Here is a 57,186-nt window from a genome sequence, read left to right as displayed (position 1 = left end):
AAGCCTTGAGGGCTCCGTGCGGCCGGGTCACGCGCTGGGGGACGCGTCGCCCAGCCTGCGATGGTTAGAACACGCCCTGTGCTTGCCAGTCCCGCAGGCGTTGCTCTTCAAATCCGAGCCAGTCGCGGTAGACAACCCAGTTGTGTTCACCGAGCTTAGGTGCCGCGGCGCCGGTTCCCTGCTCCGTGCAATGGAAACGGATGGGCAAGCCAAAGGTGTTGAGTCCGGATGCAACTCCCAGGTCCGGATGTTCGAGCTGGGTGAGTTCGCCACGCTTCACGAGCAGCGGATCCGCCATGGCTTCCGACGGCGAGCGAACCCTCTCGACCGGAATGCCGGCCTTTGCCACAGGAACCTCAACTTCTTCCACGCTGCGGTCGCGGCACCACGCCGCAACGGCTTTGCACAATTCACCGTCGTGTTCGCAACGCGCCGAGAGCGTCGCGTAGCGCGGATCGGTGGCCCACTCAGGATGGCCCATGATTCTGAACAAGTCATGCGCCATCGGATCGCGCGAACCCGCACCGATAGCGACATGGCCATCTCGGCAGCGGAAGACGCCGAAAGGGCTTGCCTTCACGTTGAAATTGCCGGTCCGCGTGGGTTGGCCGAGTTTCTCCAGCGCCTGCCACTCCTCGCTCGCGAGGAATGCCGTGGTCGCGCCGAGCATCGACACATCCACGTATTCGCCCTGCCCGCTGCGTTCCCGCCGGTACAACGCAGCGGTGATGCCCATCGTCGCGTACAGCGAACTGACGGAATCGGCAATTGACATGCCGACACGAATGGGCGGGTCGCCCTCCTGCCCATTTGCGAGCATCATCCCGCTGGCGGCCTGTATGCCAATGTCGAGCGCCTTGCGGCCGGGCATGCAACCTGCGCCGAAACCGCTGATGGAGCAGTAGACAATCCGCGAGTTGACCGCGCGGGTCGCTTCATAGCCGATCCCGAGCTTGTCGGCGGTTCCGCTGGCGTAGTTCTCGATGACGATGTCAGCGCGCCGTACCATCTCGCGATAGAGCTCCAGTGCCTGAGGCGTCTTCAGATTGAGCGTAACGCCGTGCTTTCCACGGGCGCGCGCGAGCGCCGGGATCGACATCGAATCCGCATCCTTGCGCCACATGGTCACCTCGCCGCCGCGCGAGAGGAAAGGGGCGAACCTACGCGTCGCATCGCCTTTCGGTTCTTCGATCTTGATGACCGTCGCGCCCATTGCGGCGAGAGAGTAGGTCGTCATCGGCCCCGCCTTCTGGGTCGAAAAGTCGAGCACGACGATCCCTTCCAGCGGTCCCCGATTGGGCGTCGTGACGGGGATCGGCTGGAATACTTCGCCTGTGTTGCAGGTAGGAATCACCCTGTTCTCCCCGTATCAGTCGCCTTGCCTCCCGGGGCGCAGCAGGCCACCGCAATGTCACGTGCTGGCCGCGCCTTGTTGCGGCCCCACGTCCATCCCCGCTGCCTCTTCCGCCGGCAACACGCCACGCCATTCCCATTGGCCCTGCCAATAGCAACACTCAACTTCGACCCATCCATGCCCATGTCGGCTTCTCCTCGTTGGTCTCCAAGTCGTGGCTGCAGGCGTCGAGAGCGAAGCGATCCTGCATCCGGAGTTCAGCGCTGATGACTGTAGCGGCGCGTGACCTTCGCGAACAGTCGCAACGATCGGGAAACTCCTTTGCGCTGGCCGCGTGACTCCGGCCTTCAGCGGCTCTGCAAGCGCGGCATCGTAGTCCGCCAGCGACACCATATCTTTGATCGAGTCTGGCGAACGACACGCCGTTCACGGAGCCCGCACAGACTCGTACGCCGCTTTCGCCCGCAAGCTTGTCGCCATGCGCAAAGCTCCTTCCCGGTCGGGCTGGATGCGCAGGTCGCCCTTGGTTCGTAGACTCCCCAGAGCCGGGACCGCCGCTTGGTCCATCAAGGCAAAACGAATCAGGAGACCTCGTGACCGTTCCCGCGCGACGTTCGCTATTGAAGGCTGCAGCAGCGCTTCCATTGCTCGGCGCGCGCGCTGCCTTCCCGCAGCAGTATCCATCCCGCCCCATCAAGATCATCGTGCCGGCTTCTGCGGGCACTTCGATCGATGCCGCCGCACGCTACATCGCCGATGCACTGGCCAAGCAGCTGAACACCTCGGTGGTGGTCGACAACCGCCCGGGCGCCGGCGGTCTGCTGGGTTACCAGGCTGCCGCCAAAGCCACACCGGACGGTTACACGATCATCATCACCGGCCTGCCGCTCTACGTTCTGCCACTTTTCTCCGAGTCGGCCGTCCCGCCGTTCGATGCGGTCCGGGACTTCACCGCCGTCGCACGCGTGGTGCGCGTTCCTCTCGCGATCGTGGTGGGATCCGATTCGCCGTTCCGAACGATGGGGGAGCTCGTGCAGGAGATGAGGAGCAAGCCGGGTGAACTGACCTATTCCTCCCAAGGCGTCGGGAGCACGGCTCACCTATGTTCGGTTCTCCTCAATGACATGAGCAAGACCAACGCCCGTCACATCGGCTACAAGGAAACCACCATGGCGGTCACGGACGTGGTCGGCAGCCGAATCTCCTTCACCTGCCAAGGTTCCGCAGGTGTGCTGCCCCTCCACCAGGCCGGCAAGCTGCGCATCCTGGCCGTGACTGGCGCGAAACGATGGGAGGCGCTACCGGACGTGCCCACGGTGACCGAATCCGCCGTTCCAGGCTTCGACGCGTCTTCGCAGCTCGACTTCATGGCGCCTGCGCACACACCAGAACCGATCGTGCAGCTGCTCTCACAGCACATCGTCGAGGCCGCACAGAGTCCGCAGTTCAAGGAGTTCTGCACGAAGCAGGTGCTCTTCCCCGACCCCGTGGGTGCCACGGCGCTCGCTCCCGAGATCCCGCGCGAAGCGGCGAGGTGGAAGAAGATCGTCCAGCTCGCGCGCAACGCATGATGGCAGCGGCGCGAATGCGGTGCCTGCTGCAGACCGATCTGACGCCTCCAAGAGCGCGCTGGCGAGGGCCGGCCAACGGACATCCAAGCCGTGACGACCGCCGCGCCGGCGCAGGGCGCCCCTTTCTCCACGACTCCATCAACCCGACATCTTCATGACCCGTCCTGTAATCATTTCCTGCGCCCTCACGGGCGGTGGCGATACGACCCGCGTCAGCCCGCATGTGCCGGTCACGCCGGAGCAGATTGCCACAGAAGCCTTGGCCGCTCGCGACGCCGGCGCAGCCATCGTGCACATCCACGTGCGTGATCCGCAAACTGGTAAGCCGAGCCGTGACCCTGCCCTGTATCGCGAAGTGGTGCGCCGCATCCGCGACGCCGGAAGCGACGTGCTGATCAATCTCACCACAGGCGCCGGTGGCCGCTACGTGCCGGATGCGGTTGATCCGAACCGCAACTCCATCCCGGGCATGGCGACGCCCGAAGAGCGGATCGCCCACGTTCTGGAACTGCGGCCTGACATCTGCAGCCTTGACGTCGGTACCCTGAATTTCGGCAGCTACGCGTTCCTGAATCTTCCGCAGGAAGTCGAACGCATGGCGATAGCCATCCGCGAGGCCGGCGTGAAGCCGGAACTGGAAGTCTTCGACCTCGGACACGCCGCCTTCGCGCGACACCTCTGCGAGCGCGGCCTGTTCGCCGATCCGCCCTGGCTGCAGTTCTGCCTGGGCATTTCATGGGGCGCGCCGGCCAGCACCGAGTCCATGCAGGCGATGAAGCAGCTCGTCTCTGCCGGCGGCCTCTGGAGCGCTTTCGGGATCTCACGCCATCAATTCGCGATGGTGGCCCAGGCCGTACTGCTCGGCGGACACGTGCGGGTCGGGCTGGAGGACAACCTGTACATCGGCCGTGGACAGCTCTCGCCCGGCAACGCACCGCTCGTGCAGCGTGCCGCGCGAATCGTGCGCGAGCTCGATGGCGAGGTCGCCACGCCTGCCCAGGCGCGCGAGCTGCTTCGCATCGGCTGAGCCGCAGCAAGGAGCCGCGATGCCCCGCCTTCACATGCCGTCCGAAACGGAACTGACAAGAGAGCAAGTCGAGGTCTGCGCGGAGGTGACCTCCGGGCCACGCGGTAAGGTGCCGGCTCCGATGATCGCCTGGCTGCGCAACCCGGAGCTGGCCCGCCGCGGCCAAAAGCTCGGGGAGTTGCTGCGCTTCGACACCACGCTCGCGCCGCGTCTCGTCGAACTCGCGATCCTCATGTGCGGCCGACATTGGACTTCGCACGTGGAATGGAGCGCACACAAGGCGCATGCACTGAAGGCTGGCGTGGATCCAGCGGCGATCGCCGCAATCGCTGCGCGGCGCGAGCCAATCCTGCCGGATGAGCGCTCGCGTGCCGTCTACGACATCGCATCGACCCTGCTCGCGAACGGGCGCGTGCCGGCCCCACTCTACGCACGCGGCGTGACCCAGTTGGGCGAACGCGGCATGGTCGAACTCGTCGCCGTCCTCGGCTACTACTGCTTCGTCTCCTTGACGCTCAACACCTTCGAACTCGGACTGCCGGACGCCGCCGCGCCGGAGCTCGAGGATCCCGAATTTCCCGGCACCAGCCGATGAGGACACACCCATGAATTTCAGCCTGACGCCCGAGCAGGAGCAGATCCGCGATGCGATCGAGAAGGTCTGCACGCCCTTCGACGCGGAGTACTGGCTGCGCAAGGACCGCGAAGGCGGCTTTCCCGTCGACTTCCACCGTGCGCTGGCCGCGTCGGGCTGGCTCGGGATCGCCATGCCCGAGGAATTCGGTGGCGCGGGCCTCGGAATCAGCGAGGCCGCACTCATGATGCACACCATCTCGGCCACGGGCGCTGGCCTGTCCGGCGCCTCCGCCGTGCACATGAATATCTTTGGCCTGCACCCTGTGGTGGTCTTCGGCACCACTGAACAGAAACAGCGCTGGCTGCCGCGACTGATCCAGGGCCAGGACCGCGCCTGCTTCGCTGTGACGGAGCCGAACACCGGCTTGAACACGCTGAAGCTCAAGACGCGTGCAGTGCGTGATGGCCAACACTACGTCGTGAACGGCCAGAAGGTCTGGATCAGCACTGCGCAAGTCGCCAACAAGATCCTGCTGCTTGCGCGCACCACGCCGGTCGAGGAATGCAAGGGAACCGAGGGTCTCAGCCTGTTCTACACGGACCTCGACCCGAACACGATCGAGGTGCGAGAGATCGAGAAGCTCGGCCGCAAGTGCGTAGACTCCAACCAGGTGTTTATCGACGGCCTGCGCATACCAGTGGAGGACCGAATCGGTGAAGAGGGCAAGGGCTTCAGCTACATCCTTCACGGGCTCAATCCCGAGCGCATCCTGATCGCTTCCGAAGCCGTTGGTTTGGGGCGCGCCGCCCTGAAACGAGCGGCCAACTATGCGAACGAGCGCGAGGTTTTCGATCGGCCCATCGGCAAGAACCAGTCGATCCAGCACCCACTCGCGAGATCGTGGATGGAGCTGGAAGCGGCGCACCTGATGGTGCAGAAGGCCTCGTGGCTCTACGACCAGGGCCTGCCCTGCGGCGCGGAGGCCAACAGTGCGAAGTTCCTGGCCGCCGAAGCGTGCTACAGCGCATGCGAGAACGCCATCTTGACCCATGGCGGGATGGGATACGCCAAGGAGTACCACGTGGAGCGCTACCTGCGGGAATCCTGGATTCCGCGCCTTGCGCCTGTGAGTCCGCAGCTGATCCTGTGCTTCATCGCTGAAAAGGTACTCGGGCTGCCGAAGTCCTATTGAGCGCCTCCTTCATCGCAATGTGAGGGTTCACGCCCATCAGGAATTCAGCTCAAAGCAGCCCAGTGGAACCGGCGAGCCCACATTCATGCGGAAGATGAAAGCTGTGTACGTGCTACCACGTGCTCTCGACCGCGTTCAAGAAACTCGCGCAGCCTTACTCTGCGAGCTAAAGGAACATGCTGCAGCGCGACACGGCGGCGAACGTGTACAAGCTCGTGCTGCTCTGCGTGAACTGCGTGTGCGTCGCCTGATCTGGCGACCCCCAGTCCTCGCTCCCTATCATCGCCGCAAGGCCTCCTCAAAATGAAGTCCTACCGACACCCCATTCCCCAGCAACGCATCTACCAGGGCGCCGACTGCTTCGACACGCTCGCGTCCGAGTTGGAGCGTGCGGGCAGCAAGCGTGCGGTGATCATCTGCGGCACTACCCTGGCAAAGCCCGGCTCGCCGCTCGAGCTGGTGAAGCAGGCGATGGGCAGCCATCTTGCAGGCGTGTATTCGGGCGCCCGGCCCGACACCCCGCTGCCGGATGTGGAGCAGGCGGTGCGCGAACTCGAGCGGCTGCAGGCCGACGCGATCGTGGCCGTGGGCGGCGGCTCCGCGATCACCACAGCGCGCGCCGTCAACATCCTGCATGGGGAAAAAGGCCATGCGCGCGAGCTGTGCACGAGGCGCGAATCTTCTGGGCAACTCACGAGCCCGAAGCTGCTTGCGCCCAAGCTGCCGGTCATCGCGATCCCCACCACCCCGACAACCGCCACGGTGAAGGCGGGCAGTGCCATCCTGGACACAGACGAAGGCAAACGCCTGGCTCTGTACGACCCGAAGGCGCGCGCGCGGGCCGTTTACATTCATCCTGCGTTCTTGCTGTGCACGCCGCGGCAACTCGTCGTGAGCGCCGCGCTCAACACCTTCGCACTTGCCCTGGAAGGCCTCATGTCCCACCGCGGCGATCCTCTGGCAGACGCGATGCTGATACATGCGACCCGCCTGCTGACACGGCAGCTGCCGCAGGCCTCGAACGCCGATGACTTGGATGTTCGTGCCGACCTGATGGCCGCCTCGATCCTCTGCGGCCAGGGCTCCGACTACACCGGTGCGGGCATGGCGATCCCGGTTGGCCATGCGATCAGTGCACGATTCCACATCGATATGGGGATTTCCGATTCCATCATGATGCCTCACGTCGTGCGCTTCAACGCCGAAGCCGCGCGGGCGGGCATTGAGAAGATCGCGACAGCTCTCGACGTCCGGGCTGTTGCCGGCGAGTCGCCTTCGACCGCTGTCGTTCTCGCGCTCGAGAACCTGTTCGCGTCCCTCGACGTGCCGCGCCGCCTGCGCGATGTCGGAGTTTCCCGCGATTCACTGGGCGAACTGGCAGCCATCGCGTTCGACGACTGGTTCCTCCAGAGTAATCCCCGGCGCGTCAAGGACGTCGCGGAGTTGCAGCAGGTGCTCGAAGGGGCGTGGTGAGCAGCAGCCCGCGACCGTGGTGGGGCAGTCCTCGCGCGGTAGCTTCCCGCAAGAAGGTGATGGACCTCGTCCACCACCAACATACTTGGCGCGATCCGACGCAGCAGGTCACGCGCCAGGCGCTCCAGGGTCGACAGGTCGGCACTGGTATTGTGCGGCGCACCGAGTTTGAACAACAGCGCACTATAGAAGCGGTGCTGCTCAGGAGTCGCCGGCATCTGCATCGCCACGATCTGCCGACGTTCGACCCCTCGTCATCGTCAAACGACGTGGGGTGCTCGCGCTGAAACTTGCGCACGACGAGCGTCTTGCCGATGTTCGATTCGCCGTGGATGATCAACCAGCGTGTGCACCGCGCGGCGCGACCTGCCGCGGCGACGCGGCCCAGCGCTGCAACAGCGGCAACGAAAATGCAGCCGTCTTGCCCGAACCGGTTTGCGCCAGGCCCAGCACGTCCTGCCCACGCAGCACGGCAGGGATGGCGGCCGACTGGACCGGGGTGGGCATGAAATACCTGGCGTCGGTGGCGGCGCGCACGAGGGCCGGCAAGAGGCCGAGCGTTGTAAATGGCATGAGGGCGATGATGACAGTGAAGAAGCAAGGCACCGAAGGCAGCAGCAGCAGCCTGGTGTATTCGACCGAAACCGGCCGCGTCTGCCCCGATTGTGGCCAACCGGTGGCGGCCTGCGTCTGCAAGCAGCCCCGCAAGGCGGTGCCGGCCGGTGACGGCATTGTCCGCATATCGCTCGACACCAAGGGCCGCAAGGGCAAGGGCGTGACAGTGATCAAGGGCGTAGCGCTCGACGCGGCCGCGCTCGCGCAGCTCGGCAAGCAGCTCAAGACGACCTGCGGCTCGGGTGGCACCACCAAGGACGGCCTGATCGAAATCCAGGGCGACCACCGCGACACGGTAATCGCCGCGCTGCAGAAGCGGGGCATGACGGTCAAGCGCGCGGGCGGTTAGCATCGATGGTGCCCGACGACCTCGACAAGCTGGTCTCGATGCCCATGCCCTTCGGCAAGCACAAGGGCACGGTGATTGCCGACCTGCCCGGCAACTACCTCGCCTGGTTTGCGCGCGAAGGCCTTCCCAGGGGCGAGATCGGCAGGCTGCTGCAGCTCATGCACGAGATCGACCATAACGGGCTGGAGGGGCTGCTGGTGCCGCTGCGACGGCGGTAGCGCGCCGTAGCAGAACCAACCCCCAACGATGAATTGGACATCGGTCGCGGCGCTCGCGCGGTGCACCACCGCGTAATAGCCGAGCGATGGTCGAGAGTTCACGCGCCGCGACTTTCCTGCGTCACCCTGCCGCCGCGGCGAGCCGACGCATAGCTGCAGTGAGCGTTTGCCGTTTCTTCCAGTAATCGGCCCATGGGTCTTCTCTCTGGAAACTGAGATATTCCCGAGCAATAGCAATGGTCCACTGCGCGCCACTTTTTAGTTCGCGCAACTGCTCCCAGCGGATAGGCATCGATACGCCGAGACCGGGTCGAGACCGGGCCGAGAACGCGGTAGCTGTGGTGGCGCCATGGCCATTGCGCAGGTAGTCAACGAACAGCTTTCCAACGCGGTTCCTGGGTCCGCTCTTGGCCACAAAGCGGGAGGGAATGGTCTTCGCGAGGTGCTGAGCGACCGCCTGCGAGAAGTTCTTGACGGCCTCGTAGTCCAGCCGCGGCGTCAACGGGACAACCACATGCAGCCCTTTGCCGCCGGACGTCTTCAGCCAGCAGTCCAGCCCGAGCTCTTCCAGCAGCGCTCTCACAAGAATCGCCGCTTCCTGCACGTGCTGCCAAGGCGTGCCTTCGCCAGGGTCGAGGTCGAACACCATGCGGTCGGGCTTGTCGATGCTCTTTGCTCGGGAGTTCCAGGTGTGAAACTCGATCACGTTCATTTGGGCGCACGCCACCAGCGCCGGCGCAGTCGCCACCTCCAGCAATTCAGCGTGCCCCGGCCAAAGATGTGCGGGCAGGTTGCGCACGTGCGGGATAGACAGCTTGTCGTCATGCTTCTGGAAGAACAGCTCACCCGTGATGCCCGTAGGTCCGCGCACCAGCGACACCGGGCGGCCCCGCAGATGCGGAAGCATCCATTCAGCCACACTCTCGTAGTAGCGCACCAGATCCACCTTTCGCAAACCGGTGGAAGGGTCAATCACCCGCTCGGGATTTGTGACCTTGACGCCGATGCCCTGGGTCACCTTCTTGCCGGGAGCGGCAGCGCCCATCGGTTTGGCGGTCTCGCGCACGATGAGGGCAGCGGGCTTGTCGGTGCGCTCGCCGCGGAACACGGGGTGCCTGATGCGCCCGTCCGGCGTCCATTCGGAGAACGCCACCTCGACCACCATCGTCGGCTTGACCCAGCGCTGCGTCCCAGCTGCGCGTTTGGACCATCGACCGGGTTTGGCATCCTCTGCGGTGACCGTCGGACGGCTCACCCGCAGGGTAGACAGCTTCTCCTTGAGCTCACGTCCGGTCGCCGAGTCCCACCCGGTTCCCACCGAACCGGCGTAGCGCAACTGCGTGCCTTCGTGGTAGCCCAGCAGCAGGCCGCCAACCTCGCTGGCGCCGGAGCGGTCAGTGAAACCGACCACCACGAACTCTTGCCTGTGCGAGCACTTCAGCTTCAACCAGCTTTCCGTACGGCCCGAGGTATAGGGCGCATCGGCACGCTTGGCCATGACTCCTTCCATGCCCATGCGGCACGCCGCATCGAGCAGTTGCCCTGCCGAGACGTCGAAAGACTGGCTGAGCCGGACGATGCCTGCCTCGCGTGAGTCGAATAGCTCCCGGAGCGCCGCGCGCCTGCTGGCCAGCGGCACCTCGCGCAGGTCCATGCCTGCGAGGAACGGCACGTCGAAAACGAACATCTGAATGTCGCCGGTGCGTGCATTGTCGATGGCGTTCTGCAGCCGATTGAAATCGGGCACGCCCGCATCGTTCAGCACCACGATTTCGCCATCGAGCCAGGCGCTGTCCAGGCCGAGGTCCGTGATGGCCTGCGCAAGGGGCAGGAGCTTGCCGGTCCAGTCGTGGCCGTTTCGGGTAAACAGACGAGCCTTGCCGGCATCGATGCGTGCCATCAGGCGGTAGCCGTCGAACTTGCCCTCCACGATCCAGTCACCAGGGGGGACGGACGACACCAGCGTAGCGAGTTGTGGGGGCAGCGTCGCAGGTAACGGAGCCCGTTTGGCTTGGCGCAAGTCGGGCGCGGCGGGGCGCGGTGGAGGGGGCGGCCGTACCGTGTGGATCGCGTTCCTCGACCAGACCTAAGGGCTGCGCCATGACGCTGTCCGGCAGGGCGGCGATGACGTCGTATTCCGTGCTGGGTCGAGCCCATGCGTCTGCGCGCTTCTTCAGGAACATCCACTGCTCCTGCTTCTTGTCGCCCGGCTTTGAGATTCGCACAAACTCCCAGAGCCCGGCAAGCTTTTGCCCGTGCAGCTTGAAGATGAGCTTGCGCTTGGCGAGCCCTTCCCGCGGGTTTCCAACCGGTTCCCAGATGCCCCGGTCCCAGACGATGACCGTGCCGCCGCCATACTCCCCTTTGGGAATGTCACCTTCGAAGGTGCCATGACGCCGTCCAGTTCCAGGCGGACGTCGTAGTGCAGCCGGGAAGCCCAATGCTTTTGAATGACGAAGACCAGTCCCTGGTCGCGTCCCGGTCCGCTTCCTCGCAGCGGGGTGCCAGCCGGTTCGGCGGTCTTGGTGAAATCGCGTTTGGCGTGGTAGCGGACGAGCGCCTGGGCTTCCTGATCTTGTTTGGGTGCGGATCTCCGGGCTTTGGCGGGCTTTGCCGCGCCGGTGCCCGTCGCCGTTCCAGCCATGCTGGCTGCCTGCACGGCGCGCCTTGACTTGGCAGGCCGGAGTTGCGCCCATACGGGAGCATGGTCGCTGGCGTTTTCTCGGCCGCGTTCTTCCCGGTCGACGCCGGCATCAACGACCTCCAGCGAACTGCTGAGGAGAACGTGGTCGATGCGCAAGCCCGCATTGCGCTCCCAGCGCTTCCTACGGTAGTCCCAGAAGGTAAAGAACTTGTCCTTCGGATGAGCGGTCTGGAGCGCATCAGTCCATCCTTGGGACAGGACACCTGCGAAGGCCTCACGCGGTTCAGGCTGCAGCAACGCGTTGTCGCGCCAAGTGTCCGGCTTGTAGATGTCGGCATCCGTCGGCACCACGTTCCAGTCGCCCAGCAGCACGACCGGCTGGCCCGAGGCCCAGAGCTCGGCGGCACGCCGGCGCATGCGCTCGAACCAGCGCAGCTTATAGTCGAACTTGGGCCCCGGCTGCGGATTGCCGTTCGGCAGGTACAGGCAGGCATAGAGCACCCCGTTGATGGCGGCCTCGACGTAGCGAGCCTCCCTGTCCTTCGGGTCGCCAGGCAACGCCCTGACGACCGGCAATGGCGCATGTCCGAGGGCAAGAAGTGCGACGCCGTTCCAGCTGCGTTGGCCCACGACCAAGCTTTCGTAGCCGAGACCCTTGAGCTGCTTGGAGGGAAAGTCGGCGGTGGGAGTCTTCAGCTCCTGCAGGGCCACGACGTCCGGCCGGGTGCGCTCGAGCCAGTCGCAGAGCAGGTCCAGCCGCTTCGCCACGTTGTTGATGTTCCATGTCGCAACGCGCATGGCGTCGTGCTCTCACAAGGCGGACTGCTGCATGGTCTTCACCGCGCTGGCCCGAATCCAAAGTAGGGCCTGCCCGGTGCAGCTTCCTTCGCAGGAGCGCCGCGGCTTGCTTTTCGAGGGCGATGTTCTCCCGCATCGCCCTTGTCGTCTGGACGGGCCGGCGCATCATCTTCTGTGCGAGGTCCGACTTCCAGGTCATCCACCCTGGCCTGCAAAGCAACCAGCCCTTGTGCCATCGCTGCCTTGTAGCTGGTCACGGGCGAGTCGGCCCTGTCGAGCTCACGCCAAGTGCGCCCGCTACGTTCGACCAGCACCCATGCGAACTGCCCGGGCGCTGGCTCTTCGACATAGATGGCGATGTGGCGCAGGCTTTGCATGGCCATAGGGTAGCGGGTGCGCGCTGGGTCGAGCGCGAAAGATGAGTCTTCCCTACGGGCGGCTGTTGCGTTCACCTACGCCCCTGGGGGTCCCAGGGCCACAAACTGCCGACCACCTATCGATTCATCAAGGCAGCGCATGGCAACAGGTAGCCGCACGCTCTGGAAGGGGGCCATCACCTTGCGCTCACTCAATGATCGGCAGCGGCTCCCGATCCTCGAACGCGGACTGCACGGCCTCGATGACTCGCAAGGCCAACGCCTTGTCATCCAGGAGCGGGTACTCCTTCGCGAGCTTGCCCGAAACGCGCCAACCGTTCTCCTTGATCGACCGGATCATGCGAACAGCATCCGGATCGGGCGCCTCCAGCACGCCCTTGATGCGCTGCTGAGCGAGCCGGAACCGCACCAGGACGCGGGCTTCCTCCGCCAACTCGTGTCGGATCGTGTGGGCGACGAGGTGGGCCGTGTAGATCACGTGCTCCGTGAGATCCGGGTAGCGCCAGGCATGCTTGGCGTCCTCGTAGGCGTCGAACACGAGGTTTGACCGCACCCCGTCTTCGTATGTGAGCATCTCTGCGAATCGGTGGGCCGTGTCGTACCGCCGCATGAAGGGGCGCGAGAACTCCTCCAGCACTCGGTCGTATCCGTGACCGAACTCACGCACGCTGGTGATGGTCGCCGACACGGGAAGGATCACGCCGGCCGGAATGGCCTTGTCGCGCTGCAGCGTGTCGCTGATGAGGAAGCGGTGAATGCGCCCGTTGCCGTCGCTCATCGGATGGAGGAAGACGAAGCCGAATGCAACGGCGGCCGCCCGCGCCAGCGCCTCCCGGCCGCGGGTCGCCTGCTCGAACGCCTTCAGACCGTCCAGCATCCCGTCCAGCGCCGAGAAGTGAGGGCCGATGTAGTGGACGATGTCGTCGCGAATCGTTGCCTGTCCGACGAAGACCGGCGATCGGCGCACACCGAGCCGAAGCGCCCTCTCGCCGAGGATGCCCTTCTGCAACAAGGTGAGGCTGTCGCTGCTGAGCGGCTCTTCGAGCCTGCCGCTGTGCTCGGCCATGACATGGGCAAACCTTTTGATGCGATCTGTCTGGTCCGCCTCGTGCTCGATCAGGAAGCTCGCTCGCGATTCCTTGAACGTGAGCCACGCCGCAGCGCGCATCAGGACGTCCTCGCCGAACTGGCGGTCCAACTCCGTGATCGCGCCGAAGGGGTCGAACTGCAGCGCCTGCCCGAGGGCCTGCGTGCGACGGATGAGGGGGCAGAACGCAGGGGTGCCCGGGAGGTTGTTATTGATCCGCCAGCGCCGTTCACGAACGGCCTCGGTGCGCGTCAAATAAGCGTCACCGGCCACTGCGTCGACGTAGGTCCCGCCGGTCAGGTCCGGGACGTCCAGCCGCTGCTCGGTCAGCCACTCGTAGAAGAAAGCCGCGCGACGCGCGTACTGCCCGAACGGCTCCGCTCGGCACCACTGTTCGAGCGGCCCCGGTCCGCAGGCCGCGAACAGCCGCGCGAAGAATTCGAGGTGGATCTCCTCGTACTTCAGGCCGAACTCGAAGTGCCCGGCGAAGGTGTCAGCGGGTCGGTAGACACCTGGGTACTGGTTCCGGATGCGCTCGGGCGACTCTCGGCTCAAACGGGTCGTGCCGATGACGGACTCCACCCGCAGGGGCTGGGCCAAAGCGATGCCGAACTGGGCCTCCAGAGCCTTGAACCCGATTTGCATGTTACAGAAATCCGCTTGTAATCCAAGAAAAACGATGACGATCGACCGCGGGAAGGAAAAACGGCGATCTGAAATCGTTACACAAACTCGATGACAAGGGAAGAAAAATGATGACGGTATGCCAAAACACTGAAAAAACGATGACGCTCGTTCCTCTCGGGGCCGCATCAGGATTTCGACGCCAGAATCGATCTTTCCCAGCTTGACAAGGCCAGTGGCGGGCGAGTCGGGCACCTTGCGCATCGGTTTCAGCGGCTCGGTCACGGTACGCCTGCCGCGGCTGGTGCAGGCCTTCAGCCGCCGGCATCCCGCCGTGCGGCTGGAACTGCGCGAAGGCACGAACATGGAACTGCTCGCACTGGTGGAGGCTCGCACGCTGGACCTGGGTTTCGTGCGCGTGCCGACGAGCCGCCCGCCTGACCTGCATTTCCAACCGATCGAGGAGGACTGCTTCTGCCTCGCGCTGCCGCCAGACCATCCGCTGGCGGACAAGCCTGAAGTGCCGCTGGCCGACCTCGAAGCCCAGCCCTTCATCGGGTATGCGCCATCGCCCGTCGGAGGACTGCACGCGGCCGTGAGCCAGGTGCTGCAACGCGCCGGCGTGGCACCGCGCTTGACGCAGGAAGCTGTGCAGGTGCAAACAGTGCTGGGCCTAGTGGCCAGCGGATTGGGGCTGGCACTGGTGCCTTCGGCGAACACGCCCTACCAGCGCTCCTCAGGTGCGGTGTTTCGCCCGATCGCCGATCTGCCGACGGACACGCATATCGGCATCGCGCTGGCCTATCACGCACGCAGCGAGAACCCGGCGCTGCGCCGCTTCCTCGAGTCCACGGCGGCATTGAGCGAAGCTATGTCCGACCTACTGCAGGCGATCAACGCCGCCGCGGCTGTGCCGCCTGCCGGCCGCACGGGAAGGAAATCCGCCGGCAAGAAAAGGCCCGAGCGGCCGGTCAGCACGTCCGCGAGCGATGAATATCACGGAATCGTTGGGCCTCAGACGCCATTGCGGGCCGCTCGCTCAGGGCGGGCGTTGTCACGAGGCCGGCAGGCAGAACATGCCACTGCCGGAGACCATGCCACGACCGGGCATCAGGGCGTGGCCACCGTCGTGGGTTTCAGGGCGGAGAGCGCACTGGCCGGTCAAGTCGGACGGTTGCTCGACAAGCCCGGCTGGCACGGCGTGCGAAGCGACATCCGAAATCTTCACTCCGCATCGCCCACCACGGCGCACCCATTTCCCGCTCAACCTCGAGGCACACTGGTACAGGGCCTGTTCCACGCAGCTAGCCATCTTCTCGTTCAACTGAACACCGGCCGCCATCGCACGCGAGTGATTGCGTTGAATGCGCTCGCCGATGCCTGTCCACAACTCGGATTCGGTACGACGCCCCGCTCGCCTGACGAGGCTCCTGCTTTCGGGAGCGAGCTGTTCGTAGGACTCGCTGTTCGCCACGACAAACGAGATCGGCGCAGCGTAGCGAAGATCGTGACGGGCATCCAGTACTCGATCCTGATGTCGATCCGGGCGCTGTCCTCCGAGGAGGACGTCACCGTCAATCAACTGGCCGACCATCTTCACCTGAGCGGCTCGTTCGTGACGATCGAGACGGGCAAGCTGCAGGCGCGTGGTTTGGTGTCGAAGAATCGACATCAGTTGGATGGTCGAAAGATCGTCGTGAATGTCACGAAAGAGGGAAAGAAGCTCCTGGCGACGTTGACCGACACGCAGCAGACCATCAACGACCTGTTGTTCGACAAGTTGTCGCCGGCAGATTTCAGGACTCTGAATGCCATCGCCGACCGCCTGGTCTCGAATGCCGACGTGGCCACGCTCGAGTTGTCGCACATGGTGTCGAAGCTCAGTGTTCAGCAGGCAACGCTTGCCCGCGCCACGGACGGGTGACCGTCGGCCACGAGCCCTGTCGGCCAACTGTTCCCGACCGTCCCGCCGTCACCGCGTCGGGATCCGGTCGCGCATCGGTCGGCGCGCGCGTCTCAAGCGCATCGACGCGCTCTCCATCTCGAGGTACACGCAGGACTGACGCGCAGGTGATGTTGTGGTCAAGAACGGCTACAAGGGCAATTGGGGCTGCCGACCCTGAACGCACTGGTGCATCGCATCGCGGTGCTGTCCAATGCGCATCGGATGCCGCAGGCGGGCGCCACCGGTTCGCAGGTATCAGGTGCGGCGGCGGCGCCCACCGCCTTGGGCCAGGGCTTTGCGAACCCTTGCGCCGATCCTCTCGGGCGCAAACTGCTCGCGCGCACGCGCCGCGCCTACGCCCAGCGCGGCGCGCTGCCCCGCAACCAACGGGCACTGACCCCGCAAACTTCGCGGGTCAATGTGTCACCGGGCGGCCGCACTTCGGAGAGAGTTCCGCACGAAAAGATGCTATGTAGGACTGGCCAAATCGGCTCAACGAGCTAAAACCGTATTTCCGATTCTCTATTGCGAAGGAGTATGGAAATGACGACGACCCGAACAGTCCTACCAGGCAAGGATACCGCCGGCGGCGGCGATCTGTACATGAGCTTCGAGCTCGGCGACAAGCATTGGCAGCTGAGCATCGGCGATAGCCGTCACCGCGTGAGCCGCTATACCGTAGGCGCCGGCGATACAGCTGCCGTGGCCGATTGCATCGTCAAGGCCGGGGCGCGGCTGCGCACCGGCGCCCAGGCGCAGGTGCACAGCTGCTACGAGGCTGGGCGTGACGGCTGGTGGCTGCATCGCTGGCTGAGCGAGTTAGGTGTCGACAACATCGTGGTCGATGCGGCAAGCATCGAGGTCAACCGACGCGCACGGCGAGCCAAGACCGATCGGCTCGATGCGGACAAGCTGTTGGCCATGCTCATTCGCCACCACGCGGGCGAGCACGTATGGTCGGTGCTGCGCGAACCAAGCAGTGAGGACGAGGACGCACGCCGTGTGCACCGTGAATTGCAACGGCTGACTCACGAGCGTATCGCGCATACGAACCGCATCGGTTCGCTGTTGGTGCTGCATTTTGTTCCCGGGAACAAAATGCAGTTTTTGTGGCCCAGTCCGTTATGTGCCCAATCGGCTCGGGAGCCGCTCTGGTGACCCGTAGCTCGTGGGTGAAGGCGGGCACATAACTCGAGAGGCCTGGGCCGAAGATCGACCTCCCTTCCCACCTTGGAATGGAGGTTGTCATGTTGGAGCGCTACTTCGTCAAGCCGGTCACGGTCGATCGAATTCGAGCTAACGTTGCCGGGGCCTACATCGAGCACTACGTCGAGTGGATGCAGGCGCAGGGATACGCGGCCCGCAGCTTCTTCAGGCGCGTTCCGATCCTTTGCCAATTCGGCGACTTCGCCAGTCGTCACGGAGCAACCGACGGCTGGACCGCACTGGAGCATGTGGAGTCCTTCGTGCGGCACTGGCAGTCAGTCCATGGCAGGTCGTGCAAGTTCGACAGGGCGAGCACGAAGCTGGCACGCGAGGCGCGCAACGCGGTGCGGCAGATGCTGGAGTTGGCGCTGCACGGCAGCGCCGTGCAGCACCGCCCGCACAGGCCCTTCCCGTTTGAGGCCGAGGTGCCTGGATTTGCCGGCTATCTGCGCGACGAACGCGGACTCAAGCCCACCGCTATCCAGCTTTACGCCCATTACCTCAACGGCTTGCAAGCTTACCTGGAGCACGCCGACGCGACGTCGGTCGCGTCGTTATCGACTCCGCTTCTGGCGAGCTTCATCGTGGCCAGCTGCGCTGGCCTGAGTCGCAGGAGCCGGCGCAATCTGTGTGGCACGCTGCGCGTTTTCCTTCGCTACTGCCACCGCGAGCGCATCATCGACCGCGACCTCAGCGTTGCGGTGCAGCCGCCCCAGGTACATCGCTTGGCTGATCTACCGCGCGCAATCACCTGGGAGGAGGTCCGGCGGATGCTGAACTGCGTGGACCGGCGCGCCGCAGCCGGGCGCCGCGACTACGCGATGCTATTGCTGCTGGTGACGTATGGCCTGCGCGCCCACGAGGTGGCCGGACTCATGCTGGACAACATCGACTGGCAGCACGAGCGGCTGAATATCCCGCAGCGCAAGGCCGGCCACTGGTCGGCGTATCCGCTGGCCGGCGTCGTCGCTGAGGCGATCATCGATTACCTGAAGAACGGCCGGCCGCAGGCCGCCGATCGGCATGTGTTCTTCCGAGCGGTGGCCCCGCGCCGGCCGATCACCAGCGCGGGGGTCTCCTCGGCGGTGGTGAGGTACCTTCAACGCGCCGACGTGCAGGTTCACCGCGCCGGCGCCCACACGCTGCGCCACACCTGTGTGCAGAGATTGGTCGATGCCGAGTTCTCACTGAAGACGATTGGCGACTACGTCGGCCACCGGTCGACCGCGTCGACCAAGATCTACACGAAGGTCAACATCGCCGCGCTGCGCGAAGTTGCGATGGGCAACGGGGAGGCCCTATGAGCCGCCGCCACGCCGAACTCCGAAGCTTCCTTGCCGGGCTGATCAAGGTGTTCCTGCAGTTCAAGCGGGCACTGGGCCGCAAGTACCGGACCGAGGCCGCCACGCTGCGTTTGCTCGACGCCTATATTGCCGAGCATCGTATCGTGGCTCTGGAACAGATCGACTCCCGGGTCATCGATGCGTTCCTCGCTTCGCGTCCGCGCGAGCACGCACGTAGCTACAACCACCTGGTCGGGGCGGTACGAAGATTCTTCGACTGGACCGTGATGCAAGGCTTGATGGACCACAACCCGGTCACCGCCAGCTCTCGTCGCGTGAGTGGCCAACGCATTCCGTACCTGTTCAGTCTCGACGATGCGAAGCGGCTGCTTAAGATCGCGCGTGGACTGCGCGGTTGCTCACAGGCACCACACCGCGCGCTGGTCTACGAGACGGCGTTCGCGCTCCTGTATGGGTTGGGGCTGCGGGTGGGCGAGGTCAGCAGGCTGCTGGTGAGCGATGTCCGGTTCGACGACGCCACGCTGCTGATCCGCGATACCAAGTTCTATAAGACTCGGCTTGTGCCCTTTGGTCCGCGCATGGGCGAGCGCCTCTCTCGCTACGTCGAGCAGCAACACGGCGCGCGTCCCGACCCCGAGGCGCCGCTGTTTGCCTTGAGCAAGCGTGGCGCGGTCAGCGAACTCACGCTCAGCCAGACCTTTCACTCGCTGTTGCCTCGGCTGGGGCTCGACATTCCGGCCGGCGTGTCCGCTCCACGGCTTCATGATCTTCGCCGCGCCTTTGCCGTGGACACCTTGCTGCGTTGGTATCACTCGGGCATCGACCCCAATGCGCGCCTGCTCCACCTCTCAACGTTCCTCGGCCATGCCGAGCCGGCGTCCACCGCGGTGTACCTGACGGTCAACGAGGAACTGCTGCGCGAGGCCGCTCGAAGGTTTCAATCATTCGCGCCGGGACGAGGTCAACCATGAGCACCGTCGGACAAGTGCTGTTCAGCTTCTTCGAGGACCACCTGAAGGTGCAGAAGGGTCTGCGTCCGGGCTCCATCAAGAGCTACCGAGACACGATCAAGCTGTTCCTCCTCTTCGTGGCCCGTGCCTGCCGCAAGCCGGTCACCCGGCTCGCGCTGGCCGACTTGTCGTCGCAGAGAGTGCTGGAGTTCCTGCAGATGATCGAGCTTCAGCGCCACAACAAGCCGCAAACTCGCAACCAGCGTCTGGCTGCGCTGCATAGCTTCTACCGCTACTTGGCAACGCATCACTTTGAGATGCTCGTCGAGGCCGAGCGTGTCGAGGCCATCCCCAACAAGCGCACGACGCCCGCGGCGACTCGCTATCTGGAGCCTGACGAAGTCGAGCAGCTGTTCCAGGCGCTCGCTGCGGCGCAGGGCAGTCGGGCGCTGCGGGATCGAGCGCTGTTCATGCTGCTGTACAACACGGGCGCTCGTGTGCAGGAGATCGCCGACTTGCGCGTTGGCGATGTCGACCTCGACGGACCGATGCGCGTGCGGTTGCACGGCAAGGGCGACAAGTGGCGCGGCTGCCCCATCTGGCCGGAGACCGCTGCATTGCTTGGGCAATTGGACACGGTTCGAGCTGGCGACGCGCAGGCGCCGCTGTTCGTCTCAAGCCGGCGGCAGCCGCTCACGCGCTTTGGCATCTATAAGCTCGTGCGGCGCCATACCCAGGATCTCGCCCGATGTGGCGCACGCGACCAGCGCAAGACGATCTCTCCGCACACGTTCAGACATACGACTGGGGTCCAGTTGCTCGAGTCCGGCGTCGAGGCCAACGTGATCCGTGCCTGGCTCGGCCACGTCAGCCTTGACACGACGAACCGGTACGCCGAGATCACGATGCGCACCAAGCAGGCTGCCCTCGCGGCATGCATGCCTCCGACAACTTCGGCGGCATCCCCCGCACGTATGGGATGGCGCCAGGACCAAAACTTGATGGAATGGCTGCAGTCGCTGTGACAATTCTGTGCCCATCAGCCGGCGACTTGCCATCGCCGGCGCGGCTTCCTAGCCGATTGGCCACATAACGGGCTGGGCCACAAAAGCTGCACAACCTGCGGCCAGGGATCGTCATCGGCGGACGCGACTGGACAGTGTGGTGGGAGCGCCATCGTAATCAGGTGCCGCCGATGTTGCGCGCGGAAATCGAGCGAGAGGGGGCTCGCCTGAAGCTGGTCAAGGAGCAAGTCAGAGCGGTCGAAGCTGCGCGCTGCAAGGAACTGGCCGAGGGCAAGCAGCCGCTGGTCGCGCACCTCGCTCGCCTGCGTGCGATCGGGCCCAAGGGTGCCTGGGTGTTGGTGAAGGAAGTGTTCGGCTGGCGGCACTTCGCCAACCGGCGCGAACTCGCAGGCAGCCTGGGCTTGGTGCCCACGCCGTATGCCAGCGGTGACAGCGATATCGAGCAGGGCATCAGCAAGGCCGGCAACAGGCGAGTGCGAGGCTTGCTGGTGGAGTTGGCTTGGAGCTGGCTCCGCCTACAGCCCGGCAGCGCACTCACGCAGTGGTTCAACCGGCGCTTCGCCGGCGCGGGCAAGCGCATGCGCCGTGTGGGGATCGTAGCCCTGGCGCGGCGCCTGGTCATCGCACTGTGGCGCTACTTGCAGGACGGCGAGATCCCGGCGGGCGCGCACCTGAAACCCGCAGTAGCTCACGCCTGAGCAACCAGAGTCACACAGTACAGAATGCCAACATCATGATCACAGGTCGACGCGCCCGTTGTCACCGCGGGTCGCCACAGGGCGACCGTCCTCAAAGAAGGGGCGCGTCGGTAAGCAGGGATTGCCAGCGCCTCTGGCGCGCATGCTGCATGTGGTGTCGGACTCCAATGTCCTGCACGGATAGAAGCTTGTTCGAGTACCGACTCGGACCTCCAACAGTCCCTGACCTCGGATCACGATGGATGTCGCACCCCGTCGGTACTTCGATCGGATGCTACGAACAGGTCCCGCCATGATCATCATGCCTTGACAAAACCGTCCTCATAGAAGCGGTGACACATTTGCTTTTTTTCACGGAGGTGGGCGGGGCCACACTCAAGAACCTTCAGCGCGTTGGCGGGGATGGCGCACGCTCCTATCTCTGCACGCTCGCACACTCCAAGACCAACCAGGCCGGCGCCCAGCAGGTCGGACGATGGCCATGACATGACAAGCTCAAGCGCTGGGCAAATCCTGACCGCCGAACAGCACCACCGCTACGGCACTATGGCCGCGCAGGCTGACGTCGCGCAAGGTGGCGGCCAACAGATCTGCTTTTGCAGCATGCATCGCGGCTTGACTGACCACCAAGTCACACCTGAGATCGCGCGTTGCTGCCTGCAGCCTGCTGGCCACGTTCACCGCGTCTCCGACCACAGCGAATTTCAAGCGGTCCGTGCTACCCGTGCTGCCCGCCACAACGGTTCCGACGTGCATGCCGATTCCCACCCGGACCGACGGCATCCCCCGGGAGGCCCGCTCCACATTCCAGGAGGCAATGACACGGCGCATCGCATGCGCGCAGGCGAGCGCTCGGGCTGCGTCATCGGCGCGTGGCTCAGGCGTACCGAATACGGCCATCACCTCGTCGCCGATGTAGTCGTCCAGGGTACCTTCATGGTCGAAGACCGCCTGCGCCATGCGGCTGTGGAACTCGCGTAGAAACGCGATCACGGTTTCAGGGTCGTTCTGTTCCGCGAACCGAGTGAAGCCCACGACATCGACGAACAGAATGGCTGCCTGCTGCCGCCGAACGGCGCCAAAGGGTTCCGCCGCGGCGGCCAAGCGCTCGACGAGATTTGGCGACACGTAGCGCGCCAGATTCTCACGTGCCGCTTGGGCCCGCGCCTCGGTCCGGACAAGATTGCGCGCCCGGCTGACCGCCAGCGCAAGAATGCTGGTTGAAACCAGGAGGCAAAGGCTCTCCACGACGCGGTTGCCCGTGCCGATGAAATCCGGGTCGAAGAACACGGCGAGAACGTCCCCTTGCCGAGGGTGGGTGGGCACATCTCCCCAGGTGACGGTCCTGTCCATGCCGCTCACAATCCACCCGAATGCGATCCACACCCCCACAACCTGGCAAAACCCCGTCCATAGCACCAGCGTGGGAGACAAGGACAGGGTGGACACGGCGAGGAAGACCATCAGGTAGGCGATGGTGTAAATCCGGAAAACAAAGATCTGCGGCAAATCGCCCAAGGTGCTGAGGGGCGCGAAGATCGCGATGGCGCAGAAAATGCTGACGTCGACGGCAACGAAGACGAACCGGTGCCATCTTGATTCGCGCCCTGTCGCGATGAGCCAGAAGTGCAGCACCCCGAGCCCCATGAAGAGGGCAAGCGCACCCAAGCCAAGGAGGATTGCCGGGTAGTCGCCGATTGCCGAATAGAAAACCAGAAACGGCATGGCTGCGCCAAGGCGGCCCTTGATCGCAAGCTTCAGCCCCGCCTGTTCGGCTTTGGCCAACGCTGCATCGGTGTCAAATGCCATGCGATGCGCGCAACAAGTGCCACGCCCTCAGGGTTCATGCCACGTTGAGATCTATTGGGCCGCGAGGCGTCACTGCCCGTACTGTTCCTTGCCGACCTTTTCCAACCACTCCACCGATTTTCCATCCAGGGACTCGGAGATCGCAACGTGGCTCATGCCCACAGTGGGACTGGCGCCATGCCAGTGCTTGACGCCCGGCGGAATCCAGACGACGTCGCCAGGGTAAATCTCCTGCACGGCATCGCCCCACTTCTGTACCCGCCCCACCCCTGACATGACGATGAGGGTCTGCCCCAGCGGATGCGTATGCCAGGCTGTGTGCGCACCAGGCTCGAAGGTCACGATGCCGCCACCCACGCGCGCGGGGGCGGTCGCTTGGAAGCGGGAGTCCACCCGGACCGAGCCGCTGAAGTTCTGTTCACTCCCAGCGCTGGAGGGCTGGGCACCGATCCGCGTGACTTTGATCGGCGTCGGCTCTGCGGCGCAAGCGGTAGACAGCCCAAGAGACAGGGCAATGGCGGCGGGCGTGGATAGCTTCATATTGATCCTTTCTGCGGTTTCAGGGAAGGCCAGTTGTGGTCGTCAGCTCTCTGAACCGACTTGAGATTCGGTTGAGGATGCGCCTGCTTCTGGGTGTTGCCATCTGCCGCCGAGGCGATAACTCTCGATGTGGCGCTCATCATCTGCCCATCCCTCTTGCTGCCACATTTGACGCTGCAGCCATGCGTTCGCGGCGCTGCAGCCATCGCATCGTGTAGTAGGTGAGAAACATGCACAGGCCCATGACGGCCATGCAGTGACCAAAGAAACTCGCGACCGATTCCTCGAAATTCCACCAGTCCAGCGACATCTGGAACAAGAGCCTGGAGCGCAAGTTCAAAGCGAGCACACTGCACACGCCCTGGCCCGCGATGGCGATGGCGATTGAGCGCAGCACGGCCGTCCGGGCAGCGTTCGCCTCCACGATGCCGAACAGCGTGCGAGTGACCGCCATGAGCAACGGCCAGCGCAATCCAAGGTGGATGGCCGCGACGACCAACAGCCAGTAGGCGATGCCGGCATGGATTTGCCGCGCCGTGAAATCGTTGTCCAGCCGCAGGCCGGCAAGCAGCGTTTCGGATATCACGAGGCTGGTGCCCAGAAGCGCCAGCATTCCGGCCAGGAGCACGAAAGTCAGGGAAATGTTGAACTTTCCGCGCCGTTCGCGCGGACCCTTCGAGAGCCCGGCGAACCACCGTCGATGGAATACGTTGTGAACGACGAGCAGCAGGAACATGCCGATGCCGGCCAGTTCATGCGCAGCGTTGCCTTGCCAGAAGTAGGCGAAGGCAAACAGCAGCAGCCCGGCAGCGATGCAGTCAAGCACCAGCCGCAGCAGGAAAATGGGGTTCAAGGCATGGCTCCTGTCTGTCGTAGCGGCTACTCGACGGGCTTGCCACGAAACTCCGGCAGGCGCCGAGCCGTGAACAGGTAGTCCCGGTCCTTCTGCGATGAATGGCAGGACATGCAGCGTGCGGTGTTCTCCTGCAGGTTGATCTTCCGATCGGGCCAGTACCACTGGAACTGCCAATCACCGGTGCGGCGGCGCTCCTCGAAATCCGCGCCCCAGCCTGGACCTTTCTCCATGACAAAGTAGCGGTAGATCTTCTCGTCCCGATGGTCCGCCAGCACGAAATGCGTGCCGTTCGGCACGGGCTGCCCCTTCTGGATCGCCTCGATGGCCTCGCGCGTGGTCGAGATGTGCTCGGTCACGTTGCCGCGCCGGACCGTGGTGTAGTGCACCAGATCTTCGAGCTTGGGAAACGTGACCCGGTTGGCTTCCGCGTGTGCCTGCCAGGCAAGCATGAAAGCTGCGCAGGCGGCCAGTGTGATCTGTGCGCTCAGACGAGCGATCTTTTTCTTGGGTGGATTCATGGGTGTTTTCGTTCTGAGTCAGAGGATGAATTCCCCTCTTCCCATCGTTTGAGGCAAGCCGATCAAATGTCGAGCTGACGCTCGCTCATCCACTTGACCATGGTTGGGTCTCGATGCGAGAAGAAGCTGCTTTCGCCAGTTTCGAGGAGCGCGATGCGTGCCATGTCTGACTCGTCCAGCACGAAGTCGAAGACCCGCAGGTTCTCCGCCATCCGCTCCTTGCGCACCGACTTGGCGAGGGTCACGATGCCGCGCTGAACCACCCAACGCAGCACGATCTGGCCGACCGATCGGCCGTGCTTGCGGCCGATGTCCACCAGCACTTCGTTCTGGAAGAGGTTGTTGCGGCCCTCGGCGAAGGGTGCCCAGGCCTCGGCCTGCACGCCGTTGTCGCGCATGAAGGCCACGCTTTCCTCTTGCTGCTGGAATGGATTGACCTCGATCTGGTTGACGGCCGGAACGACGTCATTGAAGGCCATGATGTCCATCAGCCTGTCGGGATGGAAGTTGCTGACGCCGATCGCGCGCACCTTGCCCGCCTTCAGGGCATCCTCCATCGCGCGCCATGAGCCATGCACGTCGCTGAAGGGCTGGTGGATCAGGTACAGATCGACGTAGTCCAGTTGCAGACGGCGCAGTGATTTCTCGATGGCCTGCCGAGTACGCTCGTAACCGGTGTCTTGCACCCACAACTTCGTGGTCACGAAAAGGTCGGTACGCGGCACGCCGGTATTCTTGATTCCCCTGCCCACTGCTTCCTCGTTGAGGTAGGAAGCTGCCGTGTCGATCAGCCGGTAGCCGGTACCAATGGCCTCGGCAACGCAGCGCTCGCATTCCTGCGCGTCGGGAATCTGGAAAACGCCGTAGCCGAGGATCGGCATCACGACGCCGTTGTTCAAAGTGACTTGTTGCATAGTGGGCTCCTGCGTGTGGACGCAAGGGTTTGGAAGAACTGAACTGGTCTGCTGCAAATGACGGTGAACACGTGCAAGCCTCTCACGTGCGGGGGACACCGTTCAGCCAGCTCGTCACGCGCTCCATCGTTCGCCGCTCCTGATCCATCTCCATGACGAAACCATCGAGCAATCGCGCCTTCGGGGCCTGGCGGGCGAAGACCGACTGGCTGTTGCCAAGCCCGTAGCCGCCGTGGGTGACGAACGGGATCAGGGTCCTGCCGGACAGGTCGTGGGCGGACAGGAACGAGCGAATCGGCGGCGGCGTGGTCTCTCCCCAGATGGGAAAACCCAGGAACACCGTGTCGTAGTCCGCCATGTTGGACACCCTGGCCTCCAAGGCGGGCTCATAGCCGCTGTCCCGCTCATTGCGGGCTTGTTCAACCGTTTTCAGATAGTCTTCGGGATACGGAATTGCGGGCCGGATCTCGAACAGATCGGTGCCACGGCCGCGCTGAATCAAGCCGGCGACGACGCGTGTGTTCCCGGACCGAGAAAAGTAGGCCACGAGCGTCCGCGGCCCGACTCGCCGCCCTTTTTCATCGCCTTGGCCGGACGCCGCCTCTGCGCTGCTCAAGGGCAGCGTCGCGAACGCCGCCATCACCGCCCGGCGCGTTGGATCGCCGGGGGCGGAGACCTCAAGACTGCTCTTTCCAAGTTTGCGCTTTTGCATATGTGGTTTCTCCTGTGGCGCCGAGCCGGTACGTTCGTCGGCGCGGGGCGCATGGCAACGGGTTGGCGGAGAAGGGATCAAGGGCCGACTGGATCGTCTGATACATCGCCGCAATGAACGACCGTGCGAAAAAATGAAGGACTCGGCGACCTTGCTGGTTCCGCTGCGGGATGACTTCTGCTCAGCAAGCAATGTAGTGATCACACCTCGATGCGACTAGATGGCAAAATCGGCAAATACTTGTGAAGTGGGCTCATGAATGCCGAAAGAGAGCTACAACGACCTGCTGGCCTTTATTGCCGTAGCGCGCGAGCAAAGCTTCACGCGCGCAGCAGCACAACTCGGCGTGTCTCAATCCGCGCTGAGCCACACGATCCGTGCACTCGAGGCCAAGATGGGGATCCGGTTGCTGACCCCCACCACGCGCAGCGTTTCTCCAACAGAGGCGGGGGAGCGATTGCTGCTGAACGTCGCCCCTCGCTTTGAGGAGATTGAGGCGGAGCTCGCGGCAGTGGGAGAACTGCGTGACAAGCCTGCCGGCACCATCCGCATCACGGCGTCGGAAAATGCTGCAGAAATGGCACTCTGGCCCAGGCTCGCCAAGCTGCTCCCAAAGCATCCTCAAATCAAGGTCGAGGTCACAACGCAGGCCCGCTTTACCGACATCGTTGCGGAGCGATACGACATGGGCATTCGGCTAGGCGACGAAGTGGCGCGAGACATGACCGCCGTTCGCATCAGCCCTGACATGCGCTTTGCGATCGTCGGTTCACCGACCTATCTGGCGAAACACCCTGCTCCAATGAAGCCTCAGGATCTGGCCGATCACGAGTGCATCAATCTGCGCTTGATGAGCCACGGAGATCTCTATGCCTGGGAACTCAAGAAGGGCAGGCAGAAAGTCAACGTGCGTGTCGAGGGACAACTCGTCTTCAACGGCACGAGACCAATCCTCAATGCAGCGCTGGCTGGTTTCGGCTTCGGGTACGTGCCGCACGAGGTGGCACGGCCTTGCATCGCCAAGGGACTGCTCAAACAGGTCCTCGAAGACTGGTGCCCGACGTTCCCCGGATACCACCTCTACTACCCGAGTCGCCGGCAGCTGACTCGCGCCATGACCGTGCTGATCGAAGCGCTGCGCTATCCGGAAAAAGGGACAAACCGCAATCACGAATGAAACTGGTGCACGCATGGCTATAGAGACCTTCAACGACGTCCTCGCCTTCGTCCATGTCGTGCGCGAAGGAAGCTTCACCCGGGCGGCCGCGCTCGTCGGGGTGTCGCCTTCCGCGCTGAGCCATTCCATTCGGGGACTGGAAACGCGGCTGGGTGTCCGGCTGCTGACGCGCACCACTCGCAGCATTTCCCCTACCGAGGCGGGCGAGCGTCTGTTCAACAGTGTGGCACCGCGGTTTGAAGACATCGATGCCGAGTTGGCCGCCGTGAAGGAACTGCGCGACAAACCTGTAGGGACGATCCGCATTACGTCGGCCGAGCACGCGGCCAATAGCGTCCTGTGGCCCAAGCTGTCCAAGGTGCTGCATGCGTATCCCGACATCAACGTCGAGGTCACTGTCGACTACACGTTGTCGGACATTGTGGCTCAGCGCTATGACGCAGGCGTCCGCCTTGGCAACCAGGTGGCCAAGGACATGATCGCCGTGCGCATCAGTCCGGATCTGCGCATCGCCGTCGTCGGATCGCCGACGTACTTTGCCAAACGCGCAAAGCCCAGGACGCCTGGTGATCTGGTTCAGCATGACTGCATCAACCTTCGCCTCCCGACCCATGGCGGGCTGCTGCCGTGGGACTTTGCCAAGGATGGGCAAGAGATCAAGTTCCAGGTCACGGGGCGATGGGTGTTCAACAGCAGTTCACCTATCGTGCGGGCAGCCCTGGCCAGTTATGGGTTGGCCTTCGTTCCCGAGGACATGGTGCTGGAGCACATCGCCGCCAAGCGCTTGGTCCGGGTGCTCGACGACTGGTGCGCACCCTATCCGGGCTACCACCTCTACTATCCGAGCCGACGACAATCCTCCCGTGCTTTGGCCGTCATTGTCGAGGCGTTGCGACATCGAGAGTAGTTGCAAACGCTTGCTGCACTTATGAGTTGAGCTCAGTAGTGCATGCTGAATTATGGGCTTACTCAAAAGGGCCGCATTCCCTACGATTTCATCTTCCAAAAAGGAAGGGCAAAGACAAACCGTCATCGGACTCCTCTTTGCTCTCATCAACAACATGCCACCTGGCCGTGGCTTACGTGTGTGCGCTCGCAAGGGTGCGCAATGGATGGAGCAAGTGACCAATGACCAATAGAACGCCCGACAAGTATCTCGAGGCCAGTGTGCTGGCCGCCGCGTTGGCCCTGACCCTGGGACTGGCACCTGCGCCCAGCCACGCCGCTCAGGACACCGTGGCACCGCAAGCCGTGACCAACACACCATCCGCATCCGACACGCTGTCTGCCAAACAGCAGGCCATTCCGCTGATCGCGTCCTTCATGGCCACGAGCGACATGCCCAAGCTCGCCGCCGCCTTGAACCAAGGGTTGGACGCGGGCCTGACCGTCAGCGAGGCCAAGGAAATACTGGTGCAGCTTTACGCCTACGTCGGCTTTCCGAAAAGCCTCAACGCGCTGGGCGAGCTGATGAAGGTGGTGGAGGCTCGCAAGCAGCGCGGCATCCAGGATGCGCCTGGACGAGAACCCAGCCGCGCCAATCCCACCGGCGAGGCCTTGCTCGCGGCAGGCACGGCCAACCAGACCAAGATCTCCGGCGCGCCGGTCAAGGGCCCGGTGTTCGACTTCGCGCCCGTCATCAACCAGTTCCTGCAGGCCCATTTGTTCGGCGACATCTTCGAGCGCGACAACCTCGACTGGCAAAGCCGCGAACTGGCCACCGTCGGAGCGCTGGCCGCGACACCTGGCGTGGAGGCGCAGTTGCGCTCGCACATGCGTGCCAGCATGCGGGTAGGCTTGAGCGCTGCGCAATTGCGCCAACTGACCCAGGTACTGACCGAGCGTGGAGATGAGCAGGCCGCCAAGCGCGCAAGCGCAGCGCTGACACAGGCGCTGGCTGCCGGATCGGGAGGCTGAGCATGAGAGCCACCAAGACCCTGCTGACCATCGCCATGATGGCTTTGCTCGCCGCCTGCGCAACCCGTCCCAGTGGCTCCAGTAGTTCCACCGGCCCGCTGCTGATTGAGGAGCAAGGCAGCTTTGCCGCCGGCGGCAAGATGGCGACCGCGCCGGGAACCTTCGATCCGCGCAAGCCACTGGAGCCCGCCGGGCAGACCTACCATGGCGACCACGCCTACGCCTTCTACCAAATCCCGGCTGAAGCCCGGAAGCTACCCATCGTCATGTGGCACGGCGCGGGCCAGTTCTCCAAGACCTGGGAAACCACGGCCGATGGGCGCGAAGGCTTCCAGACCATCTTCCTGCGCCGCCGGTTCGGCGTGTACCTGATCGATCAACCGCGCCGTGGCAACGCGGGGCGCAGCATGGTCGAGGCGAGCCTCAAGCCGACCCCGGACGAGCAGCTCTGGTTCAACCAGTTCCGCGTCGGACTGTGGCCGAGCTATTTTGAAGGTGTGCAGTTCGACCGCAGCCCGGAGACGCTCGACCAGTTCTTCCGGGCCATGACGCCGAACACCGGACCGTTCGATATGAACGTCGTTGCCGACGGGGTCTCGGCGGTATTCGACAGGATCGGACCTGGCATCCTGTTCACCCATTCGCAAGGTGGCGGTCCGGGTTGGTTGACCGCCATCAAGAACGGCAAGGTGAAGGCCATCGTCGCTTTCGAGCCGGGCAGCAGTTTCATCTTCCCGCAGGGCGAAGTGCCGGCCCCCATCCCGAGTGCGTTCGACACCGTGCAAGCGGTGGCAACGCCTGGGCCACAGTTCACGGCGCTCACGCGCATTCCGATCCTGGTCCTCTACGGCGACAACATCCCCAAGCAGGCCATGGATTTCCCAGCCCAGGACAGCTGGCGTGCCCGGCTGCAAATGGCCCGCCTGTGGCGCGACACAGTCAACCGTCATGGCGGCGACGTGACGGTGGTGCATTTGCCCGAGATTGGCATCAAGGGCAACACGCACTTCCCGATGTCGGACCTGAACAACGTCCAGATCGCCGATTTGGTTTCCAAGTTTCTGGCCGAGAAAAAGCTGGACTGACGGATCAACATCCGAAGGAGCGCTCTCATCTGGAAGAACTTACCGGAGGTCGATGACAACAGTCGATCCGGTCGCTGGACAGGTCGGAGTCTCGGACGGCGAGGCTTTGGCTGCGGACTACAGAAAAATCCGTTTACCTTGACCTACGAGGGCGCGATCACGAAGAACGAGCCGGGCAAGGTCAACATCCGATATTGCTGGCCGGCCGCAACTTCGGCTGCGGGTCTTCGCGCGAACGGGCGCCCAAGGCGCTGCGGGAGTTCGGCTTCAGGGCACTGATCGCACCGTCGTACGGCGGCACCTTCTACAACAACTGCTATCGCAACGGCATCGTGCCGGTGGAGTTGCCAGCCGACATTGTCCAGCGGATTGCAGATGACGTCGGCTCTACGAAGGGAACGGGCTTCGTCACGGTGGACGTCGAAGCCAAGATCGTGAAGTCTCCGAGCGGCGAGACTTTCAGCTTCGAGGCACCCGAAGCGCTTCGGCAGATGCTGTTGCTCGGCCAGGACGAGATCGAACTGACGCTCTCCAAGCGCGCGGCGATCGAGCGCTTTCGGACTCGCGATAGCGCCAAGCGACCATGGGCTTACTAGGCCGAAGTTCCCGCCCTCTGTAGTTACTCCAACTACGGCAAGTGCTTGTCGCTGCTGATGAATCCTCCTCTCTGGAGGATTTTTTTGGATGATACATGTAGTCACTAAATTGACTTGAAGTTTGATGATATGTGACTAGAGTTGTTTCCATGGCAGCCCGAACCGGTACCGCTCATGTCGTCACTACGACGCGCACCTACAAGGACCAGGTCTATCGCACCCATCTGCTGCGCCGCAGCTACCGCGAGGACGGCAAGGTCAAGAACGAGACCCTGGGCAACCTGTCGCACCTGCCCGATGAGCTCATCGAGATCATCCGGCGCTCGCTGCAGGGCGAGACCTTCGTGCCCGTGTCCTCGGCGTTCCAGATCACGCGCTCGCGTCCCCACGGCCATGTGCAGGCAGCAGGCGCCGCGATGGCCAGCCTGGAGATGGCCTCGCTGCTGGCCTCCAAGCCCTGCGCCGAGCGTGCGCTGGTGCTGGCCATGGTGGCCGCGCGCATCGTCGCCCCGCACACGAAGCTCGCCACCACGCGCTGGTGGCACACCACGACACTGGCCGAGGACTTCGGTGTCGCCGACGCCGATGAGGATGATCTGTATGCGGCGATGGACTGGCTGCTCGAGCGCCAGGATCGCATCCAGAAGAAGCTCGCCTCGCGCCATCTGAGCCCCGGTGGCCTGGTGCTGTACGACCTGTCCTCCAGCTACTTCGAGGGCAGTTGCTGTCCGCTGGCCAAGCTTGGCTACAGCCGCGATGGCAAGAAGGGCCTGCTGCAGGTCAACTACGGCCTGCTCACCGATGCGCGCGGCTGCCCGCTGGCCGTGTCGGTGCACGAGGGCAACGTCGCCGACAGCCAGACCTTGATGCCCGAGGTCAAGCGGCTGCGCGAGGACTTCGGCATCGAGCAGCTGGTGATGGTGGGCGACCGCGGAATGATCTCGAACAAGGCCATTGACGAGATGCGCGAGAGCGACGGCATCGCCTGGATCACGGCGCTGAAGAGCGTCTCGATCCGCGCGCTGGTCGAGCAAGGGCAGCTGCAACTGGACCTGTTCGACGAGCGCAATCTGCTCGAGCTGAGCTCGCCGGACTATCCGGGCGAGCGCCTGGTGGCATGCCGCAATCCGGAGCTTGCCAAGCTGCGCACGCACAAGCGCGAGGAGTTACTGGCGGCCACCGAGGCCAACCTCGAGAAGATCAAGGCCCGCGTGGACGCGGGCAAGCTCGCCGGGAAGGATGAGATCGGCTTGCGCGTGGGCAAGGTGATCAACCAGTACAAGATGGCCAAGCACTTCGAGTTGGCCATCGGCGACACCGCCTTTACCTTCGCGCGCAAGACAGACGCCATTGCCGCCGAGGCGGCGCTGGACGGCATTTACATCATCCGTACGTCGGTGCCGCCCACACAGATGGACTCGGCCGACTGCGTGCGCAACTACAAGGCGCTCGCCAACGTCGAGCGCGCGTTCCGCTCGCTCAAGACGATCGACCTAAAGGTGCGCCCGATCCACCACCGCACCGCCGATCGGGTACGGGCTCACATCTTCCTGTGCATGCTGGCCTACTACGTCGAGTGGCACATGCGCGAGGCTTGGGCGCCGCTGATGTTCGCCGACACCGACCGGCGCGCCAAGGCCACGCGTGACCCGGTGGCGCCGGCCACGCGTTCCAAGGCGGCGCTGGCCAAGGCAGCCCGCCACACCCTGGACGACGGCACGCCCGTGCACAGCTTCTCCACCCTGATGGCCGAGCTCGCCACCATCGCGCGCAATACCTGCCGAGCCCCACAGGCCGGCCCCGAGGCGCCGACCTTCGAGGTCCTCACCACGCCCAACGCCAAGCAGCAGCGCGCGCTCGACCTCATCCAGCAGATCCGCCTGTAGACAGAAGTCGGAACCCCGACCTCACGCCAAGTCCTTGTCGTGCAAAGGCAAACGCGCTTCGCGCTTGGGGGAATCTCGGACTAGGAGGCGGGAGCAAGATCGCGCGAGCACGACCTGGTCGCGAGCGCTCGCCGCGGCTTGCGGCGGACTCAGTGCGCCGCGATGCACAGCCCCAGCAGCACGACCACCGCCATCCCGAGCACCACGGTCGTGCACTGCCAGAAGCGGACCGGGTTGCGCTCGATCAAAGGTGACCGCCGAAGGCGCAGGAACTCCTGCCCCGGCGATCGCAGGTCGTACGCCAACTCGGATACCGCCTGTTGTCTCTTCACCGGGTCGGGGTGCAGCGCCTTCTGCAGCACTGCGTCGACCCACTCGGGCAGATCGGGCCGAAAGTGGCGCACTGGCACGTAGCGCAACCGGTTCACCTCGATGCTGTTCCGCACCCGCGTGACCTGCAGGCCGTAAGGCAACTGCGACGAGAGCATTCGGTAGGCGATGACTGCCAGCGAGTACAGATCCGAGCGCGCGCTGCCGCCACGCCCGACGAAGTACTCGGGCGCTGTGTACTGCAGGGTCCCTTCGATGGCGAGCGCTCGGTGCTCGCGCGCGGTTTCAGCCAGGCCCGCCACATGGGCCGTCGCCAGGTCGATGATCTTGACGGTGCCGCTGCGATCGATCATCACGTTCTCGGGCCGGACGTCCTGATGCAGCATTTCCTTGCCGTGCAGCGCCTGCAGCCCCTTGGCCAGCTGCTCGACGATGCCTCGCACGCTGTCCAGCGTGGGCCGAGGGTGGTCAATCATCCATTGCGCCAGCGTCTGGCCGTCGACGTACTCCATGGCCACGTACAGGTGCCTGCGCTGCCGTTCGATCGCGCTGGCCTTGAGCACATGGATGCTGTCGATCCGCCGAGCCACCCACTCCTCGAGAACGAAACGGTCGAGGTAGTCCGGATCGTCGCGCAGATCGACCGACGGCAGCTTCAGCACCACCTGCTGCCCGGTCGCCTCGTCCACGGCGAGGTGCACGTGGCTGCGCGAGCTCACATGGAGCTCGCGCACCAGGATGAAGCCCTCGAACCTCGCCCGCGGCGCGAGCGGGGGCGCGATCGCCAAGCCCTCCCGCTGCGTCTGCAGCTGCGCCGCGTCGGCCGGCGGCAGCTCGTCGATGCGCAGCAGCTGCACCGTGCAATCGTCATCGCCGCCCTTCGCGCGGGCCGCCGCCACCAGCAAGCGCGCCGCTTCGTCGAGGTCGTCACCGCACTGCGCGAGCGCATGATGCACCGCCGGCGCGTCGAGGTGCGCGTAGGCGCCGTCGGTGGCCAGCATGTAGACCTCGCCGACTTCCGCTTGCCAGGAGCGGTAGTCAATTTCGACGTGGGGGGCCGCGCCCAGCGCTCGCCCCAGGTACGACTCCACCGACGACACATGGACGCGGTGGTCTTCGGTGAGTTGTTCCAGCGCATGCGCGTGCAGGCGATGGATGCGCGTATCGCCCACATGCAGCAGGTGCAGGTCGCGACCCTTGAGGATCAAGGCGCTGAAGGTGCAGACGTAGCCGCTGTCCTTGTCGAACCGCGCGTTGCTGCGCATGGTCTGCGCGTGCAGCCAGGAATTGGTGGCGCTCAGTACCCGCTGGGCGGAGCGGCGCACCGACCACGCATCGGAGGTCGCGTAGTAGTCGTCGAGAAAGCCGCGCACCGCCGCCGCGCTCGCCACCTGGCTGACGCGGCTGGAGCCGATGCCGTCGGCCAGCGCCACCGCGATGCCCTTCGAGATTCGCAGCGATCCCCCCGGCAGCATGGCACCGTGGAAGTCCTGGTTGACCGAACGGGGCCCGGCCAGCGAGTGCTGGCCGAGCGTCACGCGCAGCGTTTTCTGCAAGCCGCCGCTCAGCTCACGACGCGCTTGGGCGCTGTCTTGTAGTGGGTTGCGTACAGGGTCGCGCCGACGAAGGTCAGTCCGCCGACCAGATTGCCGACCACCGTCGGGATCTCGTTCCAGATGAAGTAGTCCATCAGCGTGAACTTGCCGCCCAGCAGCAGGCCGGTGGGGAACAGGAACATGTTGACGATGGAGTGCTCGAAGCCCATGTAGAAAAAGATCATCACGGGCATCCACATGCCGATGGACTTGCCGGACACCGTGGTGGACATCATCGCGGCGACGACGCCGGTGGACACCATCCAGTTGCACATCACGCCACGGATGAACAGCGTCAGCATGCCGGCAGCGCCGTGCGCGGCATAGCCCAGCGTGCGGCCTTCTCCGATGTGGCCGAGTTTCTCGCCCACGGCATTGGGCGCCTCGCTGAAGCCGAAGGTGAAGATGATCGCCATGAACACCGCGACCGTCAGTGCGCCGCCGAAATTGCCGACGAACACCAGCCCCCAGTTGCGGAAGCAGCCGCGCCAGGTGGCGCCAGGACGCTTGTCGAGCACGGCCAGCGGCACCAGCGTGAAGACACCGGTCAGCAGGTCGAAGCCCATGAGGTACAGCATGATGAAGCCGACCGGGAACAGCATCGCGCCGACCAGCGCATTGCCCGTGTTCACGGTCACGGTCACGGCAAAGGCCGCGGCCAGCGCCAGGATGGCGCCCGCCATGTAGGAGCGAATCAGCGTGTCGCGGGTGGACATCAGGAGCTTGGATTCGCCGGCGTCGACCATCTTGGTCACGAACTCGGCAGGAGCGAGATAGGCCATGGGTTTCCTTAGGGATTTGAAGATGAAGTGAATTTCTGAAGTCGGCCGGGATCAGCTAAGCGCAACCAGCACGCGGCCGTCCTGCACGCGCACCTCATGGGCCCGCACCGAGTACTCGGGCGCCTCGAGGCATTCGCCGCTGCGCAGGTCGAAATGGTTCTTGTAGAGCGGCGAGGCGACGACGATGCGCTCGCCGATGCTGCCGACCAGCCCGCGCGAGAGTACGCTGGCACCGGCCTTGGGATCGACGTTGTCGATGGCATAGAAGTCCTGTTCACGGCCGACGCGGAAGATCGCGACGTGCGTGCCCTCGACGAGGGCGCACACGCCGGTGTCGGGCAGGATGTCGCTGGCAGCGCACACGGCAGTCCATTGGAGAGATTCGGTGGTGGTCATGTGAAGGTCCTCGGGCGTTCAGGGTGTGGCGACCACCGCGCGTTCTTCCGCGCGCGCGGGCCGGATCTGACCGCGCTCCTGCACGAAGACGATGTGCTCGTCCGGCTTCTGGCTGTTGACGAAGGAGCGGAAGCGCTGGCGTGTGGCCGGGTCATTCACCGCGGTCTTCCACTCGCACTGGTAGGTGTCGATCACGTGCTGCATCTGGGCTTCGAGCTCGGCGCCCAGGCCGAGGGTGTCCTGGATGAGCACACCCTTCAGATAGTCGAGCCCGCCCTCGAGGCCCTCGCGCCACGTGCTGGTGCGCTGCAGCCGGTCCGCCGTGCGCACATAGAACATCAGGAAGCGGTCGATCAGGCGGATCAGCTCTTCCTTGCCCAGGTCCGTGGCGATCAGCTCGGCGTGTCGCGGCTTCATGCCTCCATTGCCGCACACGTAGAGGTTCCAGCCCTTGTCGGTGGCGATGATGCCGACGTCCTTGCCCTGCGCTTCGGCGCATTCGCGCGTGCAGCCCGACACGCCGAACTTGATCTTGTGCGGTGCGCGCAGGCCCTTGTAGCGGTTCTCCAGCGCAACCGCGAGGCCCACGCTGTCGTCCACGCCGTAGCGGCACCAGGTCGATCCGACGCAGCTCTTCACGGTGCGCAGCGATTTGCCGTACGCGTGGCCGGACTCGAAGCCGGCAGCGATCAGCTCTTCCCAGATCGCAGGCAGTTGCTCGACGCGGGCGCCGAACAGGTCGACGCGCTGGCCGCCGGTGATCTTGGTGTACAGGCCGTACTTCTTCGCCACGTGGCCCACGGCGATCAGCCCCTCGGGCGTGACCTCGCCGCCCGGCATGCGCGGCACGACGGAGTAGGAGCCATCCTTCTGGATGTTGCCGAGAAAATAGTCGTTGCTGTCCTGCAGGCCGGCGAGATCCTTCTTGAGCACGAAATCGTTCCAGCACGACGCGAAGATGCTGGCGGCGGTGGGCTTGCAGATGTCGCAACCCAGCCCCTTGCCGTGCTTCGCCAGCAGATCGTCGAAGCTGCGGATCTCGCCGACGCGAATCAGGTGGTAAAGCTCCTGACGCGAGTACCCGAAATGCTCGCAGAGGTGATTGTTGACGGCCAATCCGCGCCTGGCCATCTCCGCCTTCATGACTTGGCCGACGAGGGGAACGCAGCCCCCGCAGGTGGCGCCGGCCTTGGTGCAGGCCTTCAACTCGGCGACGGTGCAGGCGCCTTCGCCGACGGCCGAGCAGATCTGCCCCTTGGTGACGCTGTTGCACGAGCAGATCTGGGCGCTGTCCGGCAGCGCGTCCACGCCCAGGCCGGGCTTGGCTTTGCCATCGCTCGACGGCAGGATCAGGAATTCCGGATCGGCGGGCAGCGTGATGCCGTTGAGCGCCATTTGCAGCATCGTGCCGTATTCGGCCGCGTCGCCGACCAGCACGGCGCCGAGCAGTTGCTTGCCGTCCTCGCTGACCACGATCTTCTTGTAGATCTGCTTGTGCTCGTTGACGTACTGGTAGGCGCGCGATCTCGGCGTCCGGCCATGGGCGTCGCCGATGCTGGCGACGTCGACGCCCATCAGCTTGAGCTTGGTGCTCATGTCGGCGCCGGTGAACGCTGCGTCGTCCTGGCCTGCGATGTGCCTCGCGGCGACGCGCGCCATGTCGTATCCCGGCGCCACGAGTCCGAAAGTCTGCTCGTTCCAGGAGGCGCACTCGCCAATGGCATAGACGTTGCGGTCACTCGTGCGGCAATGGCTGTCGATCGCGACGCCACCGCGCGGGCCGACCGCCAGAACGCACTGCCGCGCCAGTTCGTCGCGTGGCCGGATGCCCGCGGAGAACACGATCATGTCGGTCTCGAGGTGGGTGCCATCGGCGAAGACCATGCGATGCCGCGCGGACGCGCCGTCGATGATCTCGACCGTGTTGCGGCCGGTGTGCACATGCACGCCCAGTGCCTCGATGCTGTTGCGCAGCACGCGCCCGCCGCCCTCGTCGACCTGCACGGCCATCAGCCTCGGCGCGAATTCCACGACGTGGGTTTCCAGGCCCATGTCACGCAGGGCCTTGGCGCACTCGAGGCCCAGCAGGCCCCCGCCCACGACCACCCCGCTCCTCGAACGCGCGCCGCAGGCCTTCATGGCCTCCAGGTCCTCGATGGTGCGATAGACGAAGCAATGCGGCCGGTCGCGGCCCGGCACCGCCGGCACGAAAGGCGCAGAGCCCGTCGCCAGCACGAGCCTGTCGTAGTGCACCACTTCGCCATCGGCGGTGGTGATGGTGTTGTCTCGTCGTTCGATGGCCACGGCCCTGGCGGCCAGACGGAGCGTGAAACCGGTGCGCTCGAAGAATCCCGGCTCGACGAGCGACAGGTCTTCAGCCGTCTTGCCGGCGAAGAACTCGGACAGGTGAACCCGGTCATAGGCCGGGCGCGGCTCCTCGCACAGCACGGTGACCTGTGCGTCGGCGAGCCCGAGCTCATGGAGCTGCTCTAGGAACTTGTGGCCCACCATGCCGTGGCCAATCACTGCGATCTTCATGTCGATCCTGCACGCAACCGGTCTCGTGACGGGGTGTGGACCACGAAAGGGCGTCGGAAGACAGCCCGCAGTAGAACCCCCGCGTAAGGCGTGATGCGAAATTGGGTTGGAACAGGCGAACTGCCGGCGTCGTTGCCGTGGTTCGCTCGAATCCCGCCGTCATTAGCGGAGGCACTGCAAAACCCGCGGCAACGGTGCCGGCGGAACAGTGAGCTCTGCTACGCAACAAGCGTGCCAGGAAGCGCTTGCGGTTTGGCCCGCGAAATCACGTCCGGTCCGCCGCCAGAGTACGTACGGCGCGCCGTTGTGGCGCACGATTCGCCGGGTTGGTGCAAACGCTTGCGCGGGGGAAATCCCTGCCCTGGTGCCCCTTGATTGCCAAACAGATCTCTTGATAATACGCATTACCGATTTAGTAATACGTATCAGCACTCGCCCTTGGACACCATGGCCGCTACCCGCCGCCTGACCCAGCAAGACATCGCCAAGCTCGCCGGCGTCAGCCAGGCGACGGTGTCCTTGGTGCTCAACGGCGCCGCGAGCGCGCTGGCGCGCATTCCAGCGGAAACCCGCGAGCGGGTCCAAACCATCATTCGCAACACCGGCTACGTGCCCGATCCCATCGCCCGCCGCATGGCCAAGGGGTCGAACCGGATCCTGGGCGTCTTCACCTACGAGCCGGCATTTCCGAACGCGCACGCCGACTTCTTCCTGCCCTTCCTGTTCGGCATCGAGGAAGAAGCGCAGGCCCGCGGCTACGACCTGCTGCTGCTCACCGGCGCGGGCGAAGGGGCGCAACGCAAGATATTCGCCGAGGAAGGCCGACTGCGTATCGCCGACGGCTGCATCGTGCTGGGCAAGACCTTCGACCGGGCAGAGCTCGCGCAACTCATGGCGGGCGACTATCCCTTCGTCGCCATCGGCCGACGCGAGGACGCCGGCGGCCCGGTGCCCTTCGTGGGCGGCGACTACGCCACCGCTACCGGTGCGCTCGTGCAGCAGGCGCGCGCGTTGGGGCATCGGCGCCTGGCCTACCTCGGGCCCATCGGCCCGGCGGAATCGACGTCGGATCGCTGGCAGGGGTTTACGGCTGCCTTGGGAAGCGACTTGCAACTCGTCCTGAAACTGCAGGACACGATGGCCGCGGACGACGACCTGCTCGATGCATTGCTGGCCAGCCGCGCCACCGCGGCTTTTTGCGTCGAGCTGGCCGACGCGGTACGCCTCGAGCGTGCAGCCAAGGCACGCGGGCTGGCACTGCCGGCCGATCTTTCCCTGGTGGCACTGGGTTCGCACATCCGGACCGAGGGCAGCGGCACGCGCTTCGCCTCGTTCTCCATTCCGCGCGAGGAGATGGGCCGCCAGGCCACCGCCATGCTCGTGCGCCGCGTCGAAGGCGGCATCGCGCAAGCGGTGGAGCAAGTGCTCCTGCCCTGCGAGCCGATCGGCGGCGAGACCCTCGGCCCCGCGAAGGTGCACTGAGCGCACCCACCGGAACGACGAAGCATGCGAGAAATGAAGACGGACATCCTGGTGGTTGGCGGCGGCCTGGGCGGCGTGGCTGCAGCGCTGGGTGCGCTGGAGGCCGGTCGTTCCGTGGTGATGAGCGAAGAGTACGACTGGATCGGCGGGCAGCTCACCAGCCAGGCGGTGCCGCCGGACGAGCACAGCTGGGTCGAGCAGTTCGGCGTCACGCGCCGCTATCGCGCGCTGCGCAACGGCATCCGCCGCTACTACCGCGACCACTACCCGCTGACCGCGGCCAGCCGCGCGTGGGGCCAGCTCAACCCAGGCGCGGGCTGGGTCAGCCGCATCTGCGCCGAGCCCCGCGTCGGCTTGGCGGTGCTCGAAGCCATGCTGGCGCCTTATCGCGGCGCCGGCCGCCTGACGGTGCTGCAACCCTACCGTCCCGTCGCGGCCGACGCGCCGGGCGACACCGTGCGCGCGGTGACGCTGCGCCATCGCGATACAGGCGACGAGATCATGGTCGCGGCCGCCTTCGTGATCGACGCGACCGAACTGGGCGACCTGCTGCCGCTGACCGGCTGCGACTACGTGACCGGTTTCGAAAGCCGGGCCGACACGGGCGAGCCGAGCGCGCCGGCGACGGCGCAGCCGCACAACGTGCAGGCGGTGTCGATCTGCTTCGCGATCGACCACGTGGACGGCGACCACACCGTCGACAAGCCGCGCAACTACGATTTGTGGCGCGCCTACCAGCCGCACTTCTGGGGCGGGCCGCTGCTGGGCTTCAAGGCTCCGAATCCGCGCACGCTGGAGATCGCCGAGCGCTCCTTCACGCCCAACCCGGATGACGATCCGTTGCTGGTCGATGCCGACCAGCGCAAGAGCGGCGGCGACCAGAACCTGTGGACCTTCCGGCGCATCGCGGCGCGGCGCAACTTCGTGCCCGGCGCCTATGCCTCCGACATCTGCCTGGTGAACTGGCCCATGATCGACTACATGGAGGGCTCGATCATCGACGTGTCCGAGACGGAGAAGGCGCGCCACCTGGAGGCCGCGGCCGACCTGTCGCGCGCGGTTTTCTACTGGCTGCAGACCGAGGCGCCGCGCGCCGATGGCGGCACGGGTTTTCCGGGTCTGCGCCTGCGCGGCGACCTCACCGGCACGACGCACGGTCTGGCCATGGCACCGTACATCCGCGAGAGCCGGCGCATCCTGGGCGTGACGCGCATCGTCGAGCAGCACCTGTCGCACGCGGTGCGCGGCGACCACGGTGCGGTGCGCTATCGCGACAGCGTCGGGGTCGGCATGTACCGCATCGACCTGCACCCTTCCACGGGCGGCGACAACTACATCGACGTGCCTTCCTGCCCGTTCGAGATCCCGCTGGGCGCCTTGCTGCCGCGCCGCATGACGAACCTGCTGGCCGGCGGCAAGAACATCGCCACCACGCACATCACCAACGGCTGCTACCGGCTGCATCCGGTGGAATGGAACGTGGGCGAAGTGGCGGGAATGCTGGCCGCCCACTGCCTCGACAACAACGCCACGCCGCACCAGGTGCAGGCCGACGACGCGCAGCTCGCCACCTTCCAGGCGCTGCTGGCGCGCGCGGGCGTGGAGACACGCTGGCCCGACGTGCGCGCCTACTGAAACATCGACCCCATCCACAGCTAAGCAGACAGGATCGAGGAGACCACCATGTTCCACCACCCGAAGTTCGTGAGCCTCCGCGCCATCGCCGGCGGCCTGGCCCTGTCACTGGCGCTCGCGGCCGGCGCGTCGGCCGAGACCCGGCTGCGCATGACCATCTGGAGCGCCAACGAAGCGCACCTGAAGCTCTTCAACGGCATCGCCGACGGCTTCAAGAAAGAGCACCCCGACGTCACGGTCAGCTTCGAGCCGCTGCCCTTCGAGACCTACACCACAGCGCTGACCACCCAGATCGCCGGCGGCAATGCCCCCGACATGGCCTGGATCTTCGAGACCGCCGCCTACGACTTCGTCAACTCGGGCGCGCTGGTGCCGCTTACCAAGACGCTGGCTGCCACGCCGGGCTACAACCCGGGCGAGATCAGCCCGGCTGCCACCGAGCGCTGGTCCAGGGACGGCGTGCTCTACGCCTATCCCTTCTCGACCTCGCCATTCGCGGTGTTCGTCAACAACGACCTCATCAGGAAGGCCGGCGCCAAGACCCCGGCGGAACTCATCGCCGCCGGGCAATGGACCTGGCCCAATGCGATCGCGACGGCGCAGGCAGCGGCGCAGGGCGGCAAGGGCGGCCTGGTGGTGCGCGACTTCAACTACCAGGCCTGGCAGTACCTGTCGTCGGTCTGGAACGGCTGGGGCGCGGCGCCCTGGAGTGCCGACGGCAAGCGCTGCACCTTCGCCGACAAGCCCATGGTCGACGCCCTGGGCTTCATCCACGACGCGATCTTCGTGAAGAAGGCGATCCCCGGGCCGGGCCAGAACGTCGACTTCTTCGCCGGCGACGCCGCCATGACCATCACGCAGATCAGCCGCGCATCGCTGCTGCCCAAGGACAAGCGCTTCGACTGGGACCTGGTGCCGCTGCCCAAGGGCTCGGCGGGCGACTACGCCATCGTCGGCCAGGCCGGCATCGGTGTGCTGAAGGCCGGCAAGGACTCGGCCATGGCGGCGGCGTTCGTCGCCTATATGACCAACCCGGAGAACTCGGTCAAGCTGGCCCAGTTCTTCCCCTCGGCGCGCAAGTCACTGCTCAACGCCGAAGTACTCGGCAAGACCAACGCCCTGCTCTCGCCGGCACAGCTCGACAAGGTCGTAGTCTCGGGCATCGCGACCGGCAAGCTGATGCCGGCGCACACGGACTTCGCGCGCCTGCAGCAGATGGTGCGCTCCGGCCTCGATGCCGTGTGGCAACCGAAGGCCGACATCCCGGCGGCGACGCGTGCGATCTGCGCCCAGATTGGCCCGCTGCTGGCGCAATAAGGCGCCGCCGCAAGCGCTCAACGCGCAGCAGCGCCACGTCATGGCCCGAACACCCGATCCTGCGTCCGAACTGCCGCCGCCCGCACCGCGGCCGTTCTGGACGATCGCGCGGCGCGACACCGTGGCAGGCCTGCTGTTCGCCGCGCCGCAGCTGGCGGGCACGCTCGTGTTCGTACTCGCGCCGCTGGTGCTCGTGTTCTGGTATTCGCTCCACGAATGGAACGTGCTGGCCAACACCTTCAACTACACCGGCACCCGGAACTACGAGCATTTGCTGAGCGACTCCACCCTGCCCGGCGTGCTGCTGGCCTCGGCGCTGTTCTCGGGTGGGCTGGTGGTCCTGAACATGAGCCTGGCGCTGCTGCTGGCCGTGCTGCTGAACCAGAAGCTCGCGGGCATCACGGTGTTTCGCACGCTGTTCTTCTCGCCGGTGGTGGTCTCGCTGGTGGCCTGGACCATCGTCTGGGGCTTCCTGCTGCAACACAACGGCGGCATCAACGGCATGCTCGGGCTGTTGGGCATCGAGGGGCCGAACTGGCTGCGCACACCCACCACTGCGATGCTTTCGGTGATCGTGGTGCAGGTGTTCAAGAACGTGGGGCTCAACATGGTGCTCTTCCTGGCCGCGCTGCAGGGCGTGCCGCGCGAGCTGTATGAGGCTGCGCGCATCGATGGCGCATCGCGCTTCAGGCAGTTCCGCCGCATCACGCTGCCGCTCATCAGCCCCACCATCCTACTGACGTCCATCATCACCATCGTCGGCTCCCTGCAGGTGTTCGCGCAGATCGCCGTGCTGACGCAAGGCGGGCCGGGGGTTTCGACCACGGTGCTGGTGTATTACCTGTACCAGCAGACCTTCCAGTTCCATCGCTTCGGCTATGGCTCCACGCTGGCGATCGTGCTGTTCGCGATCGTGGCGCTGTTGACCCTGGCCCAGTGGCAGATGCGCAGGAGGTTCGTCTTCCATGAACAGTGAGATTTCCGCGCGCATGAAGGTCGCGCTGTACGGGCTGATGTGCGTGCTGCTCATCCCCTTCGTGTTTCCGACCTGGTGGATGCTGACTTCGTCGCTCAAGCCGATCAGCGACATCTTCGTGTTTCCACCGCAGCTTTTTCCGACGCATCCGGACTGGAGCACCTACAAGCAGGTGTTCACGATCCAGCCCTTCGCTCAGCAGTATTGGAACTCCGCCTGGATCGCGGCGGTGGTGACGACCGCCACGCTCGCCGTCTCCTCGATGGCCGGCTATGCCTTTGCGCGCATTCGCTTCCCGGGCGCCAATGCCTTGTTCGTCGTCGTGCTGACCGGCTTGCTGATTCCTTCCGAAGTGACCATCGTGCCGCTGTTCCGGATGTTCCTGAAGCTGGGCTGGGTCAATACGCACTGGCCGCTGGTGCTGATTCCGGTCTTCGGCGCACCCAGCGTGTTCGCGACCTTCGTCATGCGCCAGTTCTTCATCGCGCTACCGCAGGAGCTGGAAGAAGCCGCGCGTGTGGATGGCCTCGGGCGCTTCAAGATCTTCCGCACCATCGCGCTGCCGCTGGCGCGGCCAGCCCTGGCGTCGGTGGCGATCTTCACCTTCCTCCACAGCTGGAACCTGTACCTGGAGCCGATCGTGTTCCTGTCGACGCCGTCCAAGTTCACGCTGCCGCAGGCGCTCACGCAGTACACCGACGCCTATGGTGGGCCGATGTGGAACATCCAGCTTGCCGCCGCCACGCTCACGGCGCTGCCGGTACTGATCGTCTTCGTGCTGGCGCAGAAGCAGTTCGTCGAGGGCCTCGCCCACACAGGGCTCAAAGGCTGAGCCTCCTCATCCAAACCCATTCATGGCAGAAGTCCTTCTCTCCGGCATTCAGAAGCGATTTGGCGCAGTGCAGGTCATCCACGGGCTGGACCTGCACATCCACGACGGGGAATTCGTGGCGCTGGTGGGGCCCTCCGGCTGCGGAAAGTCGACCTTGCTGCGCATGATCGCCGGGCTGGAAGCCGTCACGCTCGGGCGCATCCACATCGGCGGGCGCGACGTGACCGACCTGGATCCCAAGGACCGCGACATCGCGATGGTGTTCCAGAACTACGCGCTCTATCCGCACATGACGGTGGCGGCCAACATGGGCTTCTCGCTGGAGCACCGCGGCCGGCCGCGCCCGGAGATCGCCGAGCGCGTGCGCTGGGCGGCCGACATCCTGGGCCTGGCGCAACTGCTCGAGCGCTATCCGCGTCAGCTTTCCGGAGGCCAACGCCAGCGCGTCGCCATGGGCCGCGCCATCGTGCGCGATCCGCAGGTGTTCCTGTTCGACGAGCCCCTGTCCAACCTGGATGCGAAGCTGCGCATCGTCATGCGCGGCGAGATCAAGGGCCTGCACCAGAGGCTCAAGACCACCACGGTCTATGTCACGCACGACCAGGTCGAGGCCATGACCATGGCCGACCGCATCGTGGTGCTCAACGCGGGCCGGGTCGAGCAGGTCGGATCCCCGCTGGAGCTCTTCGATCGCCCCGCCAACCAGTTCGTGGCCGGCTTCATCGGCTCGCCCGCGATGAATTTCATTCCCGGCCGCTGCACGCCCGAAGGCTTCGCGGCCGCCGGCGTCATGCTGCCCATTCCCGCGGGTGCCGGCAACGCGCATGCAGGGCGCGAGGCCACCTACGGCATCCGGCCCGAGCACTTCGAGCCCTGCGCTGCCGGCGAAGGCGTGGCGGCGCGGGTGATGCTCGTGGAGCCCCTGGGTTCCGAGACGCAGCTCGTCCTGCGGCTGGGCGATGCGCAAGTGATCGCACTGTTCCACGAGCGCCTGGCCGCGGCGCCGGGCGACGTGCTGCACCTGCGGCCGAAGGCGGCAGCGGCGCATCTCTTCGACGCGGCGAGCGGGGTGCGTATGGAGGCGTCCTCCGCCGCAAGCGAGCATGAGCAGGGTCGGGGGTCGAAGGGTCAGCCTTGATATGGACAATCCAAGCATGTCTCGGTACGCCCCGACTCCGCCGGACCGGCGCCTGGATCGCAACACTGACCTGCCGCAGTACGGAACGTCCGAGGCTTGCCAATTGACAACCGCACACAACTGCAGCGAATCTCACCGGTTGGCTCGGAATGCGGGCAGATTGGAATGAACTGCCATGCAGCCACAAGCGGCAGACTTTCCCATTGAAACCCGACTTGCCGAACATCTCGCCTCGGTCGGATGGATCGACTTGCCGGCGCCGTCGCGCGAGAACGCCGTGCGGGCCATTCTCTGGTGGCTGGCGACAGGTCTGGAGGAGTCACGGAAAAACATCATGCGACGCTGCTGCGCTACGTCGAGGCCCAGGGAGGCAAGGCGGAAGCGACCATCGTGGGCAGCGCTCAGCGCTCAGCGCTCAGCGCTCAGCGTACGACGGCCGAACTTGCCGGCCTGGTCAATGGCCGGACCGGCAAGGCCTGGGAGCACGAAGACAAGTATTGGGTCGACGAAACCATCGGCTTTGCGGTTGGTTGTTGCGTCGTGCCCGCAGCGATCGCGGCGGCCGAGGCCCGCGGCGGCGGCGTCAGCGGCAGCGATCTGGCGACGGCGGTCGCACTCGCCATCGACATGGAGATCCGTCTTCTGCGGCCCCTCGGTCTGAGCTTCGTGCCCGGCCGCGCGGTGGCCAATGCGAAATTCACGTTCGGCACCTATGGCGCTGCGATTGCAGCAGCCAAGATTCCCGGCCTCGGCCCCGACGGTTTCTTCGACGCGCTGGGTCTTGCGCATTGCCAGGCGTCGGGGAACTTCCAGGGGCAGGTCGAGGGACGGGGTGTCGCCCTTCAAGCCGGCATTGCCGTGCGCAACGGCATCGCAGCGGCGCGGCTGGCCGCGATGGGCATGCCCGGTCCGAAAGGATCGTTGACGGGAAGCTGCGGCCTCTATGCGATGCACTACCCTTCGTGCACCGTCAATTTCCAGCAGATCGTCGACCGCCTTGGCGAGGACTACCTCAACGTCCACTTGGGGTTCAAGGGCTATCCCTGCGGCGTCGTTGCGCATCCGGTCATCGACGCCGTGCTCGCCGTTCGCAAGACGCTGAGCGGCCGTTCCATCGAGGCGATCGACGTTTTCGGGGCGCCCAGTCTAGGCATCATGGCCAGTCCCATCGAACGGAAGCGCGCGCCGGCCAATTTCATCGAAGCTCAATTCAGCATTCCGTGGGCGGCCGCCTGCGCGATGCGAGACGGCCACTACTCCATTGCGCACTATGACGATGCGGCAATCTCGGATCCGGAACTTCGGCACCTGGCGGGCCTGGTCAGCATCCACATGTCGGATGACATGCCAGTTCGCCACCGGCTGCGGGGCCCTGAAGCGATTCGCGCCGCCCGTGTCGGCGGCATAGGGAATGCCGCGAAAGCTGAACGCGCCGTTCGCGCGCTGCCCGCGCAGTTTTCCGTTTTCAACCTCGATCAGCATGTCGACATCAAACGCGTCTTGCGCTCCCCTGGGAATCTGGCGCTGGCTCGTCACCCGAGGAGTGAAGCGCCTGAAGGCGATCCTGCAGCACGCGCTTCATGACCTTGCCATTGGCATTGATGGGCAACTCGTCGGTCGTGATGATGCGCGCCGGCCGCTTGTAGGGTGCCAGGTGCTCGCGCAGATATCGGGCGAGCGCGGCTTCGTCCGGCGGATGAAGCGGATCCTGCACGACGAACGCGATCACCGACTCGTTGCCGTCAGCTTCCTTCTGTCCCACAACCGCCGAACGCAGGATGCCGTGGAAGCGGTTGAGCGTCTGCTCGACCTCGCCCGGGTAGACGTTGAAGCCCGACCGAACGATCATCTCCTTGAGACGGCCCACGACGAAGAGTGCGCCGTCGGCATCCAGCTCGCCGAGGTCGCCCGAGGCGTACCAGCCGCCGTCGCGCGTCACCTCGGCCGTGGCCTTCGGGTCTCGGAAGTAGCCAGGCATCAGGCCGACGCCGCGCAGCCAGATCTCGCCGCGTTCTCCGCTGGGTAGCGTTCGGCCTGTCGCGGGGTCGACGATCCTGAGCTCGGCACCGGGGAAGGGGTAGCCCGCGCTGGTGTCGCTGCGCTCTTCGCCCAGGCGGGTGGCATGCAGCGAGCCGGCGTATTCGGAGAGCCCGTAACCGTGGTGCAGGGTCTGGCCGAAGGCCGCCTCGACCCGCTCCTTCAGTGCCGCGTCCAGGGGCCCGGCGCCAGCGTACAGGTAGCGCAGCCGGGGCGCCGAAGGATGGGCAACGCCCTGCTGTGCGCAATGCTGCAGCAAGCGGGCAAACAGCGTGGGCGGCCCCTGGACCTGGGTGAGGCCCCGGTGCGCCAGAGCGTCCTGCAGATCGCCGGGGTCGAAATGGGAGCGCATCTCGAGTGCCGCGCCGGCGTGAAGAGACGCCAGCAGCACCGTTCCCAATCCGAAGATGTGAGTCATCGGGGCATAGGCATAGACCTTGTCTTCGGGCCCCAGCTTGCGAGATTCGGCCGAGACGCGCGCGAAGTGAAGCACGCCGCGGTGCGTCATCATCACGCCCTTGGGTGAGCCCGTGGTGCCCGATGTGAAGATGATGGCAGCCACGTCGCTGCACAGCGGTTCCGGTTCGGGGCACGCTTCGATGCGGGTGGCGCTGTGCAGCAGGCCGTCCACGCACGAGGCGCGCGCACCGTGCGCGGCGGCATGCCTGCCAGCGGCCTGCGACGCGCCTTACTTTCCGCAGGTCGGGAGACGCATTTGCGCGTAATTTCCTGACTGCGAAGGACGGGTCTAGAACGTGCCGGGCGGGACGCCAAGGAGGGCGAGCACTTGGCGCTGCAACTGTGTGAGCTTGAGGTCGAAGACCTGGACGGGGTGTCCGTGCTGAAGCAGATGGTGGCGCTCGGCGAGGCTGAACAGCCGTAGCACCTGCTCGGTGGTGGGGTGCGCGCACTGGCGTTGCTCGGGATAGATGGGGAGTTCTTCGATGCCCTCGCGCGCCATGGCCTGGCGCAGCTCGCGCTCGATGAGGGCTTGAACCAACAGCGCGATGGCGTATAGCGTGAACAGCGCTTCGATGCGCCCCTCGTTCTTGAGGAAGACCGGGGCGATTTCGTGCACGGTCTTGACCTGCTCGAAGCGCTTCTCGATCATGGGCTGGCCCTTGTGGGCCTCAAGGACCTGGGCGGCGGTGAGCGTGCGGTCGTTGGTCATCAACGGATAGCAGCCATCACTCCTGCGGTCGTAGGTGATGGCGTCCTCGTCAATGACCCACTGCACGTCAAAGCGCCGCTTGGTGATCTTGCGGTAGGCGGTGTCGGGGCCGGGGCGACCGCGGCGCGCTTGCTTGAATACATGCTCCTCGCGCACGACGCGGCGCACCTTGAGGTAGCGGCCCACGTGGTGCTGCTCCAGGAGGAGCTTGATCTGCAGGTCGATCTCCGGGGCGCCGCGCAGTCGGGTCTTGGAGGAGGCCAGGCGCCGGCGCAGATCCTCGAACTGCTCGATGGCCGCAGCGATGTTGCGCAGGCGCCGGGCGTGCTGGCGCAGCGTCAGCAGCGTGCTCCAGACCCAGACGATGGACCAGGCCTCCATGGAGGGCAGAGGGGCGCGGTGCACGTACCAGCAGTCGCGCGGCCCGTCGCCGTAACGCGGGTTGGGCCGGTCCCAGACCAGGGTCCATTCGGGCGTGTGGGTCTGGATCCATTCGCGGAACTGCGCATCCTCCAGCCGGTTGCGCGGCATGACGGTGACGAAGCGGCCGCCCGCGCGGTCGATGTGATCCATGTTCTCGCGGGAACAAAGTTTTGAGTCCGCGCAATACAAGAAGTCGCTGCTGCCGGCAATGGCGCGTAGCGTGTTCCAAGTCTCGATGTGGGTGACTGAGTCGCTGGTGTTGCCGTCGGTGCAGCGAAACGCCACGGGGACGTTGCCATCGGCGCTCATGGTGAGGATGAACAGCAGCTGCTTGAGATCGGGGCGGTGCGCTTTGGACCTCCCGTACGTGATCGCCGGGGCGGTTCGCCCCCGGATCTGGCGCCCGCCCGCGCCGCGATAGCTGCCACAGAAGCTGATCGTCGTGGAGTCGTTGTGGAACTCCTCGAAACGCACACCGAAGCGCTGCCCGACGGCCAGGACGAGTTCGGTGAGCAACGCGGTGCGGTCGGCATCGAACAGGTGGTCCAGGGCCCGTCCGAGGCGGTCGTCGCTCAGGTGCCCCATCTCCCGGGCGCTGATGCCGAACATGCCGTCGGCGAAGCCGTGCACCGTCTCCTGCTGACGGTAGATGGGCTCACGCTCGACGATGATGGAGCGCAGCAGCACGCCCAGCGCGCTGGCGTGACTGACGGCGCAACGCCGGTCCGAGGCCACGAAGCGCGACAGCGTCTCGGTCAGCCCGATGCGCTCGATGAAGTGGTTGATCAGGGGCAGCGGGCCCAGGCGCTCGGTGTGAAGAGTGAAGCCTGCCTCCTCCATGGTGGAAGTGGGGGCTTGCGAGCGCGGCATGCTGGCGATATTATTATCGCCAGCAACACACCCGTCAAGAGCCTATGCCGAGTTCAGTCGCCCAACGCATTGAGCAAACCCGCGAGAAGATCGGGCGCATCCGAGCCGCGCTCACCGAGATCGAATACCTGTGCTCCGGCACGCTGCACAAGCGCACGAAGGTGTGCGGCAGGCCGAGTTGCCGCTGCGCCCAGGACCCCTCGGCGCGGCACGGTCCGTACTACGAATGGGGCCACCTCAGGGACGGCAAGCTTGTGCACCGCGTGGTCACGCCCGAGCAGGCCAGTTTGCTGCAGCAGGCCATAGACAACCAACGCCACGCCAAGAAGCTCATGCGGGCGTGGGAGGAGCAGACCGAGCGCCTCATCGACCTGGAAGCACCGCGCCAACCCTGATCTTCCCGGGCGTCAGGAAATTACGCGCAAATGCGTCTGCCGACCTGCGGAAAGTAAGACGCGCCGCCCGTGAAGTACAGCAATCGTGCATCTGCCTTGTGGATGAAGGCCTCGATCTCGGCGGGGGCCATGCGGGCATTGACGCCGCACGACCAGGCGCCGACGCGGCTGCAGGCCAGCAGCAGCGCCGCATGCTCCGGGCAGTTCTCCGCAATCACCATCACGCGGTCGCCCGGTCGCACGTCGTCGGCACGCAATTCCTGCTCGAGCGCATCCGCCAGCACGCCGATTTCGGCGTAGCTGAGGGTGCGATCCGGCAGATGGATGAAGGGCCGGTCGGGCGCCTGCGTCAGCCAGCGATCGAACAGCTCATGAAGGCGTGTGCTCATCGGTTGAGTGCCCCGAACTCACGGGATCGTCCAGCATTTCACATCCCCACGTAGTTCGGCCCGCCGCCCCCCTCGGGCGTGAGCCACACGATGTTCTGCGTCGGGTCCTTGATGTCGCAGGTTTTGCAGTGCACGCAGTTCTGCGCGTTGATCTGCAGCCGCTGCTGGCCGTTCTCGCCGGCCACGAACTCGTACACGCCGGCCGGGCAATAGCGGGCCTCGGGGCCGGCGTATTCGGGCAGGTTGATCTCGGTGGGCACCGCCGCGTTCTTCAGCGTCAGGTGCGCGGGCTGGTTCTCCTCGTGGTTGGTGTTGCTGATGAACACCGAGGAGAGCCGGTCGAAGGTGAGCTTGCCGTCCGGCTTCGGGTACACGATCTTCCTGGCGTGCGCGGCCTTCTTGAGCCGCTCGTGGTCGGCCTGGTGGCGGTGCACCGTCCAGGGGATGTGGCCGCGCAGCACGTACTGCTCGATGCCGGTCATCAGCGTGCCCACCGTCAGGCCCTTCTTGAACCACTGCTTGAAGTTGCGCGCCTTGTTCAGCTCGCGGTAGAGCCAGCTCTTCTGGAACGAGGCCGGGTAGGCGCTGAGCTCGTCGTGCTGGCGCCCGGCCATCACCGCGTCGAAGGCGGCCTCGGCGGCGAGCATGCCGGTCTTGATGGCGGCGTGGCTGCCCTTGATGCGGCTGGCGTTCAGGTAGCCGGCGTCGTCGCCCACCAGCGCGCCGCCGGGGAACACCGTCTTGGGCAGCGAGAGCAGGCCGCCGGCGGTGATGGCGCGCGCCCCGTAGCTCAGGCGCTTGGGCGCCTTCAGGCCCTGGTCCTGGCCCTCGAAGTACCAGCGGATGTTCGGATGGGTCTTGAAGCGCTGGAACTCCTCGAAGGGGCTCATGTGCGGGTTCTGGTAGTCCAGGCCGATCACGAAGCCGACGATCACCTGGTTGTTCTCGGCGTGGTAGAGGAAGGAGCCGCCGTAGGTGTCGGGCGGCAGCGGCCAGCCCGCGGTGTGCACGGCCAGGCCGGGCTCGTGGCGGGCCGGGTCGATCTCCCACAGCTCCTTGATGCCGATGCCGTAGCTCTGCGGGTCCTTGCCGGCGTCGAGCTTGTACTTGGCGATCAGCTGGCGCCCCAGGTGGCCGCGTGCGCCCTCGGCGAAGATGGTGTACTTGGCATGCAGCTCCATGCCGAGCTGGAAGTTCTCGGTGGGCTCGCCGTCCTTGCCGATCCCCATGTTGCCGGTGGCCACGCCGCGCACCTTGCCGTCTTCGGTGTAGAGCACCTCGGCCGCGGGGAAGCCCGCGAAGATCTCCACGCCCAGGGCCTCGGCCTGCTGCGCCAGCCAGCGCACCACGTTGCCCAGGCTGACGATGTAGTTGCCCTCGTTGTGGAAGTTCTTGGGCAAAAGGAAGTTGGGCGTGCGGTAGGCGCCGGTCTCGCTGAGCATCAGGAAGGTGTCTTGCGTGACCGGCTGGTTGAGCGGGGCGCCTTGCTCTTCCCAGTCGGGCAGCAGCTCGTAGAGCGCGCGCGGGTCCATGATGGCGCCCGAGAGGATGTGGGCGCCGGGCTCGGAGCCCTTTTCGAGCACCACCACCGAGATGTCCTTGCCGTGCGAGGCCGCCAGCTGCTTGAGGTGGATGGCGGTGGCCAGCCCGCCGGGGCCGGCACCGACCACCACCACGTCGTATTCCATGGCTTCGCGGGGGCCGTACTGGGCGAGGATTTCGTCGTGGGTCATCGTTGCTGCTGCAGCGTCTTCTCGGCGAGCCGGATCACCGGCAGATCGACCATGCGGCCATCGAGGCTGAACGCCTGGCCCTGGTGCTCGCGCGCGCCTTCGAGCACGCGCAGGGCCCACGCCACCTCGCTCGCCGAGGGCGAGAAGGTCTCGTTCACCGGACCGACCTGCGCCGGATGGATGCACAGCTTGCCGCCGAAACCGAAGGCGCGCGCGCGCTGCGCATCGGCCAACTGCCGTTCCCGATTGCCGGTGTCGGTGGTGACGCCGTCGACCGGCGCCGGCAGCTGCGCGCGCCGCGAGGCGGCGACCAGCGCGAAGCGCACCGGCGCGAGCTCGGCCTCCTCCGGGCCGCTGCGCATCCCCAGATTCAGCTGGAAGTCCAGATGACCGAAGGCGAGCCGCGCCACCTGCGGCGCGCGAGCCAGCAGGTCCACCGCGTCCAGGCCCGCGAGCGATTCGACCAGCGGCACCAGCTGCGCGCCGGCGCCCAGCGCCGCGCCCACCTCGTGCAGCGTGTCAGCCTCCTCGGCCTTGGGCACCATCGCGCCGGCCAGGCCCTGCCCCATCCATGCGGCCAGCAGCCGCAGGTCGTCGGGTTGCCAGGGCGTGCCGGCGGCATTGATCCGTACCAGCGTGCGTTGCAGCTGCTCGCGGGTGAAGCCGGGCAGGCCCTGGGCCAGTTGGTCGCGGGCCGCGGCCTTCTGGTCCGGCGCCACCGCGTCCTCCAGGTCGAGGATGATGCAGTCGGCGCCGGATTGCAGCGCCTTGGCGAAGCGCTCCGGCCGCGAGGCCGGGACGAACAGGAAGCTGCGCGCATGCGCAATCGATGCAGTCATATCAGATCGTTCCCGCGGTGCGCATGGAGGCGATCTGTTCGTCGCTGCGCCCCAGCTCGCGCAGGATCGCCTCGCCGTGCTGGCCGACGGCCGGCACCGCATCCATGCGGTACTCGAAACTGCTGTTGACGCCGGGCGGCAGCAACGCGGCGAGGTCGCCCGCCGGCGAGCCGATCGTGCGGAAGCGATCGCGCGCCTTCAGCTGGGGGTGGTTCCACAGCTCGCCCACCGTGTTGACGTGGGCATTGGCGATCTGCGCCTCCTCGAGCCGGGCGATCACCTGCTCGGCACTGAGCTGGCCGAAAACCTCCAGGATGATCCGCTTGAGCTCGATGCGGTGCTCGCTGCGCTTCGGGTTCAGGTCGAAGCGCGGATCGGTTGCGAGCTGCGGCTGCAGCAGCACCTTCTCGCAGAAGGCCTTCCACTCGCGCTCGTTCTGCAGGCCCAGCATCACGGTCTTGCCGTCGCCCGCCTCGAAGGGCCCGTAGGGATAGATCGTCGCGTGCGATGCGCCCTCGCGGCGCGGCGCCGGCTGTCCCTCGTAGGCGTAGTACATCGGGAAGCCCATCCACTCGCCCAGCGCCTCCAGCATGGACACGTCGATGCGCGAGCCGCGCCCGGTCTGTGCGCGCTGCAGCAGCGCTGCCAGGATGTTGGTGTAGGCATACATGCCCGCGGCAATATCGGCGATGGAGTTGCCGGCCTTGCACGGCTCCTCCGGCGTGCCGGTGATGCTCAGGAAGCCGGCCTCGCTCTGCACCAGCAGGTCGTAGGCCTTCTTGTCGCGGTACGGGCCGTCGTTGCCGTAGCCCGAGATGTCGCAGACGATCAGCCCGGGGTGGTGCGCGCTCAGCGCCTCGTAGCCCAGGCCCATGCGCCCGGCGGCGCCGGGCGCGAGGTTCTGCACCAGCACGTCGGCCTTGGCGATCAGGTCCTTCAGCGCCGCCAGCGCTTCGGGCTGCTTCAGATCGAGCGCGAGGCTCTCCTTCGAGCGGTTGGTCCAGACGAAATGGGAGGCGAGTCCCTGCGTGCGGTGGTCGTAGTTGCGGGCGAAGTCGCCGGAGCCGGGGCGCTCCACCTTGATCACGCGGGCGCCCAGGTCGGCGAGCTGGCGCGTGCAGAAGGGGGCGGCGATCGCGTGCTCCAGCGACACGACCGTGATGCCGTCGAGGGGTCTGCTCATTTCAGAAGCTCCTGGGCAGGCCGAGCACATGCTCGCTCACATGACTCAGGATCATGTTGGTGGAGATGGGCGCCACCTGGTACAGGCGCGTTTCGCGAAACTTGCGCTCCACGTCGTATTCGCAGGCGAAGCCGAAGCCGCCGTGCGTTTGCAGGCAGGCGTTGGCGGCCTCCCAGCTGGCCTTGGCAGCCAGGTACTTGGCCATGTTGGCCTCGGCGCCGGCGTTCTGGCGGGCGTCGATCTTCTCGCAGGCGCGCCAGCGCATCAGGTTGGCGGCTTCGAGTTCGATGAAGGCTTCGGCCAGCGGGAACTGGATGCCCTGGTTCTGGCCGATTGGGCGGCCGAACACCTTGCGCTCGCTCGCATAGTTGCGGGCCTTCTCCAGAAACCAGTAGCCGTCGCCGATGCACTCGGAGGCGATCAGCGTGCGCTCGGCGTTCAGGCCGTCGAAGATCACCTTCAGGCCCTTGCCTTCGGTACCCAGCAGCGCTTCCTCGGGGACTTCGAGGTTGTCGAAGAACAGCTCGTTGGTCTCGTGGTTGACCATGTTCAGGATGGGGCGCACGGTGAGGCCATTGCCGATGGCCTTGTCCAGCTCGATGATGAAACACGAGAGGCCATCGCTCTTCTTCTGCACCTGGTCCAGCGGCGTCGTGCGCGCGAGCAGGATCAGCAGATCGCTGTGCTGCACGCGCGAGATCCAGACCTTCTGGCCGTTGATGACCCAGCGGCCATCCTTCCTGACGGCGGTGGTCTTGAGCTTGGTGGTGTCGCTGCCGGTGGTGGGCTCGGTCACGCCCATGGACTGCACGCGCAGCTCGCCGGCAGCGATCTTCGGCAGGTAGTGCTCCTTCTGCTTCTGGGTGCCGCTGAACACGATGGTGTTCATCACGTACATCTGCCCGTGGCAGGCGCCGGAGTTGCCGCCCGAGCGGTTGATCTCTTCCATGATGACCGAGGCTTCGGCCATCGAGAGGCCGGGGCCACCGTATTCCTGCGGGATCAGCGCCGCCAGCCAGCCGGCTTTGGTCAGCGCGCTGACGAACTCCTCGGGGTAGCCACGCTCTTCGTCGATCTTGCGGTGGTAGTCGGCCGGGAACTGGTTGCACAGGCTCCGAACCGCATCGCGGATTTCATGGTAGTTGTTGGAACCGGTTTTTTCGAGCATGGTCGTGAGGGATGAAGAAGGTGAGTGGAGTGGAAATGCGGCCTGCACTGCCCACGATGCATCGTCCGCCATCGCGCTTGCCACCACAATGCGCAAGTTTGAGAGCGAGCCTTCCAAATCTCAAAAGGCTGCTGCCCGCCGTGCTGCCCGCCTTTCTCAAGGCCAATCCCAAGGTGAACGTGGAGGTGCAGGAGCGGCAAAACCCGGAGATCGCGCTGGCCGTCCTGGAGGGAACGGCCGATGTGGGCATCGTCTCGACCCGCATGGACGTACCGGGATTGCGTGCCATCCATTTCAGCACCGATCGGCTGGTGCTGGTCGTCCCGCGCGGCCACCGGCTTGCCCGGCGCAAGAGCATCCCGTTCGCCGACACGCTCGACGAATCCCATGTCGGGATGCATGCCGGGAGCACCTTGCGCGAGCACCTGTCGCAAGTCACGGCGCTCATGGGCAAGGCGCTTCACTCTCGCGTGGAGCTGGCGAGCTTCGACGCCGTCTGCCACATGGTCGCCGCGGGCGTGGGCATCGGTGTCGTGCCCGAGATGAGTGCGCGCAGAAACCTGGCCACGCTTCCCATCGTGCAGGTGGAGCTCGCCGACGAATGGCGGGTCCGTGAACGTTTCGTGCTCGTGCGCGATGGGGAGATATTGCCGGCCTACGCGCAGTCGCTCATCGACGCGCTTCTCGCGTGTCATGGCTCGAAAGAGCCCCGGACGTAAAACGGGCTCCGAGCTCGAGGCTGGCACGCCCCAATGTCGCTGCCCGAGACGATGGCCATGACCGGACATCACAGCGTCGCGACCGTGATGGGCTACTTCCGCGCCGAAAGCGCGCTGGGCAGCAAGGTCAGCCGGATGTTCGACGAGGATTGACCGCCCCGGGCGGTTGCTGGTGCGCGAGACAGGCGAAGAAC

General features: G+C 65.2%; 46 protein-coding genes and 8 pseudogenes (1 of these 54 only partly in view). 30 read left to right on the top strand and 24 right to left on the bottom strand.

The window, feature by feature from the left end; all coding sequences use genetic code 11:
* Positions 1-64 precede the first annotated feature (64 nt).
* Complete coding sequence (locus GXN78_RS39115) at positions 65-1,354, bottom strand: CoA transferase (RefSeq protein ID WP_106557948.1); 1,290 nt, start codon at positions 1,352-1,354, stop codon at positions 65-67.
* A 593-nt stretch (positions 1,355-1,947) separates the two neighbouring features.
* On the opposite strand from GXN78_RS39115, the gene GXN78_RS39110 reads away from it, so the two are divergent.
* The 5 genes from GXN78_RS39110 to GXN78_RS39090 all read left to right on the top strand — a co-directional run bounded on the left by GXN78_RS39110 (position 1,948) and on the right by GXN78_RS39090 (position 7,194).
* The gene (locus GXN78_RS39110) at positions 1,948-2,925 is read left to right on the top strand and encodes a tripartite tricarboxylate transporter substrate binding protein (protein WP_164256336.1); all 978 of its coding nucleotides are present in this window, start codon (positions 1,948-1,950) and stop codon (positions 2,923-2,925) included.
* A gap of 154 nt (positions 2,926-3,079) precedes the next feature.
* Entirely contained in the window at positions 3,080-3,952 is an 873-nt protein-coding gene (locus GXN78_RS39105; protein WP_106557946.1) for a 3-keto-5-aminohexanoate cleavage protein, read from the top strand.
* A 121-nt stretch (positions 3,953-4,073) separates the two neighbouring features.
* Positions 4,074-4,547: a carboxymuconolactone decarboxylase family protein gene (locus GXN78_RS39100; RefSeq protein ID WP_219910078.1), complete on the top strand. Its 474-nt coding sequence runs from the start codon at positions 4,074-4,076 to the stop codon at positions 4,545-4,547.
* A 10-nt stretch (positions 4,548-4,557) separates the two neighbouring features.
* Positions 4,558-5,721: an acyl-CoA dehydrogenase family protein gene (locus GXN78_RS39095; protein WP_106557944.1), complete on the top strand. Its 1,164-nt coding sequence runs from the start codon at positions 4,558-4,560 to the stop codon at positions 5,719-5,721.
* Positions 5,722-6,102: 381 nt separating this feature from the next.
* On the top strand, positions 6,103-7,194 hold the full coding sequence (locus tag GXN78_RS39090) for an iron-containing alcohol dehydrogenase family protein (protein WP_239143084.1): 1,092 nt from the start codon (positions 6,103-6,105) through the stop codon (positions 7,192-7,194).
* A gap of 86 nt (positions 7,195-7,280) precedes the next feature.
* Here GXN78_RS39090 and GXN78_RS42110 read toward each other — a convergent pair.
* Positions 7,281-7,412, bottom strand: a pseudogene (locus GXN78_RS42110) (TniB family NTP-binding protein); the annotation flags it as partial.
* A gap of 169 nt (positions 7,413-7,581) precedes the next feature.
* Positions 7,582-7,767, bottom strand: a pseudogene (locus tag GXN78_RS42105) (DEAD/DEAH box helicase); the annotation flags it as partial.
* A 7-nt stretch (positions 7,768-7,774) separates the two neighbouring features.
* Between GXN78_RS42105 and GXN78_RS39070 the strand changes: the two are divergent.
* Positions 7,775-8,158, top strand: coding sequence for a translation initiation factor Sui1 (locus GXN78_RS39070; RefSeq protein ID WP_106557942.1), 384 nt, complete (start codon positions 7,775-7,777; stop codon positions 8,156-8,158).
* Between the two features lie 5 nt (positions 8,159-8,163).
* Entirely contained in the window at positions 8,164-8,376 is a 213-nt protein-coding gene (locus GXN78_RS39065) for a DUF3820 family protein (protein WP_106557941.1), read from the top strand.
* A 121-nt stretch (positions 8,377-8,497) separates the two neighbouring features.
* On the opposite strand, the pseudogene ligD reads toward GXN78_RS39065, so the two are convergent.
* The 3 genes and pseudogenes from ligD to GXN78_RS39050 form a co-directional block, all read right to left on the bottom strand.
* Positions 8,498-11,818 (bottom strand): annotated as a pseudogene (gene ligD / locus GXN78_RS39060) (DNA ligase D).
* A gap of 38 nt (positions 11,819-11,856) precedes the next feature.
* Entirely contained in the window at positions 11,857-12,195 is a 339-nt protein-coding gene (locus tag GXN78_RS39055; RefSeq protein WP_146163084.1) for a hypothetical protein, read from the bottom strand.
* A 187-nt stretch (positions 12,196-12,382) separates the two neighbouring features.
* Positions 12,383-13,927, bottom strand: coding sequence for a Fic family protein (locus GXN78_RS39050; RefSeq protein ID WP_106557939.1), 1,545 nt, complete (start codon positions 13,925-13,927; stop codon positions 12,383-12,385).
* 214 nt (positions 13,928-14,141) lie between these two features.
* Here GXN78_RS39050 and GXN78_RS39045 point away from each other — a divergent pair, with 214 nt between their 5' ends.
* From GXN78_RS39045 to GXN78_RS39015, 7 genes are all read left to right on the top strand, one after another.
* The gene (locus GXN78_RS39045; RefSeq protein WP_239143155.1) at positions 14,142-15,830 is read left to right on the top strand and encodes a LysR substrate-binding domain-containing protein; all 1,689 of its coding nucleotides are present in this window, start codon (positions 14,142-14,144) and stop codon (positions 15,828-15,830) included.
* A gap of 180 nt (positions 15,831-16,010) precedes the next feature.
* Positions 16,011-16,355: a hypothetical protein gene (locus GXN78_RS39040; RefSeq protein WP_146163082.1), complete on the top strand. Its 345-nt coding sequence runs from the start codon at positions 16,011-16,013 to the stop codon at positions 16,353-16,355.
* A gap of 39 nt (positions 16,356-16,394) precedes the next feature.
* Positions 16,395-17,009, top strand: coding sequence for a transposase (locus GXN78_RS39035; protein WP_164256334.1), 615 nt, complete (start codon positions 16,395-16,397; stop codon positions 17,007-17,009).
* 89 nt (positions 17,010-17,098) lie between these two features.
* Positions 17,099-18,361 carry a site-specific integrase gene (locus GXN78_RS39030; RefSeq protein WP_106558008.1) on the top strand — a complete coding sequence of 421 codons (1,263 nt, stop codon included), beginning with the start codon at positions 17,099-17,101 and terminating at the stop codon, positions 18,359-18,361.
* Positions 18,358-19,332, top strand: a complete 975-nt coding sequence (locus GXN78_RS39025; RefSeq protein ID WP_106557936.1) for a tyrosine-type recombinase/integrase — start codon at positions 18,358-18,360, stop codon at positions 19,330-19,332. The genes GXN78_RS39030 and GXN78_RS39025 overlap by 4 nt, the downstream gene beginning before the upstream one ends.
* Positions 19,329-20,336 (top strand): tyrosine-type recombinase/integrase, encoded by a 1,008-nt coding sequence (locus GXN78_RS39020; protein ID WP_106557935.1) that lies wholly within the window; start codon positions 19,329-19,331, stop codon positions 20,334-20,336. Before GXN78_RS39025 ends, GXN78_RS39020 begins: the two co-directional genes overlap by 4 nt.
* Positions 20,337-20,506: 170 nt before the next feature.
* The gene (locus GXN78_RS39015) at positions 20,507-21,034 is read left to right on the top strand and encodes a transposase (RefSeq protein WP_239143083.1); all 528 of its coding nucleotides are present in this window, start codon (positions 20,507-20,509) and stop codon (positions 21,032-21,034) included.
* A 495-nt stretch (positions 21,035-21,529) separates the two neighbouring features.
* Here the strand turns inward: GXN78_RS39015 and GXN78_RS39010 are convergent, their stop codons facing one another.
* The 6 genes from GXN78_RS39010 to GXN78_RS38985 all read right to left on the bottom strand — a co-directional run bounded on the left by GXN78_RS39010 (position 21,530) and on the right by GXN78_RS38985 (position 26,383).
* A complete protein-coding gene (locus tag GXN78_RS39010; protein ID WP_106557934.1) occupies positions 21,530-22,843 on the bottom strand; it encodes an adenylate/guanylate cyclase domain-containing protein in 1,314 nt (437 codons plus the stop codon).
* Positions 22,844-22,912: 69 nt separating this feature from the next.
* Positions 22,913-23,383, bottom strand: coding sequence for a cupin domain-containing protein (locus tag GXN78_RS39005; RefSeq protein ID WP_106557933.1), 471 nt, complete (start codon positions 23,381-23,383; stop codon positions 22,913-22,915).
* A gap of 139 nt (positions 23,384-23,522) precedes the next feature.
* The gene (locus GXN78_RS39000; RefSeq protein ID WP_343231043.1) at positions 23,523-24,119 is read right to left on the bottom strand and encodes a DUF4405 domain-containing protein; all 597 of its coding nucleotides are present in this window, start codon (positions 24,117-24,119) and stop codon (positions 23,523-23,525) included.
* Positions 24,120-24,262: 143 nt separating this feature from the next.
* Positions 24,263-24,688 carry a cytochrome P460 family protein gene (locus GXN78_RS38995; RefSeq protein ID WP_239143154.1) on the bottom strand — a complete coding sequence of 142 codons (426 nt, stop codon included), beginning with the start codon at positions 24,686-24,688 and terminating at the stop codon, positions 24,263-24,265.
* Between the two features lie 131 nt (positions 24,689-24,819).
* A complete protein-coding gene (locus GXN78_RS38990) occupies positions 24,820-25,671 on the bottom strand; it encodes an aldo/keto reductase (protein ID WP_106557930.1) in 852 nt (283 codons plus the stop codon).
* Positions 25,672-25,753: 82 nt separating this feature from the next.
* Positions 25,754-26,383, bottom strand: coding sequence for a flavodoxin (locus GXN78_RS38985; protein ID WP_239143082.1), 630 nt, complete (start codon positions 26,381-26,383; stop codon positions 25,754-25,756).
* Between the two features lie 259 nt (positions 26,384-26,642).
* Here GXN78_RS38985 and GXN78_RS38980 point away from each other — a divergent pair, with 259 nt between their 5' ends.
* The 6 genes from GXN78_RS38980 to GXN78_RS38955 all read left to right on the top strand — a co-directional run bounded on the left by GXN78_RS38980 (position 26,643) and on the right by GXN78_RS38955 (position 33,044).
* On the top strand, positions 26,643-27,560 hold the full coding sequence (locus tag GXN78_RS38980) for a LysR family transcriptional regulator (protein ID WP_106557929.1): 918 nt from the start codon (positions 26,643-26,645) through the stop codon (positions 27,558-27,560).
* A gap of 13 nt (positions 27,561-27,573) precedes the next feature.
* Positions 27,574-28,467: a LysR family transcriptional regulator gene (locus tag GXN78_RS38975; RefSeq protein ID WP_106557928.1), complete on the top strand. Its 894-nt coding sequence runs from the start codon at positions 27,574-27,576 to the stop codon at positions 28,465-28,467.
* Positions 28,468-28,688: 221 nt separating this feature from the next.
* Positions 28,689-29,477 (top strand): carboxymuconolactone decarboxylase family protein, encoded by a 789-nt coding sequence (locus GXN78_RS38970; RefSeq protein ID WP_106557927.1) that lies wholly within the window; start codon positions 28,689-28,691, stop codon positions 29,475-29,477.
* Between the two features lie 2 nt (positions 29,478-29,479).
* Positions 29,480-30,562: an alpha/beta fold hydrolase gene (locus tag GXN78_RS38965; protein WP_106557926.1), complete on the top strand. Its 1,083-nt coding sequence runs from the start codon at positions 29,480-29,482 to the stop codon at positions 30,560-30,562.
* A 194-nt stretch (positions 30,563-30,756) separates the two neighbouring features.
* On the top strand, positions 30,757-31,158 hold the full coding sequence (locus GXN78_RS38960) for a hypothetical protein (RefSeq protein WP_164256332.1): 402 nt from the start codon (positions 30,757-30,759) through the stop codon (positions 31,156-31,158).
* Positions 31,159-31,307: 149 nt separating this feature from the next.
* Complete coding sequence (locus GXN78_RS38955) at positions 31,308-33,044, top strand: IS1634 family transposase (RefSeq protein WP_106561502.1); 1,737 nt, start codon at positions 31,308-31,310, stop codon at positions 33,042-33,044.
* Positions 33,045-33,193: 149 nt separating this feature from the next.
* Here the strand turns inward: GXN78_RS38955 and GXN78_RS38950 are convergent, their stop codons facing one another.
* Genes GXN78_RS38950 through nirB form a run of 4 tightly spaced genes read right to left on the bottom strand, consistent with a single transcriptional unit; the run spans position 33,194 to position 38,685 of the window.
* Entirely contained in the window at positions 33,194-34,930 is a 1,737-nt protein-coding gene (locus GXN78_RS38950; RefSeq protein ID WP_106561179.1) for a bifunctional protein-serine/threonine kinase/phosphatase, read from the bottom strand.
* An 8-nt stretch (positions 34,931-34,938) separates the two neighbouring features.
* The gene (locus GXN78_RS38945) at positions 34,939-35,751 is read right to left on the bottom strand and encodes a formate/nitrite transporter family protein (protein ID WP_106561180.1); all 813 of its coding nucleotides are present in this window, start codon (positions 35,749-35,751) and stop codon (positions 34,939-34,941) included.
* Positions 35,752-35,802: 51 nt separating this feature from the next.
* Positions 35,803-36,147: a nitrite reductase small subunit NirD gene (nirD, locus tag GXN78_RS38940; RefSeq protein WP_106561181.1), complete on the bottom strand. Its 345-nt coding sequence runs from the start codon at positions 36,145-36,147 to the stop codon at positions 35,803-35,805.
* A gap of 18 nt (positions 36,148-36,165) precedes the next feature.
* The gene (gene nirB, locus GXN78_RS38935; RefSeq protein ID WP_106561182.1) at positions 36,166-38,685 is read right to left on the bottom strand and encodes a nitrite reductase large subunit NirB; all 2,520 of its coding nucleotides are present in this window, start codon (positions 38,683-38,685) and stop codon (positions 36,166-36,168) included.
* A 447-nt stretch (positions 38,686-39,132) separates the two neighbouring features.
* Between nirB and GXN78_RS38930 the strand changes: the two genes are divergently transcribed.
* The 7 genes and pseudogenes from GXN78_RS38930 to GXN78_RS41775 all read left to right on the top strand — a co-directional run.
* A complete protein-coding gene (locus GXN78_RS38930; protein ID WP_106561189.1) occupies positions 39,133-40,167 on the top strand; it encodes a LacI family DNA-binding transcriptional regulator in 1,035 nt (344 codons plus the stop codon).
* Positions 40,168-40,191: 24 nt separating this feature from the next.
* The gene (locus GXN78_RS38925) at positions 40,192-41,802 is read left to right on the top strand and encodes an FAD-dependent oxidoreductase (RefSeq protein WP_181360703.1); all 1,611 of its coding nucleotides are present in this window, start codon (positions 40,192-40,194) and stop codon (positions 41,800-41,802) included.
* 48 nt (positions 41,803-41,850) lie between these two features.
* A complete protein-coding gene (locus GXN78_RS38920) occupies positions 41,851-43,119 on the top strand; it encodes a sugar ABC transporter substrate-binding protein (protein ID WP_106561184.1) in 1,269 nt (422 codons plus the stop codon).
* A gap of 40 nt (positions 43,120-43,159) precedes the next feature.
* The gene (locus GXN78_RS38915; RefSeq protein WP_106561190.1) at positions 43,160-44,095 is read left to right on the top strand and encodes a sugar ABC transporter permease; all 936 of its coding nucleotides are present in this window, start codon (positions 43,160-43,162) and stop codon (positions 44,093-44,095) included.
* Complete coding sequence (locus GXN78_RS38910) at positions 44,085-44,927, top strand: carbohydrate ABC transporter permease (RefSeq protein WP_106561185.1); 843 nt, start codon at positions 44,085-44,087, stop codon at positions 44,925-44,927. Before GXN78_RS38915 ends, GXN78_RS38910 begins: the two co-directional genes overlap by 11 nt.
* 22 nt (positions 44,928-44,949) lie before the next feature.
* Positions 44,950-46,065 carry a sn-glycerol-3-phosphate ABC transporter ATP-binding protein UgpC gene (gene ugpC / locus GXN78_RS38905; RefSeq protein ID WP_106561186.1) on the top strand — a complete coding sequence of 372 codons (1,116 nt, stop codon included), beginning with the start codon at positions 44,950-44,952 and terminating at the stop codon, positions 46,063-46,065.
* A gap of 240 nt (positions 46,066-46,305) precedes the next feature.
* Positions 46,306-47,355 (top strand): annotated as a pseudogene (locus tag GXN78_RS41775) (MmgE/PrpD family protein); the annotation flags it as partial.
* Positions 47,356-47,445: 90 nt separating this feature from the next.
* On the opposite strand, the pseudogene GXN78_RS41770 reads toward GXN78_RS41775, so the two are convergent.
* From GXN78_RS41770 to GXN78_RS38885, 3 genes and pseudogenes are all read right to left on the bottom strand, one after another.
* Positions 47,446-47,547: pseudogene (locus GXN78_RS41770) on the bottom strand (hypothetical protein); the annotation flags it as partial.
* 7 nt (positions 47,548-47,554) lie between these two features.
* Positions 47,555-48,790: pseudogene (locus tag GXN78_RS38890) on the bottom strand (fatty acid--CoA ligase family protein); the annotation flags it as partial.
* Positions 48,791-48,850: 60 nt separating this feature from the next.
* Entirely contained in the window at positions 48,851-50,566 is a 1,716-nt protein-coding gene (locus tag GXN78_RS38885; protein WP_106561496.1) for an IS1634 family transposase, read from the bottom strand.
* Positions 50,567-50,610: 44 nt separating this feature from the next.
* Here GXN78_RS38885 and GXN78_RS38880 point away from each other — a divergent pair, with 44 nt between their 5' ends.
* Complete coding sequence (locus GXN78_RS38880; protein ID WP_106561495.1) at positions 50,611-50,961, top strand: DUF6788 family protein; 351 nt, start codon at positions 50,611-50,613, stop codon at positions 50,959-50,961.
* A 68-nt stretch (positions 50,962-51,029) separates the two neighbouring features.
* Here GXN78_RS38880 and GXN78_RS38875 read toward each other — a convergent pair.
* From GXN78_RS38875 to GXN78_RS38855, 5 genes and pseudogenes are all read right to left on the bottom strand, one after another.
* Positions 51,030-51,350: pseudogene (locus GXN78_RS38875) on the bottom strand (class I adenylate-forming enzyme family protein); the annotation flags it as partial.
* A 38-nt stretch (positions 51,351-51,388) separates the two neighbouring features.
* Complete coding sequence (locus GXN78_RS38870; protein WP_164256330.1) at positions 51,389-53,083, bottom strand: electron transfer flavoprotein-ubiquinone oxidoreductase; 1,695 nt, start codon at positions 53,081-53,083, stop codon at positions 51,389-51,391.
* A complete protein-coding gene (locus tag GXN78_RS38865; protein WP_106556973.1) occupies positions 53,080-53,922 on the bottom strand; it encodes a CoA ester lyase in 843 nt (280 codons plus the stop codon). Before GXN78_RS38865 ends, GXN78_RS38870 begins: the two co-directional genes overlap by 4 nt.
* A gap of 1 nt (position 53,923) precedes the next feature.
* Positions 53,924-55,105: a CaiB/BaiF CoA-transferase family protein gene (locus GXN78_RS38860; protein WP_106556972.1), complete on the bottom strand. Its 1,182-nt coding sequence runs from the start codon at positions 55,103-55,105 to the stop codon at positions 53,924-53,926.
* 1 nt (position 55,106) lies between these two features.
* Positions 55,107-56,273 (bottom strand): acyl-CoA dehydrogenase family protein, encoded by a 1,167-nt coding sequence (locus GXN78_RS38855; protein WP_106556971.1) that lies wholly within the window; start codon positions 56,271-56,273, stop codon positions 55,107-55,109.
* An 11-nt stretch (positions 56,274-56,284) separates the two neighbouring features.
* On the opposite strand from GXN78_RS38855, the gene GXN78_RS38850 reads away from it, so the two are divergent.
* Entirely contained in the window at positions 56,285-56,992 is a 708-nt protein-coding gene (locus GXN78_RS38850) for a LysR substrate-binding domain-containing protein (protein WP_106556970.1), read from the top strand.
* Positions 56,993-57,155: 163 nt separating this feature from the next.
* Positions 57,156-57,186, top strand: a pseudogene (locus GXN78_RS41765) (VapC toxin family PIN domain ribonuclease) (its annotated part continues 83 nt past the right edge of the window); the annotation flags it as partial.

This window comes from Variovorax sp. WS11, assembly GCF_010499245.1.
Lineage (GTDB): Bacteria > Pseudomonadota > Gammaproteobacteria > Burkholderiales > Burkholderiaceae_C > Variovorax.
This window is presented reverse-complemented; position numbering and strand designations above follow the sequence as displayed.

What these genes read in the sequence shown, in the direction of transcription:
- GXN78_RS39105 (WP_106557946.1), top strand. Translation starts at nt 3,080, where the DNA reads ATGACCCGTCCTGTAATCATTTCCTGCGCCCTCACGGGCGGTGGCGAT.
- GXN78_RS39100 (WP_219910078.1), top strand. Translation starts at nt 4,074, where the DNA reads ATGATCGCCTGGCTGCGCAACCCGGAGCTGGCCCGCCGCGGCCAAAAG.
- GXN78_RS39095 (WP_106557944.1), top strand. Translation starts at nt 4,558, where the DNA reads ATGAATTTCAGCCTGACGCCCGAGCAGGAGCAGATCCGCGATGCGATC.
- GXN78_RS39070 (WP_106557942.1), top strand. Translation starts at nt 7,775, where the DNA reads ATGATGACAGTGAAGAAGCAAGGCACCGAAGGCAGCAGCAGCAGCCTG.
- GXN78_RS39065 (WP_106557941.1), top strand. Translation starts at nt 8,164, where the DNA reads ATGGTGCCCGACGACCTCGACAAGCTGGTCTCGATGCCCATGCCCTTC.
- GXN78_RS39055 (WP_146163084.1), bottom strand. Translation starts at nt 12,195, where the DNA reads ATGCAAAGCCTGCGCCACATCGCCATCTATGTCGAAGAGCCAGCGCCC.
- GXN78_RS39050 (WP_106557939.1), bottom strand. Translation starts at nt 13,927, where the DNA reads ATGCAAATCGGGTTCAAGGCTCTGGAGGCCCAGTTCGGCATCGCTTTG.
- GXN78_RS39035 (WP_164256334.1), top strand. Translation starts at nt 16,395, where the DNA reads ATGACGACGACCCGAACAGTCCTACCAGGCAAGGATACCGCCGGCGGC.
- GXN78_RS39030 (WP_106558008.1), top strand. Translation starts at nt 17,099, where the DNA reads ATGTTGGAGCGCTACTTCGTCAAGCCGGTCACGGTCGATCGAATTCGA.
- GXN78_RS39025 (WP_106557936.1), top strand. Translation starts at nt 18,358, where the DNA reads ATGAGCCGCCGCCACGCCGAACTCCGAAGCTTCCTTGCCGGGCTGATC.
- GXN78_RS39020 (WP_106557935.1), top strand. Translation starts at nt 19,329, where the DNA reads ATGAGCACCGTCGGACAAGTGCTGTTCAGCTTCTTCGAGGACCACCTG.
- GXN78_RS39015 (WP_239143083.1), top strand. Translation starts at nt 20,507, where the DNA reads ATGTTGCGCGCGGAAATCGAGCGAGAGGGGGCTCGCCTGAAGCTGGTC.
- GXN78_RS39010 (WP_106557934.1), bottom strand. Translation starts at nt 22,843, where the DNA reads ATGGCATTTGACACCGATGCAGCGTTGGCCAAAGCCGAACAGGCGGGG.
- GXN78_RS39005 (WP_106557933.1), bottom strand. Translation starts at nt 23,383, where the DNA reads ATGAAGCTATCCACGCCCGCCGCCATTGCCCTGTCTCTTGGGCTGTCT.
- GXN78_RS39000 (WP_343231043.1), bottom strand. Translation starts at nt 24,119, where the DNA reads ATGTTCCTGCTGCTCGTCGTTCACAACGTATTCCATCGACGGTGGTTC.
- GXN78_RS38995 (WP_239143154.1), bottom strand. Translation starts at nt 24,688, where the DNA reads ATGCTTGCCTGGCAGGCACACGCGGAAGCCAACCGGGTCACGTTTCCC.
- GXN78_RS38990 (WP_106557930.1), bottom strand. Translation starts at nt 25,671, where the DNA reads ATGCAACAAGTCACTTTGAACAACGGCGTCGTGATGCCGATCCTCGGC.
- GXN78_RS38985 (WP_239143082.1), bottom strand. Translation starts at nt 26,383, where the DNA reads ATGCAAAAGCGCAAACTTGGAAAGAGCAGTCTTGAGGTCTCCGCCCCC.
- GXN78_RS38980 (WP_106557929.1), top strand. Translation starts at nt 26,643, where the DNA reads ATGCCGAAAGAGAGCTACAACGACCTGCTGGCCTTTATTGCCGTAGCG.
- GXN78_RS38975 (WP_106557928.1), top strand. Translation starts at nt 27,574, where the DNA reads ATGGCTATAGAGACCTTCAACGACGTCCTCGCCTTCGTCCATGTCGTG.
- GXN78_RS38970 (WP_106557927.1), top strand. Translation starts at nt 28,689, where the DNA reads ATGACCAATAGAACGCCCGACAAGTATCTCGAGGCCAGTGTGCTGGCC.
- GXN78_RS38965 (WP_106557926.1), top strand. Translation starts at nt 29,480, where the DNA reads ATGAGAGCCACCAAGACCCTGCTGACCATCGCCATGATGGCTTTGCTC.
- GXN78_RS38955 (WP_106561502.1), top strand. Translation starts at nt 31,308, where the DNA reads ATGGCAGCCCGAACCGGTACCGCTCATGTCGTCACTACGACGCGCACC.
- GXN78_RS38945 (WP_106561180.1), bottom strand. Translation starts at nt 35,751, where the DNA reads ATGGCCTATCTCGCTCCTGCCGAGTTCGTGACCAAGATGGTCGACGCC.
- nirD (WP_106561181.1), bottom strand. Translation starts at nt 36,147, where the DNA reads ATGACCACCACCGAATCTCTCCAATGGACTGCCGTGTGCGCTGCCAGC.
- nirB (WP_106561182.1), bottom strand. Translation starts at nt 38,685, where the DNA reads ATGAAGATCGCAGTGATTGGCCACGGCATGGTGGGCCACAAGTTCCTA.
- GXN78_RS38930 (WP_106561189.1), top strand. Translation starts at nt 39,133, where the DNA reads ATGGCCGCTACCCGCCGCCTGACCCAGCAAGACATCGCCAAGCTCGCC.
- GXN78_RS38925 (WP_181360703.1), top strand. Translation starts at nt 40,192, where the DNA reads ATGCGAGAAATGAAGACGGACATCCTGGTGGTTGGCGGCGGCCTGGGC.
- GXN78_RS38920 (WP_106561184.1), top strand. Translation starts at nt 41,851, where the DNA reads ATGTTCCACCACCCGAAGTTCGTGAGCCTCCGCGCCATCGCCGGCGGC.
- GXN78_RS38915 (WP_106561190.1), top strand. Translation starts at nt 43,160, where the DNA reads ATGGCCCGAACACCCGATCCTGCGTCCGAACTGCCGCCGCCCGCACCG.
- GXN78_RS38910 (WP_106561185.1), top strand. Translation starts at nt 44,085, where the DNA reads ATGAACAGTGAGATTTCCGCGCGCATGAAGGTCGCGCTGTACGGGCTG.
- ugpC (WP_106561186.1), top strand. Translation starts at nt 44,950, where the DNA reads ATGGCAGAAGTCCTTCTCTCCGGCATTCAGAAGCGATTTGGCGCAGTG.
- GXN78_RS38885 (WP_106561496.1), bottom strand. Translation starts at nt 50,566, where the DNA reads ATGCCGCGCTCGCAAGCCCCCACTTCCACCATGGAGGAGGCAGGCTTC.
- GXN78_RS38880 (WP_106561495.1), top strand. Translation starts at nt 50,611, where the DNA reads ATGCCGAGTTCAGTCGCCCAACGCATTGAGCAAACCCGCGAGAAGATC.
- GXN78_RS38870 (WP_164256330.1), bottom strand. Translation starts at nt 53,083, where the DNA reads ATGACCCACGACGAAATCCTCGCCCAGTACGGCCCCCGCGAAGCCATG.
- GXN78_RS38865 (WP_106556973.1), bottom strand. Translation starts at nt 53,922, where the DNA reads ATGACTGCATCGATTGCGCATGCGCGCAGCTTCCTGTTCGTCCCGGCC.
- GXN78_RS38860 (WP_106556972.1), bottom strand. Translation starts at nt 55,105, where the DNA reads ATGAGCAGACCCCTCGACGGCATCACGGTCGTGTCGCTGGAGCACGCG.
- GXN78_RS38855 (WP_106556971.1), bottom strand. Translation starts at nt 56,273, where the DNA reads ATGCTCGAAAAAACCGGTTCCAACAACTACCATGAAATCCGCGATGCG.
- GXN78_RS38850 (WP_106556970.1), top strand. Translation starts at nt 56,285, where the DNA reads ATGAAGAAGGTGAGTGGAGTGGAAATGCGGCCTGCACTGCCCACGATG.